49 protein-coding genes, 3 tRNA genes and 1 riboswitch (2 of these 53 cut by a window edge) are annotated in these 56,217 nt (G+C 68.7%); of the genes, 27 read left to right on the top strand and 25 right to left on the bottom strand.

Going from position 1 to position 56,217, the window contains the following annotated elements; genetic code table 11:
- Positions 1-117 carry the 5' portion of a hypothetical protein gene (locus AC1DH3_RS08460; protein ID WP_441419034.1) on the bottom strand. 357 nt of this gene lie to the left of the window's left edge, so the window shows 117 of its 474 coding nt (coding positions 1-117); the start codon lies at positions 115-117; its stop codon lies off the left edge, out of view.
- A gap of 70 nt (positions 118-187) precedes the next feature.
- Between AC1DH3_RS08460 and AC1DH3_RS08455 the strand changes: the two genes are divergently transcribed.
- The 3 genes from AC1DH3_RS08455 to AC1DH3_RS08445 all read left to right on the top strand — a co-directional run bounded on the left by AC1DH3_RS08455 (position 188) and on the right by AC1DH3_RS08445 (position 2,683).
- Complete coding sequence (locus tag AC1DH3_RS08455; RefSeq protein ID WP_476909045.1) at positions 188-1,153, top strand: hypothetical protein; 966 nt, start codon at positions 188-190, stop codon at positions 1,151-1,153.
- Positions 1,154-1,189: 36 nt separating this feature from the next.
- A complete protein-coding gene (locus AC1DH3_RS08450) occupies positions 1,190-1,429 on the top strand; it encodes a hypothetical protein (RefSeq protein WP_476909044.1) in 240 nt (79 codons plus the stop codon).
- Positions 1,430-1,603: 174 nt separating this feature from the next.
- Complete coding sequence (locus tag AC1DH3_RS08445) at positions 1,604-2,683, top strand: TRAP transporter substrate-binding protein (RefSeq protein WP_476909043.1); 1,080 nt, start codon at positions 1,604-1,606, stop codon at positions 2,681-2,683.
- Positions 2,684-2,804: 121 nt separating this feature from the next.
- On the opposite strand, the gene AC1DH3_RS08440 is transcribed toward AC1DH3_RS08445, so the two are convergent.
- The 7 genes from AC1DH3_RS08440 to AC1DH3_RS08410 all read right to left on the bottom strand — a co-directional run bounded on the left by AC1DH3_RS08440 (position 2,805) and on the right by AC1DH3_RS08410 (position 9,450).
- Positions 2,805-3,650 (bottom strand): aldo/keto reductase, encoded by an 846-nt coding sequence (locus AC1DH3_RS08440; protein ID WP_441419030.1) that lies wholly within the window; start codon positions 3,648-3,650, stop codon positions 2,805-2,807.
- Positions 3,651-3,778: 128 nt separating this feature from the next.
- A complete protein-coding gene (locus AC1DH3_RS08435) occupies positions 3,779-4,234 on the bottom strand; it encodes a hypothetical protein (protein WP_441419029.1) in 456 nt (151 codons plus the stop codon).
- A gap of 7 nt (positions 4,235-4,241) precedes the next feature.
- Positions 4,242-4,910 carry a bacterial proteasome activator family protein gene (locus AC1DH3_RS08430; RefSeq protein ID WP_441419028.1) on the bottom strand — a complete coding sequence of 223 codons (669 nt, stop codon included), beginning with the start codon at positions 4,908-4,910 and terminating at the stop codon, positions 4,242-4,244.
- Between the two features lie 212 nt (positions 4,911-5,122).
- Positions 5,123-5,314, bottom strand: a complete 192-nt coding sequence (locus AC1DH3_RS08425) for a YbdD/YjiX family protein (protein ID WP_175323765.1) — start codon at positions 5,312-5,314, stop codon at positions 5,123-5,125.
- 11 nt (positions 5,315-5,325) lie between these two features.
- Positions 5,326-7,617, bottom strand: a complete 2,292-nt coding sequence (locus AC1DH3_RS08420; RefSeq protein WP_476893029.1) for a carbon starvation CstA family protein — start codon at positions 7,615-7,617, stop codon at positions 5,326-5,328.
- Between the two features lie 174 nt (positions 7,618-7,791).
- Positions 7,792-8,325 carry a PadR family transcriptional regulator gene (locus AC1DH3_RS08415; RefSeq protein ID WP_476909042.1) on the bottom strand — a complete coding sequence of 178 codons (534 nt, stop codon included), beginning with the start codon at positions 8,323-8,325 and terminating at the stop codon, positions 7,792-7,794.
- A 141-nt stretch (positions 8,326-8,466) separates the two neighbouring features.
- On the bottom strand, positions 8,467-9,450 hold the full coding sequence (locus AC1DH3_RS08410) for an NAD(P)H-quinone oxidoreductase (protein ID WP_476892806.1): 984 nt from the start codon (positions 9,448-9,450) through the stop codon (positions 8,467-8,469).
- A 157-nt stretch (positions 9,451-9,607) separates the two neighbouring features.
- Between AC1DH3_RS08410 and AC1DH3_RS08405 the strand changes: the two genes are divergently transcribed.
- Positions 9,608-9,695: transfer RNA gene (locus tag AC1DH3_RS08405), tRNA-Ser, on the top strand.
- Positions 9,696-9,761: 66 nt separating this feature from the next.
- Here AC1DH3_RS08405 and AC1DH3_RS08400 read toward each other — a convergent pair.
- A complete protein-coding gene (locus tag AC1DH3_RS08400) occupies positions 9,762-9,998 on the bottom strand; it encodes a hypothetical protein (RefSeq protein WP_441419025.1) in 237 nt (78 codons plus the stop codon).
- A 5-nt stretch (positions 9,999-10,003) separates the two neighbouring features.
- Entirely contained in the window at positions 10,004-10,261 is a 258-nt protein-coding gene (locus AC1DH3_RS08395; protein ID WP_441419024.1) for a hypothetical protein, read from the bottom strand.
- 230 nt (positions 10,262-10,491) lie between these two features.
- Between AC1DH3_RS08395 and AC1DH3_RS08390 the strand changes: the two genes are divergently transcribed.
- The 5 genes from AC1DH3_RS08390 (at position 10,492) to AC1DH3_RS08370 (ending at position 17,301) form a co-directional block, all read left to right on the top strand.
- A complete protein-coding gene (locus AC1DH3_RS08390) occupies positions 10,492-11,184 on the top strand; it encodes a TetR/AcrR family transcriptional regulator C-terminal domain-containing protein (protein WP_441419023.1) in 693 nt (230 codons plus the stop codon).
- A 23-nt stretch (positions 11,185-11,207) separates the two neighbouring features.
- Positions 11,208-11,438 (top strand): zinc-ribbon domain-containing protein, encoded by a 231-nt coding sequence (locus tag AC1DH3_RS08385; protein WP_441419022.1) that lies wholly within the window; start codon positions 11,208-11,210, stop codon positions 11,436-11,438.
- Positions 11,439-11,512: 74 nt separating this feature from the next.
- Entirely contained in the window at positions 11,513-11,950 is a 438-nt protein-coding gene (locus tag AC1DH3_RS08380; protein WP_441419021.1) for a helix-turn-helix transcriptional regulator, read from the top strand.
- Positions 11,951-11,960: 10 nt separating this feature from the next.
- Complete coding sequence (locus AC1DH3_RS08375; RefSeq protein ID WP_441419020.1) at positions 11,961-12,362, top strand: VOC family protein; 402 nt, start codon at positions 11,961-11,963, stop codon at positions 12,360-12,362.
- Between the two features lie 403 nt (positions 12,363-12,765).
- The gene (locus AC1DH3_RS08370) at positions 12,766-17,301 is read left to right on the top strand and encodes an ExeM/NucH family extracellular endonuclease (protein ID WP_476909041.1); all 4,536 of its coding nucleotides are present in this window, start codon (positions 12,766-12,768) and stop codon (positions 17,299-17,301) included.
- Between the two features lie 245 nt (positions 17,302-17,546).
- Here AC1DH3_RS08370 and AC1DH3_RS08365 read toward each other — a convergent pair whose 3' ends face one another.
- Positions 17,547-19,511 (bottom strand): FAD/NAD(P)-binding protein, encoded by a 1,965-nt coding sequence (locus AC1DH3_RS08365; RefSeq protein ID WP_476909040.1) that lies wholly within the window; start codon positions 19,509-19,511, stop codon positions 17,547-17,549.
- A 74-nt stretch (positions 19,512-19,585) separates the two neighbouring features.
- On the opposite strand from AC1DH3_RS08365, the gene AC1DH3_RS08360 reads away from it, so the two are divergent.
- The 3 genes from AC1DH3_RS08360 (at position 19,586) to AC1DH3_RS08350 (ending at position 23,827) form a co-directional block, all read left to right on the top strand.
- The gene (locus tag AC1DH3_RS08360; protein WP_476909039.1) at positions 19,586-21,826 is read left to right on the top strand and encodes a prolyl oligopeptidase family serine peptidase; all 2,241 of its coding nucleotides are present in this window, start codon (positions 19,586-19,588) and stop codon (positions 21,824-21,826) included.
- Between the two features lie 141 nt (positions 21,827-21,967).
- Positions 21,968-22,055: transfer RNA gene (locus AC1DH3_RS08355), tRNA-Ser, on the top strand.
- A 119-nt stretch (positions 22,056-22,174) separates the two neighbouring features.
- The gene (locus tag AC1DH3_RS08350) at positions 22,175-23,827 is read left to right on the top strand and encodes a phytoene desaturase family protein (RefSeq protein ID WP_476909038.1); all 1,653 of its coding nucleotides are present in this window, start codon (positions 22,175-22,177) and stop codon (positions 23,825-23,827) included.
- 53 nt (positions 23,828-23,880) lie between these two features.
- On the opposite strand, the gene AC1DH3_RS08345 is transcribed toward AC1DH3_RS08350, so the two are convergent.
- Entirely contained in the window at positions 23,881-26,070 is a 2,190-nt protein-coding gene (locus AC1DH3_RS08345) for a RecQ family ATP-dependent DNA helicase (RefSeq protein WP_476892812.1), read from the bottom strand.
- 123 nt (positions 26,071-26,193) lie between these two features.
- On the opposite strand from AC1DH3_RS08345, the gene AC1DH3_RS08340 reads away from it, so the two are divergent.
- From AC1DH3_RS08340 to AC1DH3_RS08325, 4 genes are all read left to right on the top strand, one after another.
- Positions 26,194-27,612, top strand: coding sequence for a phosphomannomutase/phosphoglucomutase (locus tag AC1DH3_RS08340; RefSeq protein ID WP_476892813.1), 1,419 nt, complete (start codon positions 26,194-26,196; stop codon positions 27,610-27,612).
- Between the two features lie 5 nt (positions 27,613-27,617).
- Positions 27,618-28,127 carry a hypothetical protein gene (locus AC1DH3_RS08335; protein WP_476909037.1) on the top strand — a complete coding sequence of 170 codons (510 nt, stop codon included), beginning with the start codon at positions 27,618-27,620 and terminating at the stop codon, positions 28,125-28,127.
- Positions 28,128-28,141: 14 nt separating this feature from the next.
- Complete coding sequence (locus tag AC1DH3_RS08330; RefSeq protein WP_441419012.1) at positions 28,142-28,591, top strand: RrF2 family transcriptional regulator; 450 nt, start codon at positions 28,142-28,144, stop codon at positions 28,589-28,591.
- 195 nt (positions 28,592-28,786) lie between these two features.
- Positions 28,787-29,947 (top strand): globin domain-containing protein, encoded by a 1,161-nt coding sequence (locus tag AC1DH3_RS08325; protein ID WP_476892815.1) that lies wholly within the window; start codon positions 28,787-28,789, stop codon positions 29,945-29,947.
- A 111-nt stretch (positions 29,948-30,058) separates the two neighbouring features.
- Here AC1DH3_RS08325 and AC1DH3_RS08320 read toward each other — a convergent pair whose 3' ends face one another.
- Positions 30,059-31,438, bottom strand: coding sequence for an FAD-binding oxidoreductase (locus AC1DH3_RS08320; RefSeq protein WP_476909036.1), 1,380 nt, complete (start codon positions 31,436-31,438; stop codon positions 30,059-30,061).
- A 366-nt stretch (positions 31,439-31,804) separates the two neighbouring features.
- Positions 31,805-33,637, bottom strand: a complete 1,833-nt coding sequence (locus tag AC1DH3_RS08315) for a phosphoenolpyruvate carboxykinase (GTP) (RefSeq protein WP_476909035.1) — start codon at positions 33,635-33,637, stop codon at positions 31,805-31,807.
- 278 nt (positions 33,638-33,915) lie between these two features.
- Between AC1DH3_RS08315 and AC1DH3_RS08310 the strand changes: the two genes are divergently transcribed.
- Positions 33,916-33,989, top strand: a tRNA-Arg gene (locus tag AC1DH3_RS08310).
- 151 nt (positions 33,990-34,140) lie between these two features.
- Here AC1DH3_RS08310 and AC1DH3_RS08305 read toward each other — a convergent pair.
- Positions 34,141-34,932 (bottom strand): FadR/GntR family transcriptional regulator, encoded by a 792-nt coding sequence (locus AC1DH3_RS08305; protein WP_476909034.1) that lies wholly within the window; start codon positions 34,930-34,932, stop codon positions 34,141-34,143.
- 100 nt (positions 34,933-35,032) lie between these two features.
- Between AC1DH3_RS08305 and AC1DH3_RS08300 the strand changes: the two genes are divergently transcribed.
- From AC1DH3_RS08300 to AC1DH3_RS08285, 4 genes are all read left to right on the top strand, one after another.
- Positions 35,033-36,490, top strand: coding sequence for a dihydrolipoyl dehydrogenase family protein (locus AC1DH3_RS08300; protein WP_476909033.1), 1,458 nt, complete (start codon positions 35,033-35,035; stop codon positions 36,488-36,490).
- Positions 36,491-36,620: 130 nt separating this feature from the next.
- The gene (locus AC1DH3_RS08295; protein ID WP_476892819.1) at positions 36,621-37,298 is read left to right on the top strand and encodes an ABC transporter ATP-binding protein; all 678 of its coding nucleotides are present in this window, start codon (positions 36,621-36,623) and stop codon (positions 37,296-37,298) included.
- Positions 37,295-39,340 carry a YhgE/Pip family protein gene (locus AC1DH3_RS08290; protein WP_476909032.1) on the top strand — a complete coding sequence of 682 codons (2,046 nt, stop codon included), beginning with the start codon at positions 37,295-37,297 and terminating at the stop codon, positions 39,338-39,340. The genes AC1DH3_RS08295 and AC1DH3_RS08290 overlap by 4 nt, the downstream gene beginning before the upstream one ends.
- Positions 39,337-39,978 carry a TetR/AcrR family transcriptional regulator gene (locus AC1DH3_RS08285; RefSeq protein WP_476909031.1) on the top strand — a complete coding sequence of 214 codons (642 nt, stop codon included), beginning with the start codon at positions 39,337-39,339 and terminating at the stop codon, positions 39,976-39,978. The genes AC1DH3_RS08290 and AC1DH3_RS08285 overlap by 4 nt, the downstream gene beginning before the upstream one ends.
- Before the next feature lie 431 nt (positions 39,979-40,409).
- Here AC1DH3_RS08285 and AC1DH3_RS08280 read toward each other — a convergent pair whose 3' ends face one another.
- From AC1DH3_RS08280 to AC1DH3_RS08255, 6 genes are all read right to left on the bottom strand, one after another.
- On the bottom strand, positions 40,410-41,573 hold the full coding sequence (locus AC1DH3_RS08280) for an EamA family transporter (RefSeq protein WP_476909030.1): 1,164 nt from the start codon (positions 41,571-41,573) through the stop codon (positions 40,410-40,412).
- Positions 41,574-41,603: 30 nt separating this feature from the next.
- A complete protein-coding gene (locus AC1DH3_RS08275) occupies positions 41,604-42,146 on the bottom strand; it encodes a hypothetical protein (RefSeq protein WP_476909029.1) in 543 nt (180 codons plus the stop codon).
- A 115-nt stretch (positions 42,147-42,261) separates the two neighbouring features.
- Complete coding sequence (locus AC1DH3_RS08270; RefSeq protein ID WP_476909028.1) at positions 42,262-42,789, bottom strand: SixA phosphatase family protein; 528 nt, start codon at positions 42,787-42,789, stop codon at positions 42,262-42,264.
- A 57-nt stretch (positions 42,790-42,846) separates the two neighbouring features.
- Positions 42,847-43,050, bottom strand: coding sequence for a dodecin family protein (locus tag AC1DH3_RS08265; RefSeq protein WP_146335814.1), 204 nt, complete (start codon positions 43,048-43,050; stop codon positions 42,847-42,849).
- A gap of 320 nt (positions 43,051-43,370) precedes the next feature.
- On the bottom strand, positions 43,371-44,237 hold the full coding sequence (locus AC1DH3_RS08260) for a winged helix-turn-helix domain-containing protein (RefSeq protein ID WP_441419001.1): 867 nt from the start codon (positions 44,235-44,237) through the stop codon (positions 43,371-43,373).
- A gap of 550 nt (positions 44,238-44,787) precedes the next feature.
- Positions 44,788-45,663, bottom strand: a complete 876-nt coding sequence (locus AC1DH3_RS08255) for a hypothetical protein (RefSeq protein WP_476909027.1) — start codon at positions 45,661-45,663, stop codon at positions 44,788-44,790.
- Between the two features lie 244 nt (positions 45,664-45,907).
- Between AC1DH3_RS08255 and AC1DH3_RS08250 the strand changes: the two genes are divergently transcribed.
- The 5 genes from AC1DH3_RS08250 (at position 45,908) to AC1DH3_RS08230 (ending at position 52,921) form a co-directional block, all read left to right on the top strand.
- Positions 45,908-46,648, top strand: coding sequence for a response regulator transcription factor (locus AC1DH3_RS08250; protein ID WP_476909026.1), 741 nt, complete (start codon positions 45,908-45,910; stop codon positions 46,646-46,648).
- 21 nt (positions 46,649-46,669) lie between these two features.
- Positions 46,670-48,214 carry a HAMP domain-containing sensor histidine kinase gene (locus AC1DH3_RS08245; protein WP_476909025.1) on the top strand — a complete coding sequence of 515 codons (1,545 nt, stop codon included), beginning with the start codon at positions 46,670-46,672 and terminating at the stop codon, positions 48,212-48,214.
- A gap of 112 nt (positions 48,215-48,326) precedes the next feature.
- Positions 48,327-49,754, top strand: coding sequence for a bifunctional glycosyltransferase family 2/GtrA family protein (locus AC1DH3_RS08240; protein WP_476909024.1), 1,428 nt, complete (start codon positions 48,327-48,329; stop codon positions 49,752-49,754).
- On the top strand, positions 49,755-51,785 hold the full coding sequence (locus AC1DH3_RS08235; protein ID WP_476909023.1) for a glycosyltransferase family 39 protein: 2,031 nt from the start codon (positions 49,755-49,757) through the stop codon (positions 51,783-51,785).
- A gap of 234 nt (positions 51,786-52,019) precedes the next feature.
- Positions 52,020-52,200, top strand: a riboswitch (cyclic di-AMP (ydaO/yuaA leader).
- Complete coding sequence (locus AC1DH3_RS08230; RefSeq protein WP_476909022.1) at positions 52,199-52,921, top strand: aggregation-promoting factor C-terminal-like domain-containing protein; 723 nt, start codon at positions 52,199-52,201, stop codon at positions 52,919-52,921. Its footprint overlaps the riboswitch before it by 2 nt.
- Positions 52,922-53,054: 133 nt before the next feature.
- Here AC1DH3_RS08230 and AC1DH3_RS08225 read toward each other — a convergent pair whose 3' ends face one another.
- From AC1DH3_RS08225 to AC1DH3_RS08215, 3 genes are all read right to left on the bottom strand, one after another.
- Positions 53,055-53,432, bottom strand: a complete 378-nt coding sequence (locus tag AC1DH3_RS08225) for a VOC family protein (protein ID WP_441418995.1) — start codon at positions 53,430-53,432, stop codon at positions 53,055-53,057.
- A gap of 97 nt (positions 53,433-53,529) precedes the next feature.
- A complete protein-coding gene (gene upp, locus AC1DH3_RS08220; RefSeq protein WP_441418994.1) occupies positions 53,530-54,165 on the bottom strand; it encodes a uracil phosphoribosyltransferase in 636 nt (211 codons plus the stop codon).
- Between the two features lie 24 nt (positions 54,166-54,189).
- Entirely contained in the window at positions 54,190-55,005 is an 816-nt protein-coding gene (locus tag AC1DH3_RS08215; protein ID WP_441419060.1) for a phosphatase PAP2 family protein, read from the bottom strand.
- Positions 55,006-55,104: 99 nt separating this feature from the next.
- On the opposite strand from AC1DH3_RS08215, the gene AC1DH3_RS08210 reads away from it, so the two are divergent.
- Entirely contained in the window at positions 55,105-55,608 is a 504-nt protein-coding gene (locus AC1DH3_RS08210; RefSeq protein WP_476909021.1) for a nucleoside deaminase, read from the top strand.
- A 59-nt stretch (positions 55,609-55,667) separates the two neighbouring features.
- Here the strand turns inward: AC1DH3_RS08210 and AC1DH3_RS08205 are convergent, their stop codons facing one another.
- Positions 55,668-56,217: the final stretch of a DNA glycosylase AlkZ-like family protein gene (locus tag AC1DH3_RS08205; RefSeq protein ID WP_476909020.1), read on the bottom strand. The gene runs 692 nt beyond the window's last position; the window shows 550 of its 1,242 coding nt (coding positions 693-1,242); its start codon lies off the right edge, out of view — the gene reads right to left on this strand; it ends in the stop codon at positions 55,668-55,670.

Raw genomic sequence — 56,217 nt, 5'->3', positions numbered from 1 at the left:
CCGCCGCCAGCGGGTTACGGCAGCGTAGGCGATGGCGGCGAGGCCGGCGATCGGGCCAAGCACAACGACGGCGTGGACCAGAAGGATGTGGGCCGGGAGGCCGCCTATTTCAATCACGTGGAATCTCCTACGGTGGACGTGTGCTGCGCGCCCCCGGCGTGGGGGCCGGAGCTTCTATGATTCTTGCATGGCAAAACGTGAGCTCGCGGACATTGCGGCGCAGCTCTACGGGATGCCGTTCGACGGCTTTGTCGCAGGCCGCAATGCCGCGGCCAAGGAACTGCTCTCCGCAACGCCCGCGACGCCGGAGCTACGCTCCCGCGCGGCGGAGGTGCGCTCCCTGCCCAAACCCTCGGTGAGCGCCTGGGCCGTCAACATGCTCGCCTGGCGGCGGCCGGAAACACTCCGTGACCTGGCCGAGCTGGGACTCGCAATGCGCCGGGCCCAGGCCTCCCTCGACGCGGCAACGCTCCGCAGCCTCTCCCGCGAACGGCGGACCATGCTGGCCGGCGCGGTCGACGCAGCCCGCGCCGTGGCGGAGCAACAGGGGCGGAAAATCAGCGGCACCGTCGCGGCGGAAGTGGAACAGACCCTGCGTGCGGCCACGGCTGACGAGGGCGCCGCTGCCGCCGTCCGGAGCGGGCGGCTGCTCCGGACGCTCTCCGCCGACGGCGTCGACGTCGTTGACCTCGACGGCGCCGTCGCCGTCCCGGATGCGACCGGGGCAAGGCCGTCGGCCGCTCCCCCGGAGAACGCTGCGCCCCCGGCTCCGGGCACGCCTCCGGCAACCGGCCAGCCGCGCCTGCGGGCCGTCCGGCAGGAACGGCCGGCGCCCAGCCCCTCGGCCAGGGAGCGCGCCCAGGCCGCCCTCCGGCAAGCCACCGACGCCGCCCTTTCCAGCGCCGCCGAGGCAGAACGCGCATCCGGGGAACTAGAGGACGCGACGGACGCTGCGGCTGCACTGACGGAGGAGGCTGCCGGGCTCAGGGAACAGCTGGCGCGTGCCGAGGCCGGGCTGCGGCAGGCCCGAAAGCGGCTCGAACTGGCCTCGGCTGCCGCGCAGCAGGCAGCCCGGACGGCGGAGAAAGACCGCCGCCGGGAGGACCTGGCCCGGGAACGGGTGCTGCGGCTGGGCAACACGCCGGGCGGATGACCACTTACTGTCAGAGGGCGGTTGCAGACTTAATTCATGGAACAGGATCAGGATTTCGAACATCAGGAGTTCACGGCAGCCCGGCAGGCAGCAGCCCCGTCCGCAGCAGAGCATTGGGAAGTCACCTACCTGGACACCGAGTGCGGCCGGATCCGCACCGAAGCGTTCGACGACGCCGCTGGGGCTGAGCGCTTTGCCAGCCGGCGCATCCAGGACGAACACGGCTGGGCGGTCATCGACGCCGTGCTGCCGCGTCAGGGCCGGGCCGCAGCGTAGACGGGAGGGCAACCTCGGACCTCGTGCGAAGGTCCTGGCTCGTCAGGGAGCCCGGAAGTCCGTCCGGATGGCCTGTTGGCGGACGTCCCGAAGGAGTAACTTTCGGAGTGGAGGCTTCCTCTTCTGGTGTCAGCTACGTTGGGAGCTTCGCCTTGGACCCGAAAAGAGGCCAGCATGCAAGCACGGATGCGTGGTGCGGCGATCATGGCGGCGGCAGCCCTAGTCCTGGCGGCGGCCGGATGCGGGGCCAGCGGACTTTCGCAGGCTGATCAGCAGTCCGCTGACGCGATGGTCCTGACCCTGGCCACCGCTGGCGGTCCCGACGGTCATTCCGCAGCGCAAGTCCGGGAATTCGCCAGCCAGGTGAAGGAACTCTCCGGCGGGTCGATCCGGATCGAACTCGTGCTCAGGGCGGCCGCCGACGAAGCAGGCGCATGGGACCAGGCCGTGGCCCAATCCACCGAAGGCGGCGACTTCGACATGGCGCTGGTCCCCACCCGGACCTGGGAGTCGGAGGGTGTCCTGTCCTTCACGGCACTCTCGGCGCCTTTCCTCCGGGCCTCGGACCAGGTGGTGGCGAAGATTGTCGCGCCGGAGATCGCCGGCAGCATGATGGCAGGGCTGAGGCCGATCGGACTCACCGGGCTCGCCCTGCTGCCCGACCGACCGCGGATGCTCTTTTCCTTCGACGGACCCGTAACGGCACCGGCGGACCTGGCCGGAAAAGTTGTCCGCGCCCCCGGTTCCAGCACGGGATACGCGACCCTGAAGGCCTTGGGAGCCAGGCCGCAGTCACTGGCGGGGGAACTTTTCACCGACGCGCTGAACAAGGGCACGGTTAAGGCCGCCGAGTCATCCTTCACCCGGGCCGGAACCTTTCCCCGGCCCAGCACAACCACGGGGAATCTGCCGCTGTACGTAAAGGTCAACTCGCTGGCCATTAACACCAAGACCTATTCGCACCTGGCCGCAGACGACCGGCGGATCCTGATGGAGGCGGCCGCGAAGACCCGGGAAGCAGTAACGAGCTCCATGGTCCACACCGCCGACGAGGCGGCAGCCTACTGCCGAAGCGGCGGCACGATCGTCGCAGCCACGGACGAGCAGATCGCAGCATTCGAAGCTGCGGCGGCCCCGGTCTACGCCCAGCTTGAAAAGGATTCCGCCACGCGGGCACTTATCGCAAAGATCCGCGCCTTCGCCGACGCTCCGGACGGGGCCTTCGACGTCGCCCCCTGCAGTCCCGGCGCCTGACTGCGCGAAAACCACCTGTAGCCGATGCAAAGAAGACCGACGAAAAGAGCGGTCCAGGGCCAATAGCCCTGGACCGCTCACTTCTTACCTCTTGGGAGGAACCCCTAATTCACCGGGATGGCTAGGCGAAGTCTGAGACCGCCGGGTCTGCACCGATGCGGCCGGCGCCCTCTGCGGAGCGGTCCAGACCGTTGATGGCCTGCACGTCCGTCTCGTCAAGGGTGACGTCCAGGGCCGCGTAGTTCTCGCGGATCCGCGATTCGGTGACGGACTTGGGGATCACGACGTTGCCGATCGCGAGGTGCCAGGCGATGACCACCTGCGCCGGCGTGGCGTTGTGCTTGGCCGCGATCTGGGCGATGACCGGGCTTTCCAGCAGCTCGCCGCCCTGGCCCAGCGGCGACCATGCCTCGGTGAGAATGCCCTTGGATGCGTTGAATTCACGCAGCTCCGCCTGGTTGAAGAACGGGTGCAGCTCGATCTGGTGGATCGCCGGAACCACGCCGGTTTCGTCGATCAGGCGCTGCAGCCCCTCCTTGGTGAAGTTGGAGACTCCGATGGTCTTCACGCGGCCCTGCTTCTGCAGCTCGATGAGCGCCTTCCAGGTGTCAACGTACTTGTCCTGCTTGGGCTGCATCCAGTGGATAAGGTAGAGGTCCAGGGTCTCGAGGCCAAGGCGTTCCATGGATTCCTCGAACGCCTTCAGGGTGGACTCGTAGCCCTGGTCCGCGTTCCACAGCTTGGTGGTGATGAAGATTTCCTCCGGCTTCAGGCCCGAACGCTGGATCGCGCGGCCTACCCCGGCTTCATTTCCGTAGATCTTGGCGGTGTCGATGTGCCGGTAGCCGGCCTCGAACGCCTGGACGACGACCTTCTCGGCGATGTCGTCCTCAACTTGCCACACGCCGTAGCCGAGCTGCGGGATGGTGTTGCCGTCATTGAATGTCAGTTCGGGTGAAGAAGTCATTCGTCCATCCTGCCAAGCGGCTGCCCCTCAGGCCAGTGTTTTGACGCCGCTAAGCTAGGCGCTTAACCCGGAATATCCTTAGCACCCGGTGTTTCGACCCGGTCACCCGCCGCGATGTGGGCGCAACATCAGCCTTGCGTTGCTGCGTCCGCGAGCCGCCGTTCGGCGTCGTCGATGTGTTCCACGACGGACTCCGCGCGGCGGCGCACGGACGCCGCACCGACCGGGACCGGCCCGACGGCGAGGCGCAGCATCGCCGCTGCTTCCGCGGTCATGGCCAGCGAGTTGCCGGCCGTGGACAGGGAACGGTGCACGCCGGCCAGGGCTCCAGGGATGTCGAGGCCGTCGCTGGGCGAGCGGCGTTGAGCCTCAACGCAGATCTGCCGGACCCGCCCGGCCAGGGCGGACAGTTCGTTGGCGATCTCGACCAGCTCCGCGTAGAGGGCCTCATCCTCGACGCCTTCGAGGACCTGGTGGTACCGGTCCAGTCCCCGGACAAACCGGTCGTGGGCGCGCCGCCACAGGCCCTTGCCGAGTTCGGCGTCGTCCTTGCGTCCCTGCCGTGCCGCGCTAAAGAAACCCAACGGTGGCCTAGAGGTACTGGCCGGGACCGTGGTCCGGGTCGGCGGGTCGGACCGGCTGCGTGGGATCCGCGCCGGGCTGGGGCTCGGCGGCGCGTTGCGGTTCGCCGTTTTCCCCGATGATGACGCCGGGCGCGATCATGGTGCCGGGCGGCAGCTGGCGGAGTTGCAGCTGCGCGGCCGCGTGCTCCCGGGCGGCATGCTGGGCCGCGATCGCGGTCTGGATGCCGTGGAAGAGTCCTTCCAGCCAACCGACCAGCTGGGCCTGGGCGATGCGCAATTCCGCGTCGGAAGGGGTGCCGTCCTCGGGGAACGGCAGATGGATCCGCTCGAGTTCCTGCACCAGCTCGGGCGCGAGCCCGTCTTCCAGTTCCTTGATCGAGCGTTCGTGGATTTCTGCCAGCCGGATCCGCGCCGCGTCGTCCAGCGGGGCGGACTTCACCTCGTCGAGCAGCTGCTTCAACATGGTGCCGATCCGCATGACCTTGGCGGGTTCGTCCACCAGGTCCTGCAGGTGGCTGGCCCGGTTGCGCACGCCCGGCCCGCGGGAATCCGAGGGGCCCTGGGCCGGGCCCGTGGCCGCCGCTTCGGTGTCGGGTGCGTCCTGCGGCGGGGCGGACGTGGTGATGCCCTCCACCGGAGTGTCGTCGCCGGACTGAGTGTCGATCGGATCGCTCATGGCTTCATACTCTCACGCGCGGCAGCGAAGGGCAGGGGTGGATGACGCCCCGTGCCGTCCCCTGCGAAGCGCCTACGCAGTGCGCGGTTATGCGCCTGCGCAGTGCGCGGTTAGGCGCCTGCGCAGTCCCCGGCGTCGTATCCCGTAAACGGCGGAAGGCGCCGTCGGGAACGGGTGTTCCCGACGGCGCCTTCCGGATTGCGACAGCGGTGTCAGCAGCAACGGCCTTGCGGGTTGCTGTCCTGGCGGTCCGTGTGGTCGCGCCAGAAGTCCCGTTCACACATCGGCGGACCGTCGTGGCCGGAGGCCTCATGGTGCTCCAGGTACTTCTTGTAGGCATCGGCACCGAGGACACCGCTGAAGTACTCAGCAAAGCCCCGGAATCCCGCTACGAGTGCATTCATGGCAGCAACCGTCAGTGCCGTGCGGCGTGTTCGAGCCGCTGGTCTGCGGGCAGCTTCTTCCACTCCGCGTCCAGCTCCCGCTCGGCCGCGGTCGGGAACAGCCCGGCCGGCGCGAACACGCGGGACGGCTGGGCCGGGTCCTCGTATTCGACGTTGGCGATGCCGGCGGAGGCATTGCGGAAGGCCTTTGCCGTCGCGATCAGGGCCGTGATGATGACGATGATGCTCAGCACCACGAAGATGATCGAAAGCCAGCCCTGGATCATCGTGTTGCGGACGACGGCTTCCATGGCGGCCTGCGTCTTGGCCGTGCCGAAGGAGGTCTTTCCGTCGGCCAGTGCCTTGGCGAACGCCGCGTTGTTGGCGAAGTACCCGACGGCGGGGACCGGCGAGAAAATCTTGTAGAAGCTCGCGGTGATGGTGACGACGGACGCGAAGGCCAGCGGCAGCGCCACGATCCAGAGGTACTTGAAGGTGCCGCGCTTGGCAACGATGGCGAGCACCACCGACAGGGCAATGGCCGCCAGCAGCTGGTTGGCGATGCCGAACAGCGGGAACAGCGTGTTGATGCCGCCCAGCGGGTCGGTGACGCCCATCAGCAGCACCAGGCCCCACGCGGCGACCATCACCGCAGTGGCGAGCCAGGCCCCCGGCCGCCAGGAGTGGTCCTTGAACTTCGGCACGAAGTTGCCGATCGAGTCCTGCAGCATGAACCGCGCGACGCGGGTGCCGGCGTCGACCGCCGTGAGGATGAAGAGCGCCTCGAACATGATGGCGAAGTGGTACCAGAAGGCCATCATCGCGGTGCCGCCGATGAACTGCTGCATGATGTGCGCCAGGCCCACGGCGAGCGTGGGAGCGCCGCCGGAGCGGGAGATGATGCTTTGCTCGCCGACGTCCTTGGCAGTCTGGGCGAGTACATCCGGGGTCATGTTGACTCCGGCCAGGCCCAGGCTGTTGACCCACTGCGCGGCCGATTCGACGGTGCCGCCGGTCAGGGCGACCGGGGCGTTCATGGCGAAGTAGATACCGCGGTCGATCGAGATCGCCGCCACGAGCGCCATGATGGCGACGAAGGATTCCATCAGCATGCCGCCGTAGCCGATCAGGCGGGTCTGGCGTTCCTTTTCGATGAGCTTCGGCGTCGTGCCGGAGGAAATCAGGGCGTGGAAGCCGGAGAGGGCGCCGCAGGCGATGGTCACGAACAGGAACGGGAACACGGCCCCGGAGAAGACCGGGCCGTTGTCGCGCGAGGCGAACTCACTGAACGCCGGGACCGTGATTTCGGGCCGCACCACGATGATGGCCAGGGCCAGCATCACGATCACGCCGATCTTCATGAATGTGGAGAGGTAGTCGCGCGGTGCCAGCAGCAGCCACACGGGCAGGATCGCGGCGATGAAGCCGTAGATGATCAGGCCCCAGGCGATGGTGACCTTGTCCAGGTGGAAGAACGCGGCACCCCACTCGGTGCCGGCCACGGCGCCGCCGCCGATGATGGCGGCCATCAGCAGCACGAAGCCGATGAGCGAGACTTCCATGACCTTGCCGGGGCGGAGGTAGCGCAGGTAGACGCCCATGAAGAGGGCGATCGGGATCGTCATGCCGACGGAGAACACACCCCAGGGGCTTTCGCCGAGGGCGTTGACGACGACGAGGGCCAGGATGGCCACGATGATCACCATGATCAGCAGGGTGGCGACGAGGGCGGCGGTGCCGCCGATTACGCCGAGTTCCTCGCGCGCCATCTGGCCGAGCGACCGTCCGCCGCGGCGCATGGAGAAGAAGAGCACCAGGTAGTCCTGGACGGCGCCGGCGAGGACGACGCCGATGATGATCCAGATGGTGCCGGGCAGGTAGCCCATCTGGGCCGCGATGACCGGGCCGACGAGCGGGCCGGCGCCTGCGATGGCGGCGAAGTGGTGGCCGAACAGCACGTTGCGGTCCGTCCGGACGTAGTCCTTGCCGTCCGCCTTGTATTCGGCAGGGGTGGCGCGGCGGTCGTTCGGCTTGGTGATGTACCGCTCGATGACCTTGGAATAGAAGCGGTAGCCGATCAGATATGTGCAGACCGAGGCGAACACGAACCAGATCGCGTTGACCGTCTCACCGCGGACGATCGCGAGCATGAACCAGGCGACGCCGCCCAGCAGTGCGATCGCCGCCCAGAGCGCGATTTTCGCCGGTGTCCATTTGCGCTCTTCCGCTTCGCGGACGGATTCGTCGACGGCCGTAGCCGGAAGGCCCGGAACCGGCGTGATGCCGTCGTCGACTCGTGCGGTGTTTGGCCCGCCATCTGGCATTGTGCCCATGTCTCCTCCTTGAGAAACCCCATCTGACAGATCAGCAGTCAGATCTGCCCCATGGCACCCTATCAACGCGGCATCCGAATGGACATGGACCCGGGGCCGGGACGCCCGGCGGCTCGCCAAGCGGTGCATAGTCCGCGGTGAACGGCGTCACAACGGGGGTGCTTGTCAGGCCGGCCCGGCCAGCTGCATGAGGCGGGCTTCGCAGAGGTCCAGCCAGCGGACCTCTGCCTCGGTCTGGAAGATCAGCGAGTCGAGGACCAGCAGCCTGGCCGTGTCCGCGGGGCGAGGATGCACCACGGCCTCGCGCCGGGACTTGGTGTACTCCTGCAGCGCCCGGATGGAGACGGCGCGCTGTGCCTGGATGAGTCCGCCGACGTCGACGGCGGGCAGCGTCAGCGCGAGGGCGAGCTTGATGGCCAGTTCGTTGCGCGGCGGATTGGAACGGCCCACGGGAGCGTGGAACCAGTCCCGGACCTCGGCGAGGCCAGCCGGGGTAATGCTGTAGACGATGTGGCCTTCACCGTCTGCGCCGTCTTTTTGGACGAGTCCATCACGTTCGAGGCGGTCGAGGGTGGTGTAAACCTGCCCGATGTTGAGGGGCCAGGAGGAGCCGGTGCGATCCTCGAACTCGGTCCTGAGCTGATACCCGTAGCGCGGCCGGTCCTGCAGCAGCGCGAGAAGGCTGTGGCGGATAGACATGGTGCCCCCGACGGTAGCAGGACGACAGCATACACGCGCCCCAAGACGCGTGTATACCGCGTATGGAATTACATTATCGTCGTTTACCCGGGACAGCCACTTCGCATATGCCAATCCGCGTATGCTGTCCGTCACAGGGGGCTAGGTGACGAGCAGGACCTTGCCCACGTGCTCACCGGAGTCGAAGTACCGGTGGGCTGCCTGGACTTGGTCGAGGGGAAAGGTCTTCGCCACGAGCGGCCGGATCCGGCCGTCGGCGAGCAGCGGCCACACGGCGTCGCGGACCGCGTTCATGATGACCGTCTTTTCCTCCACCGGGCGGGGACGGAGCGAGGTGGCGATGATGGCCGCCCGTTTCCGCAGCAGCTGTCCGAGGTCCAGTTCGCCCTTCGTGCCGCCCTGCAGCCCGATGACGACGAGCCGGCCATATTCCGCCAGGGCGTCCACGTTCTGTCCGAGGTACTTGGCGCCCACGACGTCGAGAATGACGTCGGCGCCCTTCCCGCCGTTCTGGGCACGGAGGCTCTCGGGGAAGTGCTCCTCGGCGTAATTGATGGCAATGTCGGCACCGAGGAAGGCTTTCGCCGTGCCGACTTTCTCCGCGGTGCCCGCGGTGGTCGCCACGCGAGCGCCGAGGGCCTTCGCCAGCTGGATGGCCATGGTGCCGATGCCGCCGGTGGCCCCGTGGATGAGCACCGTTTCCCCGGCCTGCAGCTGGGCCGTCATGACAAGGTTGGAATAGACCGTGGCCGCGACTTCCGGCAGCGACGCGGCTGTGACCAGGTCCACGCCGTCGGGAATCCTCAGGACCTGCCCGGCCGGAACGGCCACCTGCTCGGCGTAGCCCCCGCCGGCCAGCAGCGCGACGACTTTGTCCCCGACGGAGAAGGGCTTGGTGACACCGGGGCCGAAGCCCGCGATTCGCCCGGAGACTTCGAGTCCGGGAATTTCCGAGGCGCCCGGGGGCGGCGGATAGAACCCCATGCGCTGCTGGACGTCCGCCCGGTTGAGCCCGGCAGCAACCACATCGATCAGCACCTCGCCCTGGCCGGGAACGGGTGCCGGGACCTCGCGGACCTCCAGGACCTCCGGACCGCCGGGCTCTGAGATGTAGACAGCCTTCATGGAGAACTCCCGATTCCTTACTGATTTCGTGCGGGCGGGGCGTCCGCGCACGCGGCGCGGGCAACTCCCGTTTCCAGAGTAGGTGGCCAAACCGGCGTCGTCTGCGAGCGCCGCCACTTTTGTGGCTGCCTACCGGCTATGAAACACTACTCTTCAGGGAAGGTTGTCCGAGCGGCCGATGGAGCTGGTCTTGAAAACCAGTGTGCGGTAACCCCGTACCAAGAGTTCGAATCTCTTACCTTCCGCGGGAGCGCAGATTTTGCGCGGTTCAGAGGCCGGTGGCGGCGATCGAAAGATTGCCACCACCGGCCTTACCTGTTCCGCCGACGGGCAATGGCGGCGGCAAATGTTGCAGTGGTCGCCAGCACCCTGGAAAGACCGCAGCGCGTGCAGGTGACAGCCAGGGCGAGGGTTTCGTCCCCGGCATCCAGAACGGCAGCGGAACCGGCGAGGAGGTGCCGGTCGCTGCGGCAGTCAGCGCACCAGGGACGGCGGCCACGGGGCTGGTTGGCGCTGACCGGCCGGTAGGTGCCCGAAGTGGCGGCCATCCGACTCACACCAGGCCGGGAAAGCTGGAGAGAATGTAATCCGCGGCGGCCGGGCCCTTCATGCGCAGCGGCGTATGCCCGGGACGGATCTTTTTCTCCTTCATGGCCGCCCAGAAGGCATCTTCGGGCCGGGGCGCACTCCGGGACAGGAAACACCAGCTGGTGTAGACCCCGTAAAGGCAATCCCGTCCGAGGACGGAACCGGATGCGGCGTCGGAGGTGGTGGCTTCTTGAAGGAACTGGTCATATTGCGAATCTGCCATGGTGGCTCGTTTCCGCCGGGTGCACAGGGCGCCGCCGAGGGCTACAGCAGCTGGTACTTGAACGCCATGCACGGGGCGCCAAGCGGGTCCGGATGCCGCAGTACGGCAACATCCAGGATGTATCTACAATGTAGACAATAGGCGTAGACTTCACTGTAAGCAAGCTTGTTGATCAATTTCCAGGGACGGCCCCGTTGTGGGACCGGCCCCTCCCGACAGGATCGGATTCCATGTCCCCCGCAGAAAAGCCGGCGCCCGCCCCGGCTCCCAAGAGCCGCCTCAGCCGGGAGCTTGTGCTGTCCGCGGCCCTGACGCTGGTTGACTCCGAAGGACTGGACGCGCTCACCATGCGCCGGCTCGGGCAGGAACTCGGCCGGGACCCCATGAGCCTGTACCGCTACGCCGAAAACCGCGCCGCCCTGCTTGACGGCGTCTCCGAACTCGTCCTCAACGAACTCGAAATCGTCCCCGACGACCCGGACTGGCAGGCCCAGCTCCGGCGCATCGCGCACTGTCTGCGCGAGCTCGCGCTCCGGCACCCGAACGTTGTGCCGTTGCTCGTAACACGCCCCCTGTCCACGCCCCTGGGACTCCGGCCGCTGGGGACCCTGCGTCCGCTGGAACAGATTCTCGCGCTGCTGATCGACGCCGGCTTCGCGCCGGCCGACGCCCTGCACGTCTATCGCGCCTACTACGGCTACCTGTACGGCCACATCCTCAATGAACTGCAGGAATTCATCGTGGATCCCGAGGAAAATGAGGCTCTTCTCCGCCTGGGCCTGCACCGGCTGCCGCCGAAGGAATTTCCCCGACTCCGGGCCCTGGCGCCGGTCCTCGCCGATTACGACGGAATGGCCGAGCTGGACGAAGGCATCACCATCCTGCTGACGGGCCTTGCAGCCCGCCTGTCGCCCACGGCCTAACCGCTTTCGAAAGGTGCCACGCAATGTTCCTCCTTTTCGGCCTTAAGACTGTCCTCAACGACCTGCCCGGACGGTTGGCCACCTGCCAGCACTGCGGCCAGTTCGTTCACCACCACCTGCAACAACGCGCCACCAAGTTCACGCTGTTTTTCATCCCCATCTTCACCACCTCCAAGACCTACCGGATCACGTGCTCGAACTGCGGCCAGATTTCGGCAATCAAGTCGCGACAGGCAAAATCTCTGGCCTGGTGAAAGACCGGGGCCGAGTAGATAGCCGGCCGGGTGAAGCATCCCGCACGGGTCCTGACCAGCGCTAAGATGGCGGCATGACACCGCAGGAGCTGGCCAACCTGGGCCACCTGCGCCGGGCCCGGGACCTCATTGACCGCGACTACGCCCGGCCGCTCGACGTGCCCACCATGGCCGCCGGCGCCCTCATGTCCCCCGCGCACTTTTCCCGCCAGTTCAAGGCGGCCTACGGCGAGACGCCCTATAACTACCTCATGACCCGGCGGATCGAACGCGCCATGGCGCTGCTGCGAGCCGGTGCCAGCGTGACCGACGCCTGCATGGAAGTCGGCTGCACCTCGCTGGGCTCCTTCAGTTCCCGGTTCACAGAGATCGTCGGGATGGCCCCCAGCGCGTACCGCGACCGGGAACACCGTGCGGTGAAGGCCATGCCGTCCTGCGTCGCCCGGCAGCACACGCGGCCGTCGCGGAAGCCGAGCAGGATTGAAGAAGCGCCCCCGCTCCCGCCGTCGTAGCGTGTGAGTCATGAACATTTCACTGCAGTACGCACAAATCACCGTCAACGACGTCGACGAGTCGCTCGCCTTCTACCGCGACGTGCTGGGCCTGGAGGTGCGCAACGACGTCGGCTCGGACGGCCACCGCTGGGTCACCCTCGGCAGCGCCGCACAGCCTGATCTGGAGATCGTGCTCTCTCCCCCGCACGCCGGCCGTTCCAAGGACGACGGCGACGCGCTCCAGCAACTGCTCACCAAGGGCGTCCTGCCCGTGATCGTGTTCCGCACGGACGATCTCGATGCCACCTTCGAGGCTGTCCGCGGCGCCGGCGCGGAAGTCCTCCAGGAACCCATCGTGCAACCGTGGGGACCGCGGGACTGCGCCTTCCGCGACCCGTCCGGCAACATGGTCCGCTTCAACCAGGCCTGAACCGGCGCTCCGGGCGGAGCCTTTCCGCCGCCCCTAACGCCTGAGCCAGGGCGCCAACTAAATCCTTTGGAAAAATTGCCACAAGAAATACCGGCCAGCCGCTTCCCAAGCGCCTACTGGCCGGTATTCTTTTGAGTGCCCGGGCCAGGGGGACGGCCGGGCAGTCAAAAAAGCTCTACCAACACCGTCGCTGGGGCACCTTGTTGGGGTTCCGTGCCGGCTGTGAGGCGTTCCGCTGGGGGCCGTCTCGCCGAATGCACACTCAATCCACCCTGTGTTCATTCACCCCTGTTTTGCTGTGCCGGGATCTGCTTGACCAGGAGCAGACCGGCCGGTCCGCGGGCCACCTACCCGGACATCGCACCCAGCCCTTACCCGGGCACCCTAATGAGAGTTAGAGCGGATGAAAATCACACCTTGGAAAACAGCGCTGGGCACAGCACTGTCCGCGGGGCTCATCGCAGCGCCGCTGACCGCTTTGCCCGCCGCCGCACTGGAGGTCTCACCGGCAGCCGCCGGAACTTCGCCGGTCATCGTCAACGAGGCCTACCTCAGCGGCGGCAGCGCCGGAGCGGCCTACAAGAACAAGTTCGTGGAGCTGTACAACACCTCGGACGCCCCGGTCGCGCTGGACGGCTGGTCCATCCAGTACCGCTCCGCCACGGGCACCACCGCCCCGAGCACCACGGTGCCCCTGTCCGGCACCGTCGCCGCCAAGGGGTACTACCTGCTAAAGGGTGGCAGCAACGGCACCGCCGGACTTGATCTGCCCGCCGCGGACGTCACCGCCACCGGCTTCAACCCGGCCGGCGCCGGCGGAACGATCGTCCTGGCCAAGCAGGCCACCGCCCTGACTACGCTGGCCACCGGCTCCGTCGTCGAACCCACGAACGTCGCCGACCTGCTCGGCTACGGCAGCTCCAACACCTTCGAAACCCAGGCGGCAACGGCGCCGTCGGGCAACACCGATGTCAAGAGCATGAACCGCAGCGGCGGTGCGGACAGCAACAACAACGCCGCTGACTTCACGCTTAACGGCGCCATCACGCCTAAGGCGGCCAACGGTGAAACCGCCCCGGTTGATCCGGGACCGGTCACTCCCCCGACGGCCAAGAGCATCGCGGAGATCCAGGGCACCGGCGCGGCCAGCCCGCTCGCCGGCACCTCCGTCACCACCCGCGGAAAGGTCACGGCGACCTTCCCGACAGGCGGCTTCGCAGGCTTCTACATCCAGACGCCCGGAACCGGCGGCGATCTGACCCCGGCCAACCACACGGCGTCGGACGCCATCTTCGTCTACGCGCCGTCCGCCGTCGCCGGAGTGCAGATCGGCGATTACGTCGAGGTCACCGGCGACGTTGCCGAGTACTACGGCATGACCCAGCTCAACGTCGCCGGCGCCGCCGGAGTCACTAAGCTGACGGACGCCGCCCCCGAGGTCAAGGCCACCGGCTTCGCCCTTCCGGCCGACGAGGCGTTCCGCGAATCCCTCGAGGCCATGCTGCTGACGCCGCAGGGGCCGGTCACTGTTGCGGACAACTACTCGCTGAACCAGTACGGCGAAATCGGCCTGGCCGGCGGCACCACCCCGCTGGAGCAGCCCACCGCCGTCGCCCCCTACGGCTCCGCCGAATACACCGCCACCGTCGCGGCCAACGCCGCCCGCGGCATCAAGCTCGACGACGGCGCCAGCACCAACTTCCTCAAGGACGCCACCAACAAGGCACTGACGCTGCCGTACCTGACCACCGCGGATCACGTCCGGGTGGGCGCGCCGGTGACGTTCAAGACCAACGTGGTGCTCAGCTACGCCAACAGCGCCTGGAAGTTCCAGCCGCTGACCCAGCTGACCGCCGCCAACGCGGACACGGTCCAGCCGGCCGGCTTCGGCGCCACCCGCGCCGAGGCCCCGACGGCGGTGGGCGGCAACCTCAAGCTTGCCTCGTTCAACGTGCTCAACTACTTCCCCACCACCGGCGACCAGGTCGCCGGCTGCAAGTTCTACACGGACCGGGCGGGCAACCCCATCACCGTCAGCGGCGGCTGCAACGTCCGCGGCGCCTCGAACGCCGAAAACCTCAAGCGCCAGCAGGACAAGATTGTTGCCGCCATCTCCAAGTCCGGCGCCGACGTCGTCACCCTGATGGAGGTCGAGAACTCGGCCCAGTTCGGCAAGAACCGGGACGACGCCCTGGCGAAGCTGGTCGACGCCCTGAACGTCGCAACCCCCGGCATCTGGGACTACGTCCGCACCCCCGCCAACGCACCCCCGCTGGCCGATGAGGACATGATCCGCACCGCCTTCATTTACAAGAAGGCCGCGGCGGAGCCGCTGGGCGAATCCATCATCCACAACGACACAGCTGCCTTCGCCAGTGCCCGCAAGCCGCTGGCCCAGGTCTTCAAGCCGGTCGGCGCGGCCGATGACAAGAAGTTCATCGCGATCGCCAACCACTTCAAGTCCAAGGGCTCGGCTGCAACGCCGGACGACACCGACAAGGGCCAGGGCGCCTCGAACCTCGCCCGCACCGCCCAGGCGCAGTCCCTGCTGGCCTTCTCCGACGAGCTGCAGAAGTCCAAGGGCACCAACAAGGTCTTCCTAATCGGCGACTTCAACTCCTACGCCAAGGAGGACCCGATCAACGTCCTCACGGCGGCCGGGTACGTCAACCAGGACGAAAGGGCCAAGAACGCCGACGGCAGCGCCAAGCACTCCTACCTCTTCGGCGGCCTGGTGGGCTCACTGGACCACATCCTCGCCTCGCCGGCGGCCAACGCCGTCGTCACCGGCGCGGACATCTGGAACATCAACTCGGTGGAGTCGGTGGCGCTGGAATACAGCCGCTACAACAACAACGTCACCGACTACTACGCTCCGAACCAGTTCCGCGCCAGCGACCACGATCCGGTCGTCGTCGGACTGGACCTGCCCACCACCCCGGCCAGCGTTGACCTGAACTTCCTGGGCATCAACGATTTCCACGGCCGCATCGATTCCAACACGGTGCTGTTCGCCGGAACGATCGAGAAGCTCCGGGCCGCCGCGGCCCCCGGCGCCACCGCGTTCCTCTCCGCCGGCGACAACATCGGCGCCTCGCTGTTTGCCTCGGCCGTCGCCAAGGACCAGCCGACCATCGATGTCCTTAACGCCCTGGACCTCCGCACCTCGGCCGTGGGCAACCACGAGTTCGACGGCGGCTGGGCCGACCTGCGCGACCGGGTCATCGCCGGCGGCGGCAACGCAAAGTTCCCGTACCTCGGCGCCAACGTCTACCAGAAGGGCACCACCGAGCCGGCGCTGCCCGAATACACCGTTCTGGACATGAACGGGATCAAGGTCGCCGTGATCGGCACGGTCACGCAGGAAGTGCCGTCCCTGGTCACCCCTGCCGGGATCGCGGACCTTGAGTTCGGCGATCCCGTCGATGCCATCAACCGGGTCGCCGCCAAGATCAAGGCGGGCAAGCTCGCCGACGTGATCATCGTGGAGAACCACGACGGCGCCGGTTCCGGCACTCCCGAGGGCGCCACCCTGGAGCAGGAGGTCGCCGCGGGCGGCCCCTTCGCCAAGATGGTCAAGGAAGTCACCCCGGATGTCGCCGCGATCTTCAACGGCCACACCCACAAGCAGTACGCCTGGGACGCACCCGTGCTGGATTCTGCCGGGCAGCCCACGGGCAAGACCCGTCCGATCGTCCAGACCGGCAACTACGGCGAGTTCATCGGACAGATCCAGCTCACCATCGACACCAAGACCATGTCCGTCACCGGCTACAAGGCGGCCAACGTCAAGCGCACCACGGACCCGGCGGCCGACCTGGTCGCCGCGTACCCGCGGGTGGCTGCGGTCAAGACCATCGTGGACAAGGCCGTCGCCGACGCCGCCGTGATCGGCAACCAGCCGGTCGGCAAGGTCACCGCGGACATCACGACGGCGTTCGGCGGAACCCCCGCCGTGCGTGACGACCGCGCGAGCGAATCCACGCTGGGCAACCTCGTGGCGGACTCGCTCGTGGACGCGCTCAAGGCGCCGGAGCTCGGCGCCGCAGAAATCGGCGTCGTCAACCCGGGCGGCCTGCGCAACGAGCTCTACTACGCACCGGACGGCACCATCACCTACGCCGAGGCCAACGCGGTCCTGCCGTTCGTGAACAACCTTTGGACCACCACGCTCACGGGCGCGCAGTTCAAGACGTTGCTGGAGCAGCAGTGGCAGACCAACCCGGACGGCACGGTCCCCAGCCGCGCCTACCAGCAGCTGGGCCTGTCCAAGAACGTCAACTACACCTACGACGCAGCCCGCGCCGCGGGTGACCGGATCACCGCGATCCGGGTCAACGGTGCGCTGATCGATCCGGCGAAGTCCTACCGGATCGGCACGTTCAGCTTCCTGGCCACCGGCGGCGACAACTTCCGCATCTTCAAGTCCGGCACCGGCACCAAGGACTCAGGGCTGGTAGACCGCGACGCGTGGATCAAGTACCTGCAGACGCACACGCCCGTCTCGCCGGACTTCGCGCGCCGTTCCGTGGCCGTGGTGAACACCACCGCGGCCGAGGTCAAGAGCGGGGAGCCGATCACCCTGGCGGTCTCCAAGCTGGACCTCACCTCGCTCGGCAGCCCGGCCAACACCTCGCTGCGGGCCGAGTTCGCCGACGCCGCGGGCACCGTGACCGCGCTCGGGACGGTGCCGGTTTCCGCCGGCGCGGCCACCGTGAGCGTGCTGGTGCCGGCCGGCGCTGTTGCGGGCACGGGCACCCTGGTGCTCACCGCCGTCGAGTCCGGCACTGTGGTGAAGGCGGACGTGCTGGTCGCGGCCAGCGTGCCGGTCCCGCCGCAGTGCACCGCGCCGGTCAAGCCGAAGCGGCCCGCGGACCTCGTGGGTCAGGCCAACTACGGCACGGCAATGGCCGCGTACCGGAAATGCCTGAAGGGCTAGTTCCGTAGCCCAGCCTCAGTGAGCATGCCCCTCCCCCGGCCGGAGCGGTGGACATATTGTGCAAGTGTCCACTGCCCGGCCCGGGGAGGGGACATGCTCATTTTTCGTTGGCCCTGGGGTCGGCCACTCCACTAACCCGGGCGGGGCTGCTGTGGCGGATGAGGCACCATCCCTCGGACTGGATCCGGACCCGGACGAACGCTCCGAAACCCGCGGCATCCACCCCGGCGCCGAGAACCAGGGCGCTACCGGGCGAGGATGTCCCGGGCAATCTCGTCAGCGTCGCGCAGCGTGCGCTGTCCGCTGCGGTAGACCGGCCCCTGCTGCTGCCGCGCCTCCGCGGCGATGGCGGTGCCCCATTGCGCGGCGGAGAGCTGCAGGCCCAGCACGTAGATCCCCTCCGTGACCGATCCGTTCGCACCGACGGGCCGGTAGGGATGCGGGAGCACCTCCAGCCCGGAACTCTGCACGGGCGTGCCTTCCACGCTCATCGTGAGGCGCGGGCGCACCAGGCCGTCCGCGAGCAACTGCTCCAGCAGCGGCGACGCGTTGATCGCCACCCGGTTGGCAGGGGCCAGCGCCTCAATCAGCACCGCGGCCTGTACTGCCTCACCGCCGCCGCCGTCCCGCCCGGCCACCCATGGGGAGGCGGCCGTGAACGCCCTGGCCTTGCGGTCGACGCCGAACTTGGGGTCCGGTCCCACGAAGCTGACCACGCCGGCGCGGGCCAGGGCCGCAAGCTGCTCGGCACGGAGGGCCGGCGGGCCGCTCGCGAGCCCTTCCACGAAGGACTCAAACCAGCCGCGCAGGCCGGCGACCCAGGACTGTTCGGTGATGCCGCCGTCGGCCACGGCCGTCTTCAGCACTGCCCGGCCGTGATGCAGGGCGCCGATCGCCATCTTCACCGGATCGTCCTCACCGAGCGCGGAGCGCCTCGCGTCGTCGAGCAGATAGTCGACGACGGCGGCATCCAGTTCCGCCCGGGACGCGAAGCTGCGGCCCGCCAGCGGCGCGGCAAGTCCCAGCAGGTCCAGCCGGTAGGCAGGGCGGACGTGGGCGTCGATCACCGCGCCGGCGGCCTCTTCCCACTTCACGGTGGAGTGGGCGTGCGGCTGGAGCGCCTCCTCCAGTCCGGCCAGGAAGCCGGCCGGGTCCGCGCCCACGGCGTCCGGGTGCGTGCGCGCCAGGGTGGAGTAGTAGGCCCACACGACATCCCGGTGCAGCAGGGGCCACAGGTCGTGGTCGAAAGCGGGCAGGATCCCGGCGGCGGCGAACTTGGCGAGCGCATCCTCGGTGCAGTACCTCAGCGACACCGCTGCCGGGTAGTAGCCGGCCAGGGTCGCCTTCGCCCGGTACGGGGTTCCGCGGCGCGAGGCGGCGATGATGGACGGCTCCCGGCCGGACGGCAGGTACGTCAGCCCCGCCCCGTCCGGTGCGGGCAGGAATTTGCCGCCGCGGCCCTCGGTCAGCTGGCCCATCACGTCGAAGAAGTTCAGGCCCATGCCCCGCACCAGCACCGGCTGGACGGCGGGAATTCCGGACCAGTCAACGTCGGCCGGGGCGGCCGGCGGCAGGTACTTCAGCCCGAGTTCGTCCGCCGCCGCCTGGAGCTCACGCTGCTCCGGGTTGAGACGGGAGTCCAGGTGGCCGAGCGCCAGCACCACGGACCCGACGGTGAGTTCGGTACCGTCGGCGAGGGCGACGTCGAACCCCGCGTTCCCGGGGCCCGCGGCCGGCCGGACCGAGGTCGCGGTGGTCTGATGGAAATCCACGGTGACCCCGGCGGGCAGCTTCTCCAGCAGCTCCTCGAGCGTGGACCTCAGGTAGCGGCCGTACAGCGCACGGCTGGGGAAGTCGGCGGAACCCAGGCCGGACAACTCGGTGCGTTCATCGGCCGACAGTGCCGGGTCCGGATCCTTCCGCTGCAGTTCCCGCCACTGGTCAAAGGTGCGCCCGGCCAGCGGCGCCGCGAGCTGCGGATCCTCGGGGACCACCGTGGGATAGAAGGACTGGGTGTTCATCAGGTAGAGACGGGACTGTCCGGGCTGCCAGACGTGGCCGGGGCCCGCGGGATAAGGGTCGATCACGTCGATGTGCAGGCAGGCTTCAGGGGTGGTCGGGGCCCAGTTGGCGAGCAACCGCTCCAGCGCGCTTGTACCCCGGGGACCGGCGCCAATCAGTGCCGTCCGGATGCTCTGCGATTTACCCACGGCATCCAGCGTATCCGCATCCGCGCTGCCGCCTTGACTTGCCTGCCCGGCACCGGTGTTGCTTGGATGGGCCCATGACCACCACTTCAGCTGAGTACCCCACCGCGCCCGGCGAGCCCTCCGGCGCGCTTTCCGGGACCGCCCCCGAACCCGTCGATGAGAACATCTGGCTGGAGGAAATCTACGGCGAGGAACAACTGGCCTGGGTCCGGGAACAAAATGCCCGCACCGAGGAACTGCTGGAGGATGCCGAGTACGGCGAACTCGAAGACCGGATCCTGGAGGTGCTGGACTCCACCGATCGGATCGCCATGGTGGGCAAGCACGGCCAGTGGTACTACAACTTCTGGAAGGACCGCGAGAATCCCAAGGGCCTGTGGCGGCGCACGGACTGGGAGAGCTACCGGGCGGGTTCCCCCGCGTGGGAAACCCTGCTCGATGTCGACGCCCTGGCCGCAGCCGAAGGCGAGGAATGGGTCTTCCACGGCGCCAGCTTCCTCCGCCCCGCGGCCGGGCAGCCGCACCGGCTGGCCCTGCTGGCGCTCTCCCCCGACGGCGGCGACGCGAACCGCTACCGGGAGTTCGACGTCGAGACCCGCAGCTTTGTCGACCCGGCCGAGGGCGGCTTTGACCTCCCGACCGCGAAAGGCAACGTTTCATGGCTGGACGCGGACACCCTGCTGGTCGCCAGCACGGCCGCGGGACTGCCGAAAACCACCTCTTCCTACGCCCGGACCGGCGTGGTCCTGCGCCGCGGCGAGTCACTGGCCTCGGCCGAGCGGCTGTTCGAAATCCCGGAAGACCACATGATGGCGCTCCTGGCGCACGACTCCACCCCCGGCTTCGAGCGGACTTTCGCGGTGGACTGGATCAGCTTCTTCGAAAAGCGCACCTCGGTACTGTGCGACGGCGTCTGGGTCGAGCTGGACGTGCCCGAGGATGTGAACCTTAGCTCGCACCGGGAATGGCTGCTTTTCCGTCCGCAGGGCGAGTGGACCCTGGACGGAACGAGCTACCCGGCCGGGTCCCTGCTGGCGGCGCGCTTCGATGACTTCCTGGCCGGCAGCCGGGAACTGTCCGTGCTGTTCACCCCGGATGCGCACACCTCCCTGCAGTCCTGGAGCTGGACCCGGGACTTCCTGCTGTTGAACCTGCTCCGCGACGTCTCCTCCGAGATCCGGGTGCTCGATCCGCAACGGCCCGGGGCGGACGTCGCCTGGGCCTCCAGCGTGCTCGATGCCTGCCCGCCGCTGCATGACGTCAACGCCTACGCCGTGGACGATGAAGACGGCAGCGACGACGACGGCGACCGGAGTGGCGGGGCCGGGAACGACTTTTGGCTGGTCGCCACCGGGTTTACGACGCCGAGCACGCTGACCCGCGGCACGCTCACGCGCGCCGGGGCGGACGGCGTCGTCAGCACGCACGAGGTGGTCCGGACCGCGCCGTCGTTCTTCGACGAGGACGCCTACGAGGTCCAGCAGCACTTCGCCGTGTCCAAGGACGGCACGCGTGTGCCCTACTTCCAGATCGCCGCGAAGGGCCTGGTGCTGGACGGGCAGAACCCTACGCAGCTCTCCGGCTACGGCGGATTCGAGATTTCCCGCACCCCTGCCTACAGCGGCGCCGTCGGTCGGGCCTGGCTGGAGCGGCGCACGGAGGAATCAGCGGGCGCCGTGGGCGACGTGCCGCACAGCCGGGGCGGCGTTTACGTGGTGGCGAACATCCGCGGCGGCGGCGAGTACGGGCCGTCGTGGCACCGCGCCGCGCTGCAGGACAAGCGGCACCGCGCCTACGAGGACTTCGCCGCCGTGGCGCAGGACCTGATCGCGCGTGGCGTGACGTCCCGCCAGCGGCTGGGCTGCGTGGGCGGCTCCAATGGCGGCCTGCTGGTGGGGAACATGCTCACCCAGTACCCGGACCTGTTCGGCGCCGTCTCCTGCGGGGTGCCGCTGCTGGACATGCGCCGGTACAGCAAGCTCTCCGCGGGGTACTCCTGGATTGCCGAATACGGCGACCCCGATGTGCCCGAGCAGTGGGAGTTCATCCGGACCTTCTCGCCCTACCACCTGCTCCGCGACGGGGTGGAGTACCCGGAGACCTTCATCTGGACCGCCACCTCGGATGACCGTGTGGGTCCCGTGCAGGCCCGCAAGATGGCCGCCCGGATGCAGGCCATGGGCATCCCCAATGTCTGGTTCCACGAAGCGCTCGAGGGCGGCCACGCCGGCGCCTCGGACAACCGCCAGGCCGCAGCCCTGCAGAGCCGCAGCCAGCATTTCCTCTGGCGCGCCCTGGCGGGCCGGGCGGCCTAGGTGTAATTCCCACGGACGGGCAACGCGGGGTCACTTACGACCCATCCCGGGCGCTTGGACCGGCCGTAAGTGACCCCGCGTCGACCGTTTTGCACTGCATGGCCCCTTCTGCGTATCCTTGGTTGGCTAGTAATAGCAATTGGAGACGTGCCAGAGCGGCCGAATGGGCTTCACTGCTAATGAAGTGTGGGGCACAACTCCACCGGGGGTTCAAATCCCCCCGTCTCCGCGTTTGGCCCCGGTCCTGGACCGGGGCCTTTTGCGTTCCCGGGGCCCTTGGTCCCGCTCTGCGCCTCCACCCGGGCGAGCTTCGTCCGTGACGGGCCGGCCGGATGGCAGGATGGGCGCATGTCGACCAACCACGCGTTTGACGCGATCATCGTAGGCGGCGGCCACAACGGCCTGGCCGCGGCGGCGTACCTGGCCAAGGCCGGCCGGAAGGTCCTGCTGCTCGAAAGGCTCGACCAGCCCGGCGGCGCCGCGGTGTCCGCGCAGGCGTTCGACGGCGTCGGGGCACGGCTCTCGCGTTATTCCTACCTCGTGAGCCTGCTGCCGCAGCAGATCATCGACGACCTTGGTCTGAGGATCACGCTGGCGCGGCGGCGGTACTCCTCGTACACCCCGGACCCGGCCAATCCCGGACGGGCGCTCCTGATCGACAATGAGGACGCCGAGTCCACGGCCGCCTCGTTCGGTGCGATCGGGGCGTCCGACGACGAGTTCCGCGCCTTCAACGAGTTTTACGCCAGCTGCGGGAGGCTCACCCGGGCGCTCTGGCCCACCATGACGGCCCCGCTGCCCACCCGGTCGGCGGCGAAGTCACTCGCCCGCCTGGCCGGCGCCGCGGAGGCGTGGGAGGCCATGGTTGAGCAGCCGGTCGGGCACGCCATCGCCGAGGCACTCCGGCACGACCTGGTCCGCGGCGTGGTCCTGACCGACGCCCTGATCGGCACCTTTGCCCGCGCCGACGACGCCGACCTCCAGCAGAACATCTGTTTCCTGTACCACCTGATCGGCGGCGGGACCGGTGACTGGGATGTGCCCGTGGGCGGGATGGGCGCGGTGTCCGGGGAGCTGGAACGTGCGGCCAGGGACGCGGGCGCGACCATCCTCACCTCTGCGGAGGCCACCTCCGTCCGCCCGGGCGGCGTCGTCAGCTACCGGCACGACGGCGCACACCACACCGTCTCCGCCCCGTGGGTCCTGTCCAATGTGGCCCCCGTGGTCCTGGACCGCTTGCGCAACGCTGCGTCGGGCGGTCCGATTGCGGCCGCGCAGGGCGGGACTGCACCCGCCAAGCACGCCACGCAGAACCCGAACCATCTCCGCGAGGGCGCCCAGGTCAAGGTGAACCTGCTGCTCAAGCGGCTGCCCCGGCCGCTGGACGACGCCGTCAGTCCGGAAGCGGCTTTCGGCGGCACGTTCCACATCAACGAGACGTGGTCCCAGCTGGATGCGGCGTACGTCTCCGCCGCGGGAGGGGCTGTTCCGGATCCCCTGCCGTGCGAGATCTACTGCCATTCGTTGACCGATCCAAGCATCCTGTCCGCGGAGCTTCAGGCGGCCGGCGCGCATACCCTCACAGTGTTCGGCCTGCACGTCCCGGACCGGCTGGTGACCGCGCAGAACAACGACGCCCGGCGGGCGGAGTTGCAGGCCGCGGTGCTGCGTTCGCTTAACAGGGTCCTCGCCGAGCCGGTCGAGGAGCTGCTGCTGACAGGTCCGGACGGCCGGCCGTGCATCGAAACCAAGACCACCCTGGATATCGAACGCGCCGTCGGCATGCCGCGCGGCAACATCTTCCACGGCGGCCTCGACTGGCCATTCGTGGACGACGACGCACCCCTGGACACCCCGGCGCAGCGCTGGGGCGTCGCTACGGACGACCCGCAGCTCCTGCTTTGCGGTTCCGGGGCCCGCCGCGGCGGGGCCGTCAGCGCCATCGGCGGCCACAACGCCGCCATGGCCGTGCTGGAGTCCGGGCGGCCGCGCAGCAGCTGAGCGCGTGCAACGAAGCGCGCGCTGCTAAAAGCGCTGCCCGGGATGGCCTCGGCTCAGCCCGCCTGGCCGAGCACGAGCGGCAGCACTGCCCCGGCGCCTGCGAGCCGCAGGGCACGTCCGGCCACGGTGACGGTCCAGCGGCTGTCCACCAGATCGTCCACCAGCATGACGCTCTGGCCCTGGATGCCGTCCAGCGCCGCGGCCAGCTCGGGCCCCACCACGACCCGGTCCCAGACCCCGGCGAGACGGTAGGCGCTGTTTCCGCCGCGGCCGCCCGTGGGGCCGCCGTGGGCAAGCTGCAGCTGGCCCAGGTACGGGATGCGGCCGATCTCGGAGATACCGCGGGCCAGCGACTCCACCAATTCGGGCTTGCCCCGGGACGGGACGCTGACGATCGCGGCCGGACGGCCAGCGCCGCTCCAGCCGGGGTTGCGCGCGTCGCCGCCGCCCCATTCGCGGAGGACCTGCACGCAGGCCCGCAGCATGCCGGGGTCCACGGCCCGGTCGGGGGCACCCGCGGCGAAGGTCTCGCGCAGCGCGCCGCCCCAGCCCAGATCTGTCAGCCGCGCCAGCACCCGTCCATTGGCCAGGCTTTCCTCCGGCTTGATCTTGCCCTTTACGTTCACGCCGAGGCGGTCCATACCGCTGGGCCACTGCAGCCGCGGTTCCAGCACCATGCCGGCCCGGTTCAGTGTCGCGCCCGCCGTTTCGGTGGCGTCGGCGGCAATGTCGGCGGGGAACCACCGGCCGGCGCAGTTGTCGCAGCGGCCGCAGGCGGTGGCGGTCTCGTCGTCGAGCACCGAGGTGATGTACTCCATCCGGCAGCCGGCGGTGTCCTGGTAGATCACCATGGAGTCCTGCTCGTCAACGCGTGCCTCCGCAATCCGGCGGTACCGCTCGGCATCGTAGGTCCACGGCTGGCCGGTGGAACGCCATCCGCCGCCCACGCGCTCGACGGCCCCGTCCACGGCCAGCACCTTCAGCAAAAGCTCCAGCGGCGTCCGGCGCAGGTCCACCCGGGCCTCAAGCGCCACGGTGGACACCGCGGTGCCGGCCTCGGCCAGCGCGGTCAGGACCGCGGAGGCCTTTTCTTCCGAGGGCATCGACGCGGTGGCGAAATACTGCCAGATGTCCCGGTCCTCGGAGCCGGGCAGGAGCAGCACGTCGGCGTTTGCCGCGCCGCGGCCGGCACGGCCGACCTGCTGGTAGTAGGCCACCGGGGACGACGGCGCCCCGAGGTGCACCACGAAGCCAAGGTCCGGCTTATCGAAGCCCATGCCGAGGGCGGAGGTGGCCACCAGCGCCTTCACCTGGTTGTCCTTGAGCAGCTGCTCGGCGCGTTCCCGGTCCGCGGGGTCGGTCCGGCCGGTGTAGGCGAGCACTTCGTGGCCGGCCTCGGCCAGGAGCCGGGCGGTGTCCTCCGCCGCCGACACGGTAAGGGTGTAGATGATGCCGCTGCCGGGAAGGTCCTTCAGGTGGGTAAGCAGCCAGCCCAGCCGCTCCCGGGAGTCGGGCAGCCGCAGCACGCCCAGCCGCAGGGACTCACGGCCCAGGGCGCCGCGGATGGTCAGCACGCCCTCACCGAGCTGTTCCTCGATGTCGTGCACCACCCGCGAGTTGGCGGTGGCGGTGGTGGCCAGGACCGGGACGCTGTCCGGCAACTGGGTGATCAGGTCGGCGATCCGCCGGTAGTCCGGCCGGAAGTCGTGGCCCCAGTCCGAGATGCAGTGCGCCTCATCGATCACCAGCAGCCCGGTCCGGCGGACCAGCTCAGGCAGCTGGTTCTCCCGGAACGACGGGTTGGTGAGCCGCTCCGGGGACACGAGGAGCACGTCCACCTCGTCGGCCGCGAGCTGTTCGCGGACGGTGTCCCAGTCGAGCTGGTTTGCCGAGTTGATGGCCACGGCCCGGACCCCGGCCCGCGCGGCGGCGGCGACCTGGTCCCGCATCAACGCCAGCAGCGGGGACACGATCAGCGTCGGGCCCGCTCCGCGGCGGCGCAGCAGCAAGGACGCGACGAAGTACACGGCCGACTTGCCCCAGCCGGTGCGCTGCACGACAAGGGCGCGCCGGCCGCCGTCTACGAGAGCCTCGATAGCCTCGAACTGGCCGTCGTGGAACTCAGCATCCGGGTGCCCCACAAGTTCGCGCAGCACCGCCTGGGCCTGCTCACGCGTCCCGGTACCCCCGGCGGAGGGTGATTCGGGTGCGGAAAGGACTGCAGCGTTCTGGTTATTGGCCATTGCTTCAGTATCCCAGTCCCCTCCGACAGCCACGAAGCGGGCGGAGTCGTATGTGGACAATCCGTATCCACATACGCGGCCGGCGCGGACGGTCCCCGGCGGCTTCCACGTAAGATGGGAGCCGTGACTAGCGACCAGACAAAGACTTTTGACCTCTCGGCTTCCTTCAAGGCCTACGACGTGCGCGGAATTGTGGGCGAATCCATCACCGCGGAAATCGTCGAAGCCGTCGGGGCTGCCTTTGTGGACGTCCTGGACCTGGCCGGACAGACAGTACTGGTCGGCGGCGACATGCGCCCCTCCTCCCCCGAGTTCAGCCGGGCCTTCGCCAACGGCGCGGCAACCCGCGGCGCCAACGTCCAGCTGCTCGACCTGATCTCCACGGACGAGCTGTACTACGCTTGCGGCGCCCTGAACGCTGCCGGCGCCACGTTCACCGCAAGCCACAACCCGGCCGAGTACAACGGCATCAAGATGGCCAAGGCCGGCGCCGTGCCGATCTCCTCCGAAACCGGTCTGAAGGAGATCCAGGCCCTGGCCGAGGAATACCTCAACGCCGGCACCATCCCCGCGAACGGCCCCCGCGGCCTGATCAGCGTGCGGGACGTCCTCAAGGACTACTCCGAGTACCTGCGCAGCCTCGTTGACCTCAGCGGATCCCGTCCGCTCAAGGTCGTGGTGGACGCCGGCAACGGCATGGCCGGCATGACGACCCCCGCCGTGCTGGGTGACACGCTGCTGCCCAAGCTGCCGCTCGAGATCATCCCGCTCTACTTCGAGCTCGACGGATCTTTCCCGAACCACCCGGCCAACCCGCTGGAGCCGGAAAACCTGCGCGACCTGCAGGCCGCCGTCGTCGAGCACGGCGCGGACATCGGCCTGGCGTTCGACGGCGACGCCGACCGCTGCTTCGTGATCGACGAAAAGGGCGAGCCGGTCTCGCCGTCGGCCGTCACCGGCATGGTGGCGCGCCGCGAGATCGCCCGCGCCAAGGCCAACGGCGAGGAAACGCCGACGATTATCCACAACCTGCTGACCTCGCGGGCGGTGCCCGAACTGGTGGTCAACGACGGCGGCCGCGCGTTCCGCACCCGGGTGGGACACTCCTTCATCAAAGCTGTGATGGCGGCCGAAGGTGCGATCTTCGGGGGCGAGCACTCCGCCCACTTCTACTTCCGCGATTTCTGGAATGCGGACACCGGCATGCTGGCCGCCATGCACGTCCTGGCTGCCCTCGGCGAGCAGGACGGCCCGCTGTCGGAGCTCGGCCGCGAATACGAGCCCTACCAGTCCTCCGGCGAGATCAACTCGGAAATCGAGGACAAGGCCGCCGCCGTGGAGCGTGTCCGCGTGGACTTCTACGACGAAGACGTTGAGGTGGACTACCTAGACGGCAGCACCTTCATCGCCGCCGACGGAAGCTACTGGTTCAACCTGCGCCCGTCCAATACCGAGCCGTTCCTCCGCCTGAACGTCGAGGCCACGGACCAGGAAACCATGGAACGCGTCCGCGACCGGGTCCTGGCCCTGGTCCGGGGCTGATCGCCATGACCGATTCACCGGAGGCCCAGGGGGCCGTCCTGCAGCCGGCGGATCCGGCTGAGGACTCCTGGCGCGGCTCGGTGCCGGATGCCAGCGCCACCGACCTGGAGAACCTGCTCGGCACCGGAGTGGGTGCGGCCCAGGAGCAGCTCGAGCGCAACGGCGGCTTCCTGCCATTCGCCCTGGTGGTGGAGAACGACGGCGAAGTCCGCCTGGTGGCTGTCACCCCGGCGGACGCATCCGGGGACAGCGACGCCGATTTCGACGCCGACGCCATGATCAACGACCTCACCGAGCTGCTGCGGCAGCACCGGGACGAGTTCCGCGCCGCCGCGATCGTCTGTGACATCACCCTGCTGGAAGAGGACTCGGACGCGATCCACGTGGCCGCCGAGCACCAGGACGGCTCCGTCTTCGCAGCGGTACTGCCCTACGGCGCGAACCCGGCGACGCACGAGCTGGAGTTTGGCGAGCTTTCCGCCGACACCAACGAACCCGCCGTCTGGGTGGACTAGACCAAGCCGGTGCCATGAAGATCAACGCCTTCGCGGACGTGAGCCTGCGCGCGATGATGGTGCTCGCGGCCGCAGCCGACGGCGAACTGCTCACCACCCAGAGCATCGCGGACGCCGTCGGCACGCCCTACAACCACGTCAGCAAGGCAATGGCAAAGCTGCGCGAACTCGGCCTGATCGACGTCGAACGCGGCCGCAATGGCGGGTCCCGGCTCAGCGGCGCCGGCCGGGCCGCCACCGTCGGGCAGCTGCTGCGCGCACTGGACACCCGGACCGACCCGGCGGACTGCGTGGCTGCCGCGGGCGCCTGCCCGCTCATCAACGAGTGCCGGCTGCGCAGCGCCCTGGGCCGCGCGCGTGAGGCGTTCTACCGTGAGCTTGATGACATTGTCGTCGCTTCGCTGCCGACCTCCCGGCAAATGAATCCGGTCTTCCAGGCCATCGGCCTGCGCCCGGGCCTGTAGCCAGCCTCTAACCAGGCGCGGCCCCGGCATCCGAGGCCGCGATCCCCCTCCGGAGTCCGCCCCGCCCGGGCGTCACCCGATTTGCAACCTTTTTCTACGCCGTGTAGAACTGAGGCATAAATACTCGTATTTCAAATGCGGGTATTTCAGAAACGGTCCGGTTGAAGACCCCGGGCCACTATCTCAGGAGTCAGCATGCTCTCGGACAAGTCCTTCCCCGTCATCGAGGCCACCCTGCCGCTGGTCGGTTCCCGGATCGGCGATATCACCCCCAAGTTCTACGCCCGGCTCTTCGGCGCCCACCCCGAGCTGCTGGACGGGCTGTTCAGCCGCTCCAACCAGCGCTCCGGCAACCAGCAGCAGGCCCTGGCCGGGAGCATCGCCGCTTTCGCCAGCCACCTTGTCAGCAACCCGGGCACCCTGCCGGAGACCGTGCTGTCGCGCATCGCGCACCGCCACGCCTCGCTCGGCATCACCGAGCCGCAGTACCAGGTGGTCTACGAGCACCTCTTCGCCGCCATCGCCGAAGACCTGGCCGAGGTCATCACCCCGGAAATCGCCGAGGCCTGGACCGAGGTCTACTGGCTTATGGCCGACGCGCTGATCAAGCTCGAGAAGGGCCTCTACGCCGGCCAGGCCAACGGCAAGATGTGGTCCCCGTGGAAGGTCGCCGCGAAGACCCCCGCCGGCACCGGCTCGATGACGTTCACCCTGGAACCGGCCGACGACACCCCCATCACCCCGGCCCTCCCCGGCCAGTACGTCAGCGTCAAGGTCACCCTGCCGGAGGGCTTGCGCCAGGTCCGCCAGTACTCACTCTCCGGCGACGCCGGCACCAGCCGTAGCTTCACCACCAAGCTCGACGACGGCGGCGAGGTCTCCCCCGTGCTGCACAACCACGTCGAGGTCGGGGACATCCTCGAGATCTCCAACCCCTACGGCGAAATCACGCTCAAGGAGAGCGAGGGCCCCGTGGTCCTGGCGTCGGCCGGCATCGGCTGCACGCCGTCGGCTTCGATCCTGCGCGCCCTTGCCGAGGCCGGTTCGGACCGACAGGTGCTGGTCCTGCACGCGGAAAGCACCCTGGACAGCTGGGCGCTGCGCTCCCAGATGACGGACGACGTCGAGCGCTTGGAAGCAGCCGAGCTGCAGCTCTGGCTCGAGCGGCCGGAGGCGGGGGCGAAGGAAGGCTTCATGTCGCTGCGCGACGTGGACCTGCCGGCCAACGCCTCGCTGTACCTGTGCGGTCCGCTGCCGTTCATGAAGAACATCCGCAACGAGGCCATCAATGCGGGCATCCCCGCCACCAAGATCCACTACGAGGTCTTCGGGCCGGACATCTGGCTCGCCAACTGAGTCCCGAGCAATCGATGAAAGAACGACGGCGGCCCCGCACCCTTGCGCAAGGTGCGGGGCCGCCGTCGTGGATAACCGGGCCAGGAGCCCTGGCCCGGGCCTCACCTCACCTCACGACGGCACACCGGTGATCGCGTGGCCGAACCGCAGGAGATTGCCGGGGTCGTAGCTGGACTTCACGGCCCTCATCCGTTCATAGACGGCGGGCGACCATGCCCTGGAACGGTCAGCCTCATCGCCGGGTTCGCCGTGGAAGTTGACCAGGGTAAAACCCGTCGAGTGCGGAGCCATCGCGGCCAGGACCGTGCGGATGGCTGCCGAGACGGCCTCGGCGACCGGGGGCATCTTGAACCCGAGCAGGAAGAGCAGGAATGCCGCGTCCCGCCCCGACACGGCGTTCGGCAGCGCCCCGGCACGGGCCAAGGCGCCACCCAGCGGCCGGATTTCGACCAGGAGGAGCGGACAGTCCGAGCCTTCGCCGGTGTGTTTCAGCAGCTCCGCCAGGGTACTGTCGCCGAGATCTTTCAGCAGCGCTCCGCCGGCTGTGAAAGGGAGCGGATCCGCCGGATCCATGTGGATCTGGTCAACGTCCAGGTAGCTCATGGGGCCGGCCGTATCCATCAACGGGCTCGAAACGGCGCGCATCGGGGCCAGCAGCGCATCGCCGGCCTCCCGGTTCCCCAGAAAGGCGAAGCGGAGGTGCACCACAAACTGGCCCCGCAGCGGCGCGGGGACGAACTCCATGTCGGGAAGCCGCAGCAGCGAAATCGAGGGCGAGGCGTCCTCCGGCAGCGTAGGCAACCACTCCCGGAACGCCGCCAGGATGAGGGCGGCATCGGCACCCGGATAGATGATGCCGCCGCCGTAGAACTCGCCCAGCGGAAAAAGGCTGAACTCGAGTTCGGTCACGATCCCGAAGTTGCCCTTGCCGCCGAGCATCATCGCGAACAGCTCGGCTTCGGCCTCGGCGTCAATCCGGCGCAATGCACCGTCCGCGGTGACCACTTCCATGCTCCGGACATGGTCAGCGGCAAAGCCGTGGGCGCGGCCCAGCACTGGAAGCCCGCCGCCGACGGTGTATCCCACGACGCCGACGTCGGTACTCGAGCCGTGCAGTCCCACCAGCCCGAGCGGAACGCTTGCTTCCAGGACGCTGCGCCACTTCACTCCTGCCCCCACCCTCGCGGTGCGCTCCACCGGGTCGATGTGCAGCTCCTGCAACCGCCTGGTGTTAATCAGCAGGCCGCCCTCGACCACTGAGTCGGCGCCGTGCCCGGTGGACTGCACCGCCACCGGCACCCGGCGTTCCGCCGCCCATTTGACCCCGGCCGCGACGTCCTGGGCGGTGCTGGCGCCCAGGACGACGTCGGGCCGGTGGACGGTAGCGGCGTTGAACGCGAACGTCTCGGCCGCGAATTCTGGGCTGTCCGGCAAAGCGACCGTTCCGCTGACAGCTTCGGACAGGGCCTGGATATCCTCGGTGACAAGCATGAGTGCTCCTGGGGTTTCGCCTGCCGGGGCAGGCGGAGGGCACGCCGCCGCGCGCCCGGGATGTTCCCCGCATCCCTGGCAGTCAGCGTCAGGCCCGGCTGATGAATGCGACGAGCCTACGGCCGCTCCCGACTACAGGCTAGGGGCCTTGGTCCCGGCAGCCACCGGCCCCGCCATGACTCATCGGCTGCTCCGCAACGGCCGTTCTGAGGCCTCAAAAGGGCATCCGCGGTGGGGCCACGCCGGGAGGGTTCCCCAGCCGAACTTGTGAGGCTAGGGAACCGGTGGGGACAATCGATGAGGGAACGACGGCGGCCCCGCACCTTATCCAAGGTGCGGGGCCGCCGTCGTTGGATCAACCGCCTGCTAGTGCGCGGACATCCGTTCCTTGAGCGAGTCGAGCTCGGCGCGCAGCGCGTCCGGCAGCGAGTCGCCAAACTTTGCGTACCACTCCTCGATGGAGGCCAGCTCGGCGTCCCATTCCTCGCGGTCCACGCGGACGGCGTCCTCGACGTGGGCGTGGGTCAGGTCCAGGCCGGTGAGGTCCAGCGAATGGCCGGTCGGAACGAAGCCGATGGGAGTCTCCACCGCGTCGGCCTTGCCCTCGATGCGCTCAATGGCCCACTTGAGGACACGGGCATTGTCGCCGAAGCCGGGCCACGCGAAACCGCCGTCAGCCGTGCGGCGGAACCAGTTCACCAGGAAAATGTGCGGCAGCCGCTCCGGGTTGGCCTTGCCGGAGACGCTGATCCAGTGCTTCAGGTAGTCGCCGGCGTCGTAGCCGATGAACGGCAGCATGGCCATCGGGTCACGGCGAAGCACACCGACCTGTCCGGCCGCGGCGGCCGTGGTCTCCGAGGAGAGCGTCGAGCCCATGAAGATCCCGTTGGTCCAGCTGCGGGCCTGGGTCACCAGCGGCACCGTGGTCTTGCGCCGGCCGCCGAAGAGGATCGCGGAGAGCTCCACACCCTCCGGGCTGTAGTACTCCTCGGCCAGCATGTCGACCTGCGAAATCGGGGTGCAGAAGCGGGAGTTCGGGTGCGCGGCAGGCTGGTCCGACGCCGGGGTCCAGTCGTTGCCCTGCCAGTCGGTCAGGTGCGCGGGGACCTCGTCGGTCATGCCTTCCCACCACACGCCGCCGTCGTCCGTGAGGGCAACGTTCGTGAAGATGCTGTGGCCCTTGGCGATGGCACGCATGGCGTTGGGGTTGGTGCCCCAGCCGGTGCCCGGGGCGACGCCGAACAGGCCGGCCTCGGGGTTGGTGGCGCGCAGGTCGCCTTCCTTGCCGATCCGCATCCAGGTGATGTCATCGCCGAGGGTTTCGACATCCCAGCCCTCGATCGTGGGGTCAAGCAGGGCGAGGTTGGTCTTGCCGCAGGCGGAGGGGAACGCCGCGGAGATGTAGTAGTTCTTCTTCTCCGGCGAAGTCAGCTTGAGGATGAGCATGTGCTCGGCCAGCCAGCCCTCGTCGCGGGCCATGACCGAGGCGATGCGCAGGGCGTAGCACTTCTTGCCGAGCAGGGCGTTGCCGCCGTAACCGGAGCCGAAGGACCAGATGGAACGCTCCTCCGGGAAGTGCACGATCCACTTGTCCGGGTTGCACGGCCAGGCGACGTCAGCCTGCCCCGGGGCCAGCGGGGCGCCCAGGGAGTGCAGGGCCGGGACGAAGAAGGCGTTGGTGGCGGTGATCTTGTTCAGCACGTCGGTGCCGATCGTGGCCATGATGCGCATGGAGGCGACAACGTAGGCGCTGTCCGTGATCTCCACGCCGAACTTCGGGTCCTCGGCGTCGAGGTGGCCCATGACGAAGGGGATGACGTACATGGTGCGGCCGCGCATGGAGCCGCTGAACAGGCCGCGCAGCTTCTCCTTCATCTCCGCGGGAGCCATCCAGTTGTTGGTGAAGCCCGCATCGCGTTCGTTCTCGGAGCAGATGAAGGTCTGCTCCTCGACGCGGGCGACGTCGGCGGGGTCTGAGAATGCCGCGAAGGAATACGGGAACAGCTTCTCGTTCAGCCGGGTCAGGGTTCCGGCCGCCACGAGCTCGTCCGTGAGCCGGGTGTTCTCTTCTTCGGAGCCCTCAACCCAGTGGATCCGGTCCGGCTGGGTCAGTTCAGCAACCTCTTCAACCCATGCCAGCAGTCCAGCATGTGTGGTGGGTGCTTTCTCAAGCAGCGGCAGTCGCGCCAGATCGCCCATTACGGTTCCCTTCCTCGGGTTCAGTGGTGTGTCCTAAATGCTAGGTCTCGCGGGTGATTCAGTTTCAGGCCCAAATACGGGTTGACGATGGAGCCGAGATCCAAAATCCCCGGAAAATCAAGGTTTAATATCTCCGAGCGCTGGTCTTTTTGTGATCAAGGTCACGTAGACCGGTCTAGTCGGGCAGATTACATGGCTCTCGATTTGGAACTCTGGGCCCCTCTCGCGTAAAGTAATTCGAGGTTCGGGGAGCGAGAAGTTCCCGAAGAGCCGAGAATGCGCCCATAGCTCAGCTGGATAGAGCGTCTGTCTACGGAACAGAAGGTCAGGGGTTCGAATCCCTTTGGGCGCACAGATAGAAAAGATCCGCACCGGTCCGCCGGTGCGGATCTTTTGCTTTCCCGGCTTGTTTCAGAAATCCGCGGCGGTTCCGGACAGAGGCAGGTCCGATCCGGGCCGCACCGGTCTCAAACGGTAGCGGAAACCGGGCCACGGCCGGCGACTTACTCCCCCACGGCAGCCGCGATACGCCGGCGTATCCCGTCAAAGTGGCTGCCCAGCCGTTCCGCGGCGAGGACGGCGTCGCCCGCCGCCACAGCCGCGTAGATGCCCCGGTGCAGCGCAGCCCCCGCGGCAGTGCCAACGTCGGCGGTGTCGGCTCCGGCAGGTTCGACGTCGGCGGCAGCCGGCCGGGCGTCGCCGCCCAGTTCAAGCTGGATCCGGCGGTAGACCGCCTGGAATGCGTCCACCAAGCCCAGTAGCAGCTCATTGCCCAGCGGCTCGAACAGTTTGCGATGGAAATCGGCGTCGGCTTCGACAAAGTGTTCCCCGGACCCGGCCAGCTCTTCCATCCGCAGCACCGCCGCCTCGAGTCCCGCCAGGTGGTCCGCCGTCATGCGCGCCATGGACACGCCGATCAGCCCCGACTCCAGCAGCCGCCGCGCCTCGATCAGCTCGAGCGCCTCCCGCCCCCGGTGCCGCAGCGACATCCGCGCCCGGAAGCTGAGCCCGCCAACCAGAGCCTCGAAGTTGCTCGCGGCCACGAACATGCCGAAGCCGTGCCGGATCTCGATCACGCCCAGGGCCTGGAGCACCTTCAGCGTCTCCCGCAGCGTGTTCCGGCCGATCCCCAGCAGCGCCGCGAGTTCGTTTTCGGTGGGCAGCGGGTCGCCGGGCTCCAGCTCCCGCTCAAGGATCAGCTCGATGATGTCGGCCTGCAGGGCGCGCAGCCGGGCCTGCGCGCCCAACCGGCGCGGCGGCCCGGCGTCGCCCGCGTCCGAATTGGCTGCGCACACGGCTGGACTCCTCCCCAAAGGTGATCCTCAGGGTAGCGGACGTCCCACCTCCTGCCCAGTGTCCCGTCAAAGCCCCTCCCGGCGGGGTTAGGCTGTTGCCATGACGGCACACTTTGAGCGTGAATTCGATGTCATCGTGATCGGGGCAGGCGCGGTGGGCGAGAACGTGGCCGAGCGCGTGGTCCGGGGCGGATTAACGGCCGTCCTGGTGGAGGCGGAGCTGGTGGGCGGCGAGTGTTCGTACTGGGCCTGCATGCCATCGAAGGCGTTGCTCCGGCCCGGCACCGCACTCCATGGCGCCCAGACCGTGCCGGGCGCCGGGGAGGCGGTCACCAGGGTGCTCGACGCCGCGGCCGTGCTGAAGCGGCGGGACTACTTCACCTCCAATTGGCAGGACGACAGCCAGGTCAAATGGGTCGAGGACACCGGGATCGAGTTGCTCCGCGGCCACGGCTGGATCACCGGGGCCCGCCGGGCGGAGGTGGCCGGCGTGGACGGCAACAGCTACAAGCTCGTGGCGCGCCACGCCATCGTGCTGGCCACCGGGTCGCGCCCCACCATCCCGCCCATCGAAGGCCTCGAGGAAGTCGACTTCTGGACCACCCGGGAGGCCACCTCCGCGCACGAGATCCCGGCGCGGCTCGGTGTGCTCGGCGGCGGCGTGGCCGGCACGGAGCTCGCCCAGGCCTTCGCCCGGCTCGGGTCGACCGTGACGGTCGTGGCCCGCGGCGGGCTGCTGGGAGCTTTTCCGGCCCCGGCGGCCGAGCTGGTCCAGGCGGGGCTGCGCGCCGACGGCGTCGAACTCCACCTCCGCACCGGCACCCAAGGCGTCCATGAGAACGACGACGGCTCCCTGACCCTGACGCTCGACGGCGGCGGCAGCGTCACGGTGGACAAGCTCCTGGTCGCCACCGGCAGGCACCCCGCCGTGGAGGGCATCGGGTTGGAGAGCGTGGGCCTGTCCGCCGACGACGGGAAGGCCCCGCGGCTCGAGACGGACGCGAGCGGGCTCGTCCGGGGAGCCGACGGCAACGACAGTAGCCCGTGGCTCTACGCCGTCGGCGACGCCGCAGGCAAGGTCCTGCTCACCCACCAGGGCAAATACGAGGCGCGGGCCACCGGCGACGCGATTGCCGCCCGCGCCAAGGGCACGCTCACCGGCGAGCCGGCCCCGTGGAGCCGCTACGCCCACACCGCGGACGAGCACGCCGTCCCCAATGTGGTCTTCACCGACCCCGAGCTGGCAAATGTCGGGCGCAGCCTGGAACAGGCCGAGAGGGACGGCTACCGGGCCACCTCCGTGCAGCTCCCCATCCAGGTGGCCGGCTCCTCGCTGCATTCCGAGCATTACAAGGGCTGGGCCCAGCTGGTGGTCGATGAGGACCGCAAAGTGCTGCTGGGCGCCACCTTCGCCGGGCCGGATGTTGCCGAGCTGTTGCACGCGGCGACCATCGCCGTCGTCGGCGAAGTCCCGCTGGACCGGCTCTGGCACGCCGTCCCGTCCTATCCCACGATCAGCGAGGTGTGGCTGCGGCTTCTCGAGGAGTACGGCCTCTAAGCGCGAACAGACACTTGGGGCCCCGGAACCGTCGGTTTCGGGGCCCCGGTGTCTGTTTGCCCACATCTATTTGAACTGACCGGTCAGTTTAGTTAGCCTTGGAGTAGATCATTTCTGCGAAAGGCTTTCCTTGCTCTGCGTTCAACAGCTTCACGTGAAGGGCCGGCGGGACTACCTGCTCCCGCCCACCTCGCTGCAGGCGGCCCGGGGTGAACTCCTGCTCGTCACCGGCCAACGCCAGGACCAGCGCACCGCCCTGGCCCTGACCCTGAGCGGCCGGATGAAGCCCTCGGCCGGAAGCCTCGAGTGGGACGGCGGCGGCCGGATCAAGCAGCTGCGGCAGGCGAGCGCCGTCGTCGACGCCCCCGGGGTGAACGAGCCGGAGCAGCACCTGAGCGTGCGCGACCTGGTCACCGAGGACCTCGCCCTGATCCCCCGCCGCTACCGCGGCGCGCTGCTCAGCACGCCGTGGCTTAAGGTCAACCGCTTCGAGGACATCGCCGGGCGCTGGGCCGAGGAGCTGCCCGCCGACCGCCGTCTCGAGCTGCTGACGGCGCTGGCCCTGGCCAATCCGCACACCGACCTGCTGGTGGTCGATTCCCCGGACCGCCACAGCGGCGATCCGGCCGACTGGCTGCCGCGGCTTCAGGAGTTGGCGTACGACGGCGGCCGTCCGCTCGCCGTCGTCGCCACCATCGGCAGCCTCCCGCCGGACTGGACCGGTCCAGTCGCGGAGATCGGCAACGCCGTCCCCGCGCCGGAAACGGCGGATGTCCACCACGACCGCGAAACCGAGGATGCCCGATGACCGTGCTGCGGCTGGCCCGTTCCGAACTCAAACGCATGACCGGCGGCCTGCTGCCGAAGCTGACCATCCTGGCGCTAACCCTGGTGCCGCTGCTCTACGGGGCGGTGTACCTCTACGCCAACTGGGATCCCTACGGCAAGCTGAACCAGATCGACGCCGCCCTGGTGGTGGAGGACACCGGCGCCAGCTCCGCCGACGGCACCCGGCTGGAGGCCGGCCGGAAGGTCGCCGACAGCCTCGTCCAGGGCCACGTCTTCAACTGGCAGACCGTCTCCAGCGCGGAGGCAGCGGACCAGGGCGTGAGCAGCGGCCAGTACGCGTTCGCGCTCAAGATCCCCCGGGACTTCTCCGCGAACCTGGTCTCGCCGGGAAGCTTCGACGCCGCCAACCAGGCCATGCTGAACGTCACCACCAACGACGCCAACAACTACCTGCTCGGCACGATCGTGGACAAGCTCACCACCGCCGTCCACTCGACCGTGGCGAAAGAAGTGGGCCAGGAGACCGCCAACCAGCTCCTCACCGGCTTCGGCACCATCCACTCCCAGATGCTCAAAGCCGCCGACGGCGCGCGGGACCTCGCCGGCGGGGTGTCCTCGCTGCACGACGGCGCGGCCAGCCTGCACCAGGGCACCTCCTCCCTCAGGAACGGGACCGGCGAACTGGTGGCCGGGCAGCGCAAACTCCTCGACGGGGCCAACACCCTGAACGCCGGGGCCGGGCAGCTCGCCGGCGGCCTGCGCGAGCTCAACAGCAAGACATCCACGCTGCCCGCGGATACGCAGCGGCTGGCCGACGGCGCCGCCCAGGTGGCCGCCGGAAACGCCGCACTGAACACGAAGCTGCAAGGCATGGCGGGCCAGCTCGCGTCCGCGGAACAGGCCGCGGCGCAGGCCCAGCGCGGCCGGGTCGTGGCCTCCAATGGCCGCCTGGTCGCCGCCGGCGTCATTACCCAGGCCCAGGCCGATGCCATCCTGGCCGACTACGACGCCAACACCGCGCCGGCGCCTTCCGGAGCGGCGGGCGCTTTCCAAGGCGCGGCGGCCCAGGTGCAGCAGCTGGCGGACGGTTCCGCCGCAGTCAGCGCGGGTGCCGCGCAGCTGGCGGGCGCGGCCCCGGCCCTGAGCGACGCCGTCGGGAAGGCCTCCGCCGGGGCGGATCAGCTCGCCGGCGGCACCGCGGAACTCGCCGCCGGTCAGCAAAACGCCCTGGCCGGCGCGGAAAAACTCGCCCAGGGCGCCCAGCAGCTCGACGACGGCGCAGCGCGGCTCGAGAGCGGTTCGGCGAAAGCGTCCGACGGCGCCGGGACCCTCGCAACCGAATTGGCCAAGGGCGCGGGCAAGGTACCCAACCCGAACGATGCAAAGAAGGACAGCCTCGCCAAGGTCATGGCGGACCCCGTGGCCGTCAGCAACGTCTCGCAGGCCAAGGCGGGTTCCTATGGGGCCGGACTGGCTCCGTTCTTCCTGACCCTGGCCCTGTGGATCGGTGTCTTCATGTTGATCCAGGCCATGCGGCCGGTCACCCAGCGCGCCCTGGCGTCCAACGCCCCGACGTGGAAGATCGCCGTCGGGGGCTGGCTGCCGTTCCTGGCGGTTGCCGCGGTCCAGGCCAGCCTGCTGACCCTCGTGGTGGATGTGGGGCTGGGCCTCGACCCCGCCCATCCCGTGCTGATGTGGGTCCTGATGCTGGCAGCTGCCATGGCCTTCAGTGCGATCATCCAGGGTGTGGTGGCGCTGCTCGGCTCGCCCGGCAAGCTGGTGGTGCTGATCCTGCTGGTCCTGCAGCTGGTCTCCTCCGGCGGCACCTTCCCCTGGCAGACCACACCGGAGCCACTGCACGTGGTGCACCAGCTGCTGCCAATGGGCTATGTGGTCAATGGCATGCGGCACCTGATCTACGGAGCCGATCTGGCCAGCATCCTGCCCACCATGCTGGGCCTGGTTGGCTACACTTTGCTGGGACTGGCCATGTCCGCCGTCGCCGTCCGGAAACACAAGTTCTGGACCCTCAAGACCCTGAAGCCGGAGATCGCCGTATGAGCACCAAGCCCCGCGTGGACGTGGCGACCGACGCCGACGCAGGGAAGAAGCTGCGGCCCGGACGCACCAACGCCACCAAGCAGAAGCTGTTCGAGGCGTCGATGGAGCTGATCGGCGAGCGCGGCGCCGCCAGCGTGACGGTCGACGAAATCGCCGCGGCCGCGGGCGTCTCCAAGGGCACGGTGTACTACAACTTCGGCAGCAAGTCGGATCTGATCGCCCAACTGCTCCGGCACGGTGTGGACATCCTGATGGCACGGCTGCTGAGCGTCAAGGACGAGTCGGCGGATCCGCTGGAGGCGATGGACGAGATGATCGGCCAGGCGATGGACTTCATGGCCGAATACCCCTCCTTCGCCCGGCTGTGGGTCAGCGAGAACTGGCGGACGCCCAGCGAGTGGCAGGACACCTTCACCGAGCTCCGCGGCCGGCTGCTCGGGGTGATTGGCGCCGCGATCGAGGCCGTGGCCGCCAAGTACCCGGTGGATCCCGCGCTCTCCCGCGGCAGCCTGGAGACGGCCATCTTCGGGGCATGCTTTGTCGTGGGGCTGGACCGGCAGACCTACAACCCCGAACGCACCCGGGCGCAAAGTGTCGCCGCAATCATGGCGATCATGCGTGGCTACGTTGTGAAGTAGTCACACTCGGGGATGATTAGTCACATGCACCACATGGGTAACAGCGGCAAGACTGCCATCGGAGCATCCCTTGCCGCTCTGGCCTTGCTGGCCCTCACCGGCGTCACCCTGCACGAAACGGTGGGGCTCTGGTTCCTCGCCGCCTCCGCCGTCGCCTATGTGGCGTCCGTGGCCGAGGTGCTGGTCCGACGGCGGTACAAGACACTGCTGGCAAGCGGCGTCGGCAGCATCCTCTTCATCGCGTTTGGCATCGCCTTCCTGCGCCAGTGGGGGCTGGCCTTCAACCCGGATCCGAACGCCTTGTCCACCAACGTTGATACCGAGCATCCGGACCTGTACTTCTACCTCTCGGCAGCCGCCGGAGCGCTCACGCTCGTCCTGTTGCTCGCCGGCACCGTCCTGCCCGGCCGCCGACCCGCACCCCGCGCCCCTTACGCGTCCCGGCGCCCGGCTTCGGCGTCCAGTGGGGCGGCGCCCCGCAGACCCGCTGCCCGCCCTGCCGCCCGGGCGTCGATGCCACGGTCCGCGACGCCGCGCGCTTCCGCGGCACGGCCCGCAACTCCGCGCTCCGCCACTCCGCGGGCTTCGGCGCCACGTTCCGCCGTGCCGGCCGGCAAGCGGCCGGTGTCACCGGCAGCGTCGCCGGGGTCCAAGCCGGCTGCCAAGGCGCCGGCGAAACCGGCGGTCAAGGCCCCGGTCCGCCCCGCCGCCAAATCCCCCACCCGGCGCTGACCACCCCGCAGCACGGCGATCGCCACGCCGGCCAGGAGCAGCAGTCCGCCGGCAACTTCCGCCGCCGAGGGCACCTCGGCCAGCACCAGCCAGGCCGTTGTCATGCCGACCACCGGGACCAGCAGGGTGAAGGGAACGACGGCGGAGGACGGGTAGAGCCCCAGCAGGCGGTTCCAGATGCCATACCCGACGAGGGAGCCGAACACGGCAGTGTAGAGCGCGCTGAGCATCGTCACCGGCTGCAGCTGCACCAGGGCATCCGACACCGCCGCCGGCCCGTCCACCAGCAGTGAGAGTCCGGCCAGCGGCAACGGGACCACCGCGCCGGACCACACCACCAGCCCGAGCCCGGAGGCGGCCTTTGCCTTCCGCGCCACGATATTGCCCCCGGCCCAGGACAGCGCCGCGGCCAGCACGATCAGCAGGGGAAGCAGCGGGGCCACGAGGCTGCGGCCTACGGCCACCACGGCGAGCCCGGCAATCCCCAGCACGACGCCGGCGAGTTGCCTCCGGGTTGGCCGTTCGGCCAGGATTCCCGCCGCCAGCAGGACCGTCAGCAGGACCTGGGCCTGAAGCACGAGCGAGGCCAGGCCCGCGGGCATGCCGAGGGCCATGGCCAGGTAGAGCAGGCCGAACTGGCCTGCGCTCATCAGCAGCCCGACGCCGATGATGGCGTTCCAGCTGACGTCCGGCTTGCGGATGAAGAAGATGCAGGGAAACACCACGAGGGCGAAGCGCATGGCCACGAACAGCAGCGGCGGCATCTGCGCGCCGTCGGGGTGCAGGCCAAGGTCAATGGCGACGAAGTTGACGCCCCACAAGACGGCGACGAGCAGGGCAAGCCCGGAATGTCGAGGGGTCATCGCACCCGCGGCCGTCGCCGTTGCCGCGCCTCAGAGATTGCGCGGCCGTTCACCGTGCGGGTCCTCGGTGTCGCGGCGCTCCGCCACCGTTTCCTCGCGGAACCCTGCGGCGTCGCCGGTTCCTGCCGTGCGATCGCGGTCGCCCCGGTCCCGGCGCAGTTCCTCGTGCGGGTGAAGTTCCTCGTGCGGTTGGGCATCGTGGGTGCGTGTCTCCTGGGACTGGGCATCGCCGCGTTCGGTCGTTACTACATCCGGGTCGACGTCGTCGGCCCGGCGGAGCTGCTCCTCGGCACCGGCACGGACGGTGTCTGCCTCCTGCTGTGTGCCGCGGGCCTGCATGCGGAGGCGCTCGGCTTCGACTTCGGCGGCCTTTGCGTCGGCTTCCGCCCGCGCCGCCTTGGCCTCATGGTCCCTCGCAGCCAGCTGGTCGGCCTCCGCTTTTTCGCGCATCTCGGCGGCCCGGTTCCGGTCAGCCTCCGTCTTGCGCTTGCGGCTGAGATATATTGCCACGGCGATGATCGCGAGCACCACTACGATGCCGACGATGATCCCTACGAGCTGTCCTGAATCCACGTTGATCCACCTTTTCCCTCGGTCGCTAAGAAAACACCGGCAGTAAAAGCAATAACAGCATCAGTAAACAACACAATGAGAGTGCTGACCATCGGCTGGCCGGTGCACTGGCCTGCTACTTCGCGCGGGGCACCTTGAAGTGGGTCAGCCGTGCGTCCTGGCCGTCCAGCTCTGCCCAGGACTTCTCAGTCTCGAAGACCGTCAGGCCGCTGGTGGGATAGCGCGTGGCCGCGTCCATGTAGGCGTCCTGGTTGGAGTCCCGGGAGGCCAGATGCATGGCCAGGTCCTGCACACCGGGCATGTGCGAGATCACCATGAGCGTCGTGACGGTGTCCGGGACATGGTTAATAACCGCCAACATGCGCAGGGCCGAGGCGCCGTAAAGGCCGTCCTCAAGTTTCGGCGTCGGGGCCTTGTCCCCCAGTTCGCTGCACACCCAGGTGCAGGTCTGCCGCGTCCGCAGGGCGCTGGAGCAGAGGATGAAGTCGGGGACCACACCGTGTTTAAGGAGCCACTTCCCGGCCAGCGGCGCTTCCCGGTGCCCGCGCTCTTCGAGCGGCCGCTCGTGGTCGGCGACGCCGCCCGGCCAGTCCGCCTTGGCGTGCCGCATGAGCACCAGACGTTTAATGTGATGCGCGCTCATGGCTCAATCCTAGTGCGGCCGGCTTGGCCACGAGCGCGCTCCACAGCGGGCGACCTGTCAGTCGTCCAGGACGAAGGTCACTTCCAGCACCACATGCCAGGCCACGACGGCGCCGTCGCTGATTTCAACTTTCTGCTCCTTGACCCATGCCCCGGTGACATTCCTCAAGGTCTTGTTGGCCCGGTCGACGCCTTCCTTGATGGCGGCGTCAAACGAGGTTTTGGAGTTGGAGCTCAGGGTAGTAATGCGTGCAACGGACATGTTTCCTCCCAATAGTCGGATCGACGGGACCGAGACTACGCCGAAGCCCCCAAACGCAACAGAGTCCAAACCCCGCGGAGGCACATACTCCGTCGATCCGTGCTCCGGAATGTCAGTTCGTGTTGCGAGGGCGCTGCAGCGCAGCGGCGCACCCCGACAGCGCGGACGGCGGCGTTTTGCGTAGTGCCGCATCGCCGACCGAGGAACGAGGGAGGTGTCTAAGGCACGACAAAATGCCGTCGGGCGCGCGTGACTATCGTGCCGCGAAAGCGGAAGCGCCCGCCCCAAAGGAGGGGCGGGCGCTTTGCGTGAAGCTAAGGCTAGATGGAGTATTCCGGAGCGGCCCAGACTACGACTTCGGGGTGCTCGTAGAACCGGTAGCCCTGGCCGCGCACCGTCCGCACGGTGTTGGCCAGGCGGCCAAGCTTGGAGCGCAGCCGGCGGATGTGCACGTCGATGGTCCGCTCGTTGGGGACCTCTTCGGCATTGCGCCACAGGCCCTCAAGGAGTTCGTCGCGGCCCACGGTGCGGGTGCCGTTCTCCACGAGGTAGTTGAGCAGCTCGAATTCCTTGAACGTGAGGTTCAGCGATTCGCCGTCGAGCGCCACTTCGCGGCGGGCGAGGTCGATCAGCACGCCGGACGGGCGCGGGTCCTGGGGCTGCTGCAGCCGGGCGTTCTCGGCGCGCTGGCGGGCACCGGCGGTGGGATCGCCGAAGGTGGACCGGACGACGTCGAGCGCGGAACCCGGCGCGGACGCCGGGGCGACGGCGACGGCGGCATAGCTTTCGGCGCCGGCCACAAGCGATTGGGCGTAGGCGCGGATCTCCTGGGCCAGCTTGGCAATCGAGGTGCCGGCAGCGGCTGCAGTCTCCTCGTCAATACCCATGTAGAGCACGAAGCCGCGGGCCACGTTGTCGTTGGGCACGGGGCGGACCGGGCTGCCGTTGCCGGAGGCGATCACCGGGGTCGGTGCGGTGGCCGGGGCCGGCTCGGCGGCGGGGACGGCGCGGAGCTGGCCGTAGGAGCTGGGGTTGTAGCCCTGCGCGGCATAGCCGGGGGCGGGGAAGCTGTTGCCGGATCCGGCGGGGAAGCTCGGACGGCCGCCGAAGCCCTGGCGGAGGCCGTTCTGGCCGGCCTTGTTGGCGTTACGGACGGAGATGTGGACGTATCCGGATGCAACTGACATGGAATGCTTACCTCAATGTGAATGGCCGTCATCGCGGCTCGAATGCTAATTTCCCCGCAATGAGAACTGGGGAGGGGCGCCCGACGCTGGGCTGGGGGCGAATGCCTAGAAACGTTCTGGGGTGTAGAAGTTAGGCGTGCATTCGACAACAGGGCATCTCAGTACCAGCTGGTGCGCTGATCCAGGAAGCTGCGGCTGCAGGTGCTGTTGAGTTCTTGTTCACAATTGAAGTGTGCAACGTAACAATAAGAACTAGCAAGTAACAATGGACTCCAAAGTCCGCATCGTGAGACGAAAATGGCGATTGTAGTGTAAATCACAATTTTGATAAGCAGGCGAATCAATATGTGTTTTGCCGAACGAGCGGCTTTTTGGCGCTCCTTGCCGAAGATTCTTCGCCAGTGTGGCCCTCAGGCCGGAAAACGTTCACTGTAGGCATCAATGGCGGAATCCATCCGGAAGAGTTCCGCCACCGCCAGTAGTCCACGGAGTGGGCACGCTGCCGGGCCGCGTGGCCCGGCAGTGTGCCCGGTGCGGAAGTTTGCGGAAGTCAGTTGGTCTGGCCGGTGGCGGTGGCCGCCACAATCTGGACCGACGAGGCCGTGTAACCGGATCCGTCCTTCGCGGCGACGACCCGCACGGTCCCGCCGGCGACAATGTCCGCAACGCTCATCTGGGAGCCTGTGCCGCCGGCCTGCTGGCGCCGCTGTTCCATGTTGCTCACCACCAGGTTGCTGCCGAGGGCATAGCTGCGGGTGAACCCGTCACTGCTCTCGACCGTGACGGAGGAAGCGCTGACCTGGCTCACTGTTCCCAGCTGCTCGGCCATGGCGGTGTACTCGCTACCGTTCAGCACGACGTATTCGGCGTGCACAGCTGCGGACAGCCCGCCGGCCAGGCCGCCCATGCCCGCTGCGAAGTCGTCGTGACCGCCCTGCCCGGACATTCCGCCTCCCGCGACCCCTCCTTGCGGGGCGTCCGGCATCCCCGGGACGGAGCCTTGGCTGGCGCTGCCGGGCCCGCCGGCTGCCCCGACCCCGGTCCCGCTAGCCGCCGCCGAACTTGAGCTGAGGGCATACACGCCGACGCCGGCGCCGGCTGCCAGCACAACAGCAGCGCCCGCGACGGCGAGTCCCCGCTTGAGGGTCCACGGCTTCCCCGCCGAGGTCTGCCGGGCTGCGGCCGACGGCGCACCCCAGCCCGGGGCGGCCGGCGCACCCCAGCCCGGGGCGGCCGGCGCACCCCAGCCGGGGGCCCCACCGTCAGCGGGCTGTCCGGCTTCCGCCGGCGAGGCCGCCGGCTGCCCGGCGGCAGGCTGCGCGGCGGCATAGGGCGTGGTGACGGGCGCGGGCGCCGCCGGGGTGGGGGCGTCGGAGACGGGTTCGGGGATCGGGCGGGAACCGGATTCGGGCTGCTGACCGCTCATGGTGTTTCTCCTGTCGGGGTGCGGATTTGTGTCCACCCCAGCGTGGTAAGCGGTCCTGTGCCCCGGCTGTGCGGGCCAACAGCCGCGCCTGTGACCTTTCAGCGGGACCGGGCGTCCGGTCGGCAGCCGTACCGAACCAGGCCTCCCGCTCCCGGGGCGGCTTCCAGCTCGGTAGTCTGAGATTCACAGGTGCCGCACAGGGTCCCCAAAGCCGCGCCTCAACGGCAGATCGGAGAGTCGTCCCATGGCCACTTCGCACTCCATGACCAATAACCTGCCCCAGCTCACGCATCCGGACGGCTCGCCCATCCGCGCGCTGGTGGTGGACGATGAGCCCAGCCTGTCGGAGCTCATGAGCATGGGGCTCCGGATGGCTGGCTGGTCCGTGGCTGTGGCGGCGGATGGCCCCGGAGCGGTCAAGCTTGCCAAGGATTTCCGCCCCGACGTGCTCGTGCTGGACGTGATGCTCCCCGGGTTCGACGGCGTCGAACTGCTCAGCCGGATCCGCGCGTTCGCGCCGGAAGTTCCCGCGCTGTTCCTCACGGCCAAAGACGCCGTCCAGGACCGCATTACCGGGCTGGCGGCCGGCGGCGATGACTACGTCACGAAGCCCTTCAGTATGGAAGAGGTGCTGCTCCGGCTCCACCGACTGGTCCAGCGCTCCGGGGTGGCCGCCATGGACACCGCCGAACTCGTGGTGGGTGACCTGGTGCTCAACGTCGACACCCGGGACGTTACCCGGGCCGGTGAGGATATCCATCTGACCGCCACCCAGTTCGAGCTGCTGCGCTACCTCATGGAAAACCCCAAACGGGTCATCAGCAAGGCCCAGATCCTGGACCGGGTCTGGGACTACGATTTCGGCGGCCAGGCGAACATCGTGGAACTCTACATTTCCTACCTCCGCAAGAAGATCGACGCCAACCGCGCACCGATGATCCACACGGTGCGCGGCGCCGGCTACGTGCTGAAACCGGCGGACTGATCCGTGCCCGCTCTTTCCGGCGTGACACCCGTACCCGGGCGCGACTGGCGCAACCCGGCCACGTGGCATTTGCGTACCCGGCTGGTCCTCGTCGCCATGGCGCTGCTCGTGGCCATCTGCGGCGCCGTGGGAGTCTTCAGCTACGCCTCCATGGACGCTTTCCTCACCCGGCAGCTCGACACCCAGCTGGAGCAGGCATCCCACCGGTCGAGCGAGTTCGGCAGGCCCTCCCCGGACGATGCGGGAAGGCGCCCTGACCCGCTCGAAGCCCGGGGTCAGGGCATCGGGACGCTCAACGCCCGGCTGCTGGCCGGCACGGTGGCCAGCGCAGGCTTCCTGGCCGGGGACGCCACCAGAAAGAGCCTGTCCTCCGATGACAACGCCGTCCTCCTGGCCCTGACCCCGAACGGCGTGCCCGTGGACCGGACGCTCTCGGCCGGCGACTACCGACTGACGGCTGTGCGCGCACCCTATGGCGACGTGATCGTCACCGGCCTCCCACTGGACGAAAAGCAGAACACGCTGGCCTCGCTCGTCTGGACCCTGGGGGTGGTATCGGCGGGCGGCCTCGTGCTGATCGGCCTCGCCGGCACCGCTCTCATCCGGCGGACCATGAAGCCGCTGGAACAGCTCTCCGAGGTGGCCACCAAGGTCTCGCGTTTGCCGCTGGACGCCGGCGAGGTGGCCCTGGGCGTGCGGGTCCCGGCGTCGGCTGCCCATCCGGGAACCGAGGTGGGCAGCGTGGGCTACGCGCTGAACCAGATGCTGGACAACGTCTCCAACGCCCTCGAGGCACGGCAGGAGAGCGAGATGAAGGTGCGGCAGTTTGTCGCCGATGCCTCGCACGAGCTCCGCACCCCGCTCACCGCGATCCGCGGCTACACGGAGCTGATGCGGATGACCGAGCATTTCACGCCCGACGGCGAGAAGTCACTAGCCCGCGTCCAAAGCCAGTCCGAGCGGATGACCACCCTGGTGGAGGACCTGCTGCTGCTGGCACGGCTGGACGAGGGGCAGCCGCTCAAGGTCACCGACGTCGACCTCACCCAGCTGGCCGTCGAAACGGTGAGCGACGAGAAAGTCATGGCACCCGACCGCCTCTGGCAGCTGGAGCTCCCGGACGAACCCGTGGTGGTGCGCGGGGACGCGACCCAGCTTCACCAGGTCCTCGCCAACCTCCTGTCCAATGCCCGCAAACACACGGCCCCCGGGACGAAGGTGGTCACGGGCGTCACGCGTTCGGCTGACGGCAGCGCCGTGGTCACCGTGACGGACAACGGCAGCGGCATCGCTCCCGAATTCCTCGGCCGGGTCTTCGCCCGGTTCGCCCGGGCCGACGCCGCGCGCACCAACCCGGCCGCCGGTCCCGCGGCCCGTCCGGTGCGAAGCTGTGAGGGCACGTCGGCGGTCGCGACAGCGGCCGCGGCTTCCGAGGGCACCAGCGGCCTGGGCTTGTCGATTGTGCAGTCGATCGTGGAGGCGCACGGCGGGACCGTCGAGGTCACGTCCCGGCCGGGCCGGACAGAGTTCGCCGTTAGGCTGCCCGCGGCGCCTCCGCTGGCGTAGCGGGCCGCCGCTCAGGTCCGGACGCCGGCACGGCGGCGCCGGTCCACACTTCCACAGCCCCCGCACAGCTTGACCCTAAAGCCCTCATATGGGGCACCGGGAAAGTTGAGCCATGACGTTCACAGACCAGGCCCCAGGAACACCGCCCCACTCCACGGCGACGCCGCCCGGCCCGGCCGCGCCGCCCGGCCCGGGCCCGTTGACCCCGGCATTCACCGGCCCCGGGAGCCTGCGTTCAGCCATCGACACCCGCACCACCACACCGGTCCTGGATGTCACCATTCCAGTGTTCAACGAGGAACGGGACCTCGAAGCGTGCCTGCGCCGGCTGCACGCCTACCTTGTCGGCTGCTTCCCGCATTCCTTTCGGATCACGGTGGCGGACAACGCCAGCACCGACGGAACACTCCAGACGGCGGAACGCGTCGCCCGTGAGCTCCGGGAGATCACCGTCGTCCACATGGCCGAAAAAGGCCGCGGGAATGCGCTGCGCAAGGTGTGGCTTGCCTCGCCGTCGCCGCTCCTGGCGTACATGGACGTGGACCTGTCCACCGACCTGGCGGCGCTCGGCCCCCTGCTGGCCCCGCTCATTTCGGGGCACTCGGACCTCGCGATCGGGACCCGGCTGACCCACAACTCGCGTGTGGTCCGCGGACCCAAACGGGAATTCATCTCGCGCAGCTACAACCTGCTGCTGCAGTCGTGCCTGGGCGCCCACTTCAGCGACGCCCAGTGCGGCTTCAAGGCCATCCGGGCGGACGTGGCCCGGCAGCTGCTCCCGCACACGCTGGACAACGCCTGGTTCTTCGACACCGAGCTGCTGGTACTCGCCGAGAGGTGCGGCCTGCGCGTCCACGAAGTCCCGGTCGATTGGACCGACGACCCGGACTCCAGCGTGGACATCGTCCAGACGGCCATCGCGGACCTGCGCGGCATGGCCCGGCTGAGCCGGGACCTGCTCTCGGGCCGGATCCCGGTTCCCGAACTCCGCTCCGCCCTGGCCCGCGGACCGCTGCCGGCTTCGTCCCGGGCCCAGGAACAAAGCCCCGGCGGAAGCCTCTTCGGCCAGCTCGTGCGCTTCGGCAGCATCGGGGTGGCTTCGACCCTCGCGTACTTGCTGATCTTCGTGCTCTGCCGGGGAATCATGGACCCGCAGCTGGCCAACTTCCTCGCCTTGCTCACTACCGCGGTGGCCAACACCGCGGCGAACCGGCGCTTCACCTTCGGCATCCAAGGCAGCAGCCAGGCGGCCCGCCACCATTTCGAGGGGCTGCTGGTATTCGGGATCGGGCTGGCCCTGACCTCCGGTGCGCTCGCCTTCGTCCACGGCACGGCCGGCGGAACCCCTGACCGCTGGCTGGAACTGGTCACAGTGACCGCCGCCAACCTGGCCGCCACCGCCATCAAATTCCTGCTGTTCCGGCACGTGGTCTTCCGCCGTCGGGGCGCCCCCATTCCTCCGGCCCCCGGCGCCGTTCCCTATGCTCCGGCGTCCGCCGCCAACGACTCAGCCCTCCCCCACACAGAAACGGCCAAGTAAATGACCGCAACCCTCGACCCCGCCACCGGCGGCCCGGCCGGCAGCACGCCCGCATCGGCGCCCGCACCCTCGACGACGGCGACCCGCCCGGCAGCTCCTCGACCGGCCGCCGCGCAGGACCGCCGGGCACGCCTGCTGTTCGGACCACAGCGGCGGTGGGTGCGGCCCTCGGCGGCCCTGCTGCTGGTCTTCACCGCAGTGTTGTACCTGTGGAACCTGGAAGCCACCGGCTACGCCAATTCCTTCTACGCCGCAGCGATCCAGGCCGGCACCAAGGACTGGACCGCGCTGCTGTTCGGCTCCCTCGACGCGGGCAACGCCATCACGGTGGACAAGCCACCGGCCGCGCTCTGGATCCCGGCCCTCGCCGGGCGGATCTTCGGTTTCTCGGCACTGAGCATGCTCATTCCCCAGGCGCTGATGGGGGTGGCCGCCGTTGGACTTCTGTACCTGACCGTCAAGCGCGTGTCCGGTCCCGCGGCGGGCCTACTGGCCGGCGGCGCCCTGGCGCTGACCCCAGTGGCAGCCCTGATGTTCCGCTTCAACAACCCCGACGCCATGCTCACCCTGTGCCTGGTGCTGGCCGCCTACCTCACCACCCGCGCCATCGAAAAGGCCGGCTGGAAATGGCTCGCCGCAGCCGGCGCGGTAATCGGCCTGGCGTTCCTGACCAAGATGCTGCAGGGCTTCCTGATAGTGCCCGGACTGGCCCTGGCCTACCTGTGGGCGGCACCCACCACCCTCGGCCGCCGGCTCCTGCACCTCCTCGCCGCCGCGGCGGGGATCGCCGTCGTGGCCGGCAGCTACCTGGCGCTGTTCCAGCTCACTCCCGCCTCGGCCCGGCCGTACATGGCGGGGTCGGAGACCAACAGCTTCCTGGAACTCACCTTCGGCTACAACGGCCTGGGCCGGATCACCGGGTCCGGCGGCGGGATGCCCGGTGGAAATGCCGGCGGCCCGGGCGGAAACGGCAACGTGGGCTTCGGCGGCGCGGCCGGGATCACCCGGATGTTCGGAACCAGTTTCGGCGGTGAAGTGTCCTGGCTGTTGCCGGCGGCCCTGGTTCTGCTGGTGGCAGGTTTGTGGTTCACCCGGCGCGAGGCCCGGACCTCCGCCACCCGTGCCGCGCTCCTGCTCTGGGGCGGCTGGCTGCTGATCACGGCAGGCATCTTCAGCGTCATGAGCGGCACCGTGCATCCGTATTATGCCGTGGCACTGGCCCCCGCCGTCGCGGCCCTGGTGGGCATCGGCTCGGCGGAACTGTGGCGCGGCCGGACCCACTGGCCCGCTCGGATGGTCCTGGCCGTGACGGTGTTGGCTGCCTCGGTCTGGTCCGCTGTGCTCCTGGGCCGCGACCCGGCATGGCTGCCCGGGCTCCGGGTGATCGCCGTCGTCCTGGGCGTGCTGGCCGCCGCGGCGCTGCTGCTCCGGGTGGACAGCCTGGCAGCGCTCCCGGCCCGGCTCCGCAAAGCCGCTGCGGCCGGCGTCGTGGTCCTTTCGCTGCTGGCCGGCGGGCTCGGGACCACCGCCTGGACGCTGGCGACGGCGGCCCAGGCGCATTCGGGGTCAATCCCCACCTCCGGGCCCACCGCGTCCGCGATGGGCGGCGGCTTCGGGGCGGCGGGCAGGCCGGACGGCGACGGCGGGATCGCCGGTTCCAGCGGGGCGGCCGCCGGCGGGCCCGGCGGACCCGGCGCGGATACGGCGTCGGCTGAGCTGACAGCGTTGCTGAAGTCCTCCGGCGCCAAATGGTCCGGGATTGTCTCCGGCGCCACCCAGACCGCCAGCCTGGAACTCGCCACCGGCACCAATGTGATCGCGCTGGGCGGCTGGAACGGCGGCGACCCGTACCCCACGCTCGAGCAGTTCCAAGCGATGGTGGACCGCGGCGAGATCGGCTACTTCATCTCCGGCGGCATGGGCGGCCTGGGCGGGGGCCGCGGCGGCAACTCCGAGGTCGCCAGCTGGGTCGCTGCCAACTACCAGGCCCAGACCGTGGGGAACGCCACCGTGTACAAGCTGGCGAAGTAGGCTCCTCTCCCCGCTTGCCTCCGTCTCCGCCGCGCCGTTTCGACGGTTCCGTGCCCGCTMGATGCTTACCGGCGTCGAGCGGGCACGGAACCGTCGAAACGGGCACCCACGCGGCGGCCGTGAAGGCAAGACGCCGCTCCGCAGCAGGGGCCAGCCGTTACCTAAATGTGACATCTGATTGAAAGTCCGGTACCGTTTTAGGGTGCGGCCATCGATCTGGCCGCGTGTCCGGGCTGACGCCAAACTCTGCCGCTACCCGGATTCCCATGGACCAGGCAGAGACGGGGAACCCAGAGTTCCCGGGCATTCTGCATCCATGCACCCTTGGGGTTAAGCCGCCACGTCGAGATTCCGTGCGGCCGGATTTCGCATCCGAACCCGACAGCTAACTCCGTAGGCGTTGAGAGGCGAACATGACTGAAATCAAGGCACCCACGCGCCCAGAAGGCGCTAAACGCACGTCCGACGCCGAGCGCGCGCGCCACCGCGCCGAGCCGGCGAAGCACACTTCGAGCCCGTCCCGGCCCCGTGCCCGGACCAATGGCAAGCGCGCCGCCGTCGTAGCCACCGCTTTCGCCGTCCTGCTGGGGGCAGGGGCCGCGGGCCAGGCCTCCGGCACTGCCGCGCATACGGCCGAAGCGTCGAAAGACACTGCCGCGTCCCTGCAGACCCTGGACTTCGAACGCGTCGGCAGCAACACGCCCACCTCGCCCGCCCCGATGAGCGTGGAGGCCCAGGCCTCCAAAATCAAGCCCGCCAAGGCCCCGGCGGCCAAGGCGCCGGCTCCGGCTGCCAAGGCGCCTGCTCCCGCGAAGCCGGTCGCCATTGACGACCCCGCCGGTGCGCAGGCCTACGCCGCCTCTCAGCTGCCCGCCCACGGCTGGGCCCCGAGCGAGATGCAGTGCCTGATGAAGTTGTGGACCAGGGAGTCCGACTGGAAGACCACGGCTACCAACGCCAGCAGCGGCGCTTACGGCGTGGTCCAGTCGCTGCCCGCCGAAAAGATGGCCAGCGCCGGCGCCGATTACCGGACCAACTACCGGACCCAGATCAACTGGGGACTGCAGTACGTGCAGGACCGCTACGGTTCACCGTGCGGCGCCCTGAACTTCCACTACGCGAACAACTGGTACTAAGCGCGGCCGAGGCTGCAAGCCATGAGTGAGGCCCCGGATCTTGGGATCCGGGGCCTCACGTGCGCCTGCCGCGTGCGCCTGCCGCCGCGCCGCCTTCGGAATACGGGCCGCGCTACGGAACCGCGCCGCCGCGCTAGCCGTTCGGACGGTTGGGGATGTACTGCACCCCCCATTTGTTACCGTCGGGATCGGCGAAGTAGACGAAATGCCCCCAGTCCTGGACATCGATGTCGCTGACGTCCACACCGTTGTCCTTGAGTTGCTGGTGCGCCGCCTGGATGTCGCTGACGACCAGCTGCAGGCCGGGGGCGGTGCCGGGCGGGGCGTCGTTGAGGCCCTCGCCGATCGCGATCGAGCACCCGGAACCCGGCGGGGTCAGCTGGACGAAACGGATGCCTGGCGTGGGCCGTTCGTCGTAGTCGGCGTTGAAGCCGACCTTGTTCACATAGAAGTCCTTGGCCCGGTCCACATCCGACACGGGGACAAACACGAGTTCAAGTTTCCAGTCCATGGGCACAGGCTAGTCCCGGACGCCTTACGCCGGAACCCTTGACCGCGGGGACGTTTCAACCGCCCTACCCGCGAGGGGCAGCGGTGCACGCCGGCGGCTAGACCGCGATGCCGTACAGGCGGTCTCCGGCGTCGCCCAGCCCGGGCACAATGTACGACTTTTCATTGAGCTTCTCGTCGATGGAGGCCAGCACGATGGTCACGTTGGCGTCCGAGAGCTCTTCTTCCAGCTTGGCCAGGCCCTCCGGGGCGGCCAGCAGGCAGATGCAGGTGACGTCCGAGGCGCCGCGCTTGAAGAGGAACTTGATCGCCTCGCGCAGGGTGCCGCCGGTGGCGAGCATCGGGTCCAGGACGAAGATCTGCCGGTCTGTCAGGTTCTCCGGGAGGCGCTCGGCGTAGGTGATGATGTCAAGGGTCTCTTCGTCCCGGGCCATGCCCAGGAAGCCTACCTCGGCGGTGGGCACCAGCTTGGTCATGCCCTCCAGCATGCCGAGACCGGCGCGCAGGATCGGAACCACCAGCGGGGTGGGCTTGGTGAAAGCCGTGCCGACGGTGGTGCTGACCGGCGTCTCGATGGTCACCGGCTCGGTGCGGACGTCCCGGGTTGCCTCATAGGCCAGGAGCGTGACGAGCTCCTCGGTGAGCTGGCGGAAGACCGGGGACGGGGTGTTCTTGTCCCGCAGAACGGTGAGTTTATGGGCGACCAGCGGGTGGTCGACAACGAGAGTGCGCATGGGTCAAAACTACCACCCGGACCTTCAGGACCGTCCCGCGGGGTCCGGGGTATCGGCGTCGGCGGTCCGCTCCGCGGTGCTGCCCTTGCGGCCGCGGGCGGGGGCGCCGTCGCGCAGGTGCGCATCGTTGTCGAACGTCGGCGCGGGGCCGGTGTGTTCCCGGTGCCGCAGCACATGGAACAGCCTGTGGGCCAGGATCACGATCCCCACCCAGCCCAGCCCCAGGGCCCAGCCGAAGATCACATCGGTCATCCAGTGATGGCCCAGGAAGACGCGGCTCATGCCCATCGCAAGGATGAAGATTGCACCCGCGGTGATCAAACCGACGCGGGCTATGGTGCGTCTGACTTGCAGGCAGGCGAGGTAGACCACGAGCCCGATTACCACGGTGGTGTTCAGCGTGTGGCCGCTGGGGAACGACGGCGACGTCTCGTAAGGCGGCACCGCGTCCGCGAAGTCGGGGCGGGCCCGGCCGATCAGTTTCTTGCCCACCGTTGTAGCGGTGATCGACACCGCGGCGGCTCCGCCGATCAGGATGAGCGGCCGCCAGGTCCGCGAGACCCAGATCAGCCATGCCGTCAGGATGCTGGCCAGGATCGGCATGCCGATTCCACCGCCAATATTGGTGAACCCGGTGACGAACGCGTCCAGGCCGGGACTGCGCAGCTGTTGCATGAACCCCAGCGTGGGCTTGTCGAGGCTTGCCAGGCCGGCGTCGTCCACGACGTTGTCGTAGACTTCCGCGCTCGTCAGCGCCAGGGCGACGACGACGACGCCGCCGATCAGCATGGTGATCCACAGTGCGGCATAGGGCACCACCCACTTTCCCCAGCGCCGCATCAGCCAGCTCTCAGTCTTGGTGCTCAATGCCCTCTCCCGACTTCCCGGTGCACCCGCTTAAGTGCACAGCTTGCTTAGGGTCGAAACTATCATTGAGCCATGACTACCCCCGAGCCACGCCATGCGGAATGGATGGGCCTGGCCCTTGCCGAGGCGCGCCGGGCGCTGGCCACCGAGGACGTGCCGATCGGCGCCGTCGTGATCGGACCGGACGGCTCGGTGCTCGGCGCCGGGCGCAACGAGCGGGAGGCACTCGGGGACCCGACGGCGCACGCCGAGATGGTGGCGATCCGGGAGGCCGCGGCCCGGCTGCGCGAGCGGCGGGCGCTGGAGGGCGCGGCCGACGACGGCTGGCGGCTGGAAGACTGCACCCTGGTGGTGACGCTAGAGCCGTGCGCCATGTGCGCCGGCGCCGTGGTGCTGGCGCGGATTCCGCGGGTGGTCTTCGGCGCGTGGGACGAGAAGGCCGGGGCCGCCGGCTCCGTGTTCGACATTCTCCGCGAGCGCCGGTTGAACCATTGGGTGGAGGTGTACGCCGGGGTCCGGGAGCAGGAGTGCGGCGGGTTGCTGCGGGATTTCTTCGCCGGCCACCGCGGAGCCTGACGCTGCCGCTCCGGCGGCTGCCCCCCACAGCGAGCCGGCCCCCTCAACGCGGCGGTGAGCTACCGCTCGGCGCTGGCCGTCGTGGACGCCCGCAGCGCGTCGATCCGCTTCTGCCGGGAGGCGGGCGAGTCCAGGCTGAAGGCGCGGAAATCGCCCAGGTCCTCCTTGATCCAGGCCTCCACCTCGGCGATCCGCCGGGTCACGGCCGGCGTGGGCGTGCCGAACACCCAGGCGGCGATCTTCTCCCGGCCCGGGTCGTACTGCCACAATCCGATGATCCTGCCGCGGTCGAAGATGGGGTGGTCCGGCAGGTCGGCCTGCAGCGCGAGCGGACCCAGCGCCTTCTTGTCCTGGTCCTCCGCGGCCAGCAGCTCCCCCGCGTTCCGGCGCAGCAGCACCAGCGAATCAGTTCCGGCGAGCAGCTGGATCTGTTCCTCGGCCGGTTCTTCGAAGGCGGCGAGTCGTTCGACGTCGTCGGGCAGCATCCAGAGCGGGTCTCCGCCGGCGGCGGCGGGGACCTCGACGGCGTCGACGGCGGCGAGCGCCGCCTTGCTCTGCGCGACCGTGAAGCCGGTGAACCACTGCGACTGTTTGAAGGTGGCTCCTCCG

It is taken from the genome of Arthrobacter sp. 05L428 (assembly GCF_056397665.1).
The sequence above is the reverse complement of the archived record's forward strand: the minus strand, read 5'-3'. Positions and strand labels throughout refer to the sequence as shown.

What these genes read in the sequence shown, in the direction of transcription:
- AC1DH3_RS08260 (WP_441419001.1), bottom strand. Translation starts at nt 44,237, where the DNA reads ATGTCAGTTGCATCCGGATACGTCCACATCTCCGTCCGTAACGCCAAC.
- AC1DH3_RS08395 (WP_441419024.1), bottom strand. Translation starts at nt 10,261, where the DNA reads ATGGCAGATTCGCAATATGACCAGTTCCTTCAAGAAGCCACCACCTCC.
- AC1DH3_RS08380 (WP_441419021.1), top strand. Translation starts at nt 11,513, where the DNA reads ATGACACCGCAGGAGCTGGCCAACCTGGGCCACCTGCGCCGGGCCCGG.
- AC1DH3_RS08315 (WP_476909035.1), bottom strand. Translation starts at nt 33,637, where the DNA reads ATGGGCGATCTGGCGCGACTGCCGCTGCTTGAGAAAGCACCCACCACA.
- AC1DH3_RS08335 (WP_476909037.1), top strand. Translation starts at nt 27,618, where the DNA reads ATGACCGATTCACCGGAGGCCCAGGGGGCCGTCCTGCAGCCGGCGGAT.
- AC1DH3_RS08255 (WP_476909027.1), bottom strand. Translation starts at nt 45,663, where the DNA reads ATGAGCGGTCAGCAGCCCGAATCCGGTTCCCGCCCGATCCCCGAACCC.
- AC1DH3_RS08345 (WP_476892812.1), bottom strand. Translation starts at nt 26,070, where the DNA reads ATGGCCAATAACCAGAACGCTGCAGTCCTTTCCGCACCCGAATCACCC.
- AC1DH3_RS08440 (WP_441419030.1), bottom strand. Translation starts at nt 3,650, where the DNA reads ATGACTTCTTCACCCGAACTGACATTCAATGACGGCAACACCATCCCG.
- AC1DH3_RS08385 (WP_441419022.1), top strand. Translation starts at nt 11,208, where the DNA reads ATGTTCCTCCTTTTCGGCCTTAAGACTGTCCTCAACGACCTGCCCGGA.
- upp (WP_441418994.1), bottom strand. Translation starts at nt 54,165, where the DNA reads ATGCGCACTCTCGTTGTCGACCACCCGCTGGTCGCCCATAAACTCACC.
- AC1DH3_RS08425 (WP_175323765.1), bottom strand. Translation starts at nt 5,314, where the DNA reads ATGAATGCACTCGTAGCGGGATTCCGGGGCTTTGCTGAGTACTTCAGC.
- AC1DH3_RS08215 (WP_441419060.1), bottom strand. Translation starts at nt 55,005, where the DNA reads ATGCGGCGCTGGGGAAAGTGGGTGGTGCCCTATGCCGCACTGTGGATC.
- AC1DH3_RS08415 (WP_476909042.1), bottom strand. Translation starts at nt 8,325, where the DNA reads ATGTCTATCCGCCACAGCCTTCTCGCGCTGCTGCAGGACCGGCCGCGC.
- AC1DH3_RS08290 (WP_476909032.1), top strand. Translation starts at nt 37,295, where the DNA reads ATGACCGTGCTGCGGCTGGCCCGTTCCGAACTCAAACGCATGACCGGC.
- AC1DH3_RS08320 (WP_476909036.1), bottom strand. Translation starts at nt 31,438, where the DNA reads ATGCTTGTCACCGAGGATATCCAGGCCCTGTCCGAAGCTGTCAGCGGA.
- AC1DH3_RS08455 (WP_476909045.1), top strand. Translation starts at nt 188, where the DNA reads ATGGCAAAACGTGAGCTCGCGGACATTGCGGCGCAGCTCTACGGGATG.
- AC1DH3_RS08225 (WP_441418995.1), bottom strand. Translation starts at nt 53,432, where the DNA reads ATGGACTGGAAACTTGAACTCGTGTTTGTCCCCGTGTCGGATGTGGAC.
- AC1DH3_RS08285 (WP_476909031.1), top strand. Translation starts at nt 39,337, where the DNA reads ATGAGCACCAAGCCCCGCGTGGACGTGGCGACCGACGCCGACGCAGGG.
- AC1DH3_RS08410 (WP_476892806.1), bottom strand. Translation starts at nt 9,450, where the DNA reads ATGAAGGCTGTCTACATCTCAGAGCCCGGCGGTCCGGAGGTCCTGGAG.
- AC1DH3_RS08420 (WP_476893029.1), bottom strand. Translation starts at nt 7,617, where the DNA reads ATGCCAGATGGCGGGCCAAACACCGCACGAGTCGACGACGGCATCACG.
- AC1DH3_RS08300 (WP_476909033.1), top strand. Translation starts at nt 35,033, where the DNA reads ATGACGGCACACTTTGAGCGTGAATTCGATGTCATCGTGATCGGGGCA.
- AC1DH3_RS08265 (WP_146335814.1), bottom strand. Translation starts at nt 43,050, where the DNA reads ATGTCCGTTGCACGCATTACTACCCTGAGCTCCAACTCCAAAACCTCG.
- AC1DH3_RS08390 (WP_441419023.1), top strand. Translation starts at nt 10,492, where the DNA reads ATGTCCCCCGCAGAAAAGCCGGCGCCCGCCCCGGCTCCCAAGAGCCGC.
- AC1DH3_RS08370 (WP_476909041.1), top strand. Translation starts at nt 12,766, where the DNA reads ATGAAAATCACACCTTGGAAAACAGCGCTGGGCACAGCACTGTCCGCG.
- AC1DH3_RS08325 (WP_476892815.1), top strand. Translation starts at nt 28,787, where the DNA reads ATGCTCTCGGACAAGTCCTTCCCCGTCATCGAGGCCACCCTGCCGCTG.
- AC1DH3_RS08210 (WP_476909021.1), top strand. Translation starts at nt 55,105, where the DNA reads ATGACTACCCCCGAGCCACGCCATGCGGAATGGATGGGCCTGGCCCTT.
- AC1DH3_RS08270 (WP_476909028.1), bottom strand. Translation starts at nt 42,789, where the DNA reads ATGAGCGCGCATCACATTAAACGTCTGGTGCTCATGCGGCACGCCAAG.
- AC1DH3_RS08450 (WP_476909044.1), top strand. Translation starts at nt 1,190, where the DNA reads ATGGAACAGGATCAGGATTTCGAACATCAGGAGTTCACGGCAGCCCGG.
- AC1DH3_RS08330 (WP_441419012.1), top strand. Translation starts at nt 28,142, where the DNA reads ATGAAGATCAACGCCTTCGCGGACGTGAGCCTGCGCGCGATGATGGTG.
- AC1DH3_RS08250 (WP_476909026.1), top strand. Translation starts at nt 45,908, where the DNA reads ATGGCCACTTCGCACTCCATGACCAATAACCTGCCCCAGCTCACGCAT.
- AC1DH3_RS08235 (WP_476909023.1), top strand. Translation starts at nt 49,755, where the DNA reads ATGACCGCAACCCTCGACCCCGCCACCGGCGGCCCGGCCGGCAGCACG.
- AC1DH3_RS08280 (WP_476909030.1), bottom strand. Translation starts at nt 41,573, where the DNA reads ATGACCCCTCGACATTCCGGGCTTGCCCTGCTCGTCGCCGTCTTGTGG.
- AC1DH3_RS08375 (WP_441419020.1), top strand. Translation starts at nt 11,961, where the DNA reads ATGAACATTTCACTGCAGTACGCACAAATCACCGTCAACGACGTCGAC.
- AC1DH3_RS08230 (WP_476909022.1), top strand. Translation starts at nt 52,199, where the DNA reads ATGACTGAAATCAAGGCACCCACGCGCCCAGAAGGCGCTAAACGCACG.
- AC1DH3_RS08430 (WP_441419028.1), bottom strand. Translation starts at nt 4,910, where the DNA reads ATGAGCGATCCGATCGACACTCAGTCCGGCGACGACACTCCGGTGGAG.
- AC1DH3_RS08445 (WP_476909043.1), top strand. Translation starts at nt 1,604, where the DNA reads ATGCAAGCACGGATGCGTGGTGCGGCGATCATGGCGGCGGCAGCCCTA.
- AC1DH3_RS08240 (WP_476909024.1), top strand. Translation starts at nt 48,327, where the DNA reads ATGACGTTCACAGACCAGGCCCCAGGAACACCGCCCCACTCCACGGCG.
- AC1DH3_RS08350 (WP_476909038.1), top strand. Translation starts at nt 22,175, where the DNA reads ATGTCGACCAACCACGCGTTTGACGCGATCATCGTAGGCGGCGGCCAC.
- AC1DH3_RS08360 (WP_476909039.1), top strand. Translation starts at nt 19,586, where the DNA reads ATGACCACCACTTCAGCTGAGTACCCCACCGCGCCCGGCGAGCCCTCC.
- AC1DH3_RS08400 (WP_441419025.1), bottom strand. Translation starts at nt 9,998, where the DNA reads ATGGCCGCCACTTCGGGCACCTACCGGCCGGTCAGCGCCAACCAGCCC.